This window comes from Acidovorax temperans, from assembly GCF_006716905.1.
Taxonomy (GTDB): domain Bacteria; phylum Pseudomonadota; class Gammaproteobacteria; order Burkholderiales; family Burkholderiaceae_C; genus Acidovorax; species Acidovorax temperans.
The window spans coordinates 112,065-169,735 of the sequence record NZ_VFPV01000001.1; the positions used below are offsets into that span (position 1 = coordinate 112,065).

General features: G+C 63.8%; 44 protein-coding genes (2 of these 44 cut by a window edge). 22 read left to right on the forward strand and 22 right to left on the reverse strand.

The window, feature by feature from the left end; all coding sequences use genetic code 11:
* Together BDD18_RS00555 and BDD18_RS00560 are read left to right on the forward strand one after the other, a co-directional pair.
* On the forward strand, positions 1 to 399 hold the 3' portion of the coding sequence (locus tag BDD18_RS00555) for a Bug family tripartite tricarboxylate transporter substrate binding protein (protein WP_142080784.1). It extends 576 nt beyond the left edge of the window; 399 of the gene's 975 nt are visible here — the last part of the coding sequence; its start codon lies beyond the left edge, outside the window; it ends in the stop codon at positions 397 to 399.
* A gap of 212 nt (positions 400 to 611) precedes the next feature.
* Positions 612 to 884: a helix-turn-helix domain-containing protein gene (locus BDD18_RS00560; RefSeq protein ID WP_142080786.1), complete on the forward strand. Its 273-nt coding sequence runs from the start codon at positions 612 to 614 to the stop codon at positions 882 to 884.
* A 44-nt stretch (positions 885 to 928) separates the two neighbouring features.
* Here BDD18_RS00560 and BDD18_RS00565 read toward each other — a convergent pair whose 3' ends face one another.
* From BDD18_RS00565 to BDD18_RS00585, 5 genes are all read right to left on the reverse strand, one after another.
* Positions 929 to 3,031, reverse strand: coding sequence for a TonB-dependent receptor domain-containing protein (locus BDD18_RS00565; RefSeq protein ID WP_142080789.1), 2,103 nt, complete (start codon positions 3,029 to 3,031; stop codon positions 929 to 931).
* A 281-nt stretch (positions 3,032 to 3,312) separates the two neighbouring features.
* Complete coding sequence (locus tag BDD18_RS00570) at positions 3,313 to 3,777, reverse strand: hypothetical protein (protein WP_142080790.1); 465 nt, start codon at positions 3,775 to 3,777, stop codon at positions 3,313 to 3,315.
* A 65-nt stretch (positions 3,778 to 3,842) separates the two neighbouring features.
* Complete coding sequence (locus tag BDD18_RS00575; protein WP_044400620.1) at positions 3,843 to 4,463, reverse strand: DUF3299 domain-containing protein; 621 nt, start codon at positions 4,461 to 4,463, stop codon at positions 3,843 to 3,845.
* Positions 4,464 to 4,531: 68 nt separating this feature from the next.
* The gene (locus tag BDD18_RS00580) at positions 4,532 to 4,783 is read right to left on the reverse strand and encodes a hypothetical protein (RefSeq protein ID WP_044400623.1); all 252 of its coding nucleotides are present in this window, start codon (positions 4,781 to 4,783) and stop codon (positions 4,532 to 4,534) included.
* Positions 4,784 to 4,848: 65 nt separating this feature from the next.
* Positions 4,849 to 6,066: an FtsX-like permease family protein gene (locus BDD18_RS00585; RefSeq protein ID WP_142080792.1), complete on the reverse strand. Its 1,218-nt coding sequence runs from the start codon at positions 6,064 to 6,066 to the stop codon at positions 4,849 to 4,851.
* 97 nt (positions 6,067 to 6,163) lie between these two features.
* Here BDD18_RS00585 and BDD18_RS00590 point away from each other — a divergent pair, with 97 nt between their 5' ends.
* Positions 6,164 to 7,495 carry an IS4 family transposase gene (locus BDD18_RS00590; RefSeq protein ID WP_125958944.1) on the forward strand — a complete coding sequence of 444 codons (1,332 nt, stop codon included), beginning with the start codon at positions 6,164 to 6,166 and terminating at the stop codon, positions 7,493 to 7,495.
* A 54-nt stretch (positions 7,496 to 7,549) separates the two neighbouring features.
* Here the strand turns inward: BDD18_RS00590 and hpf are convergent, their stop codons facing one another.
* Positions 7,550 to 7,885, reverse strand: a complete 336-nt coding sequence (gene hpf, locus BDD18_RS00595) for a ribosome hibernation-promoting factor, HPF/YfiA family (RefSeq protein WP_044399058.1) — start codon at positions 7,883 to 7,885, stop codon at positions 7,550 to 7,552.
* 412 nt (positions 7,886 to 8,297) lie between these two features.
* On the opposite strand from hpf, the gene BDD18_RS00600 reads away from it, so the two are divergent.
* Positions 8,298 to 9,218, forward strand: coding sequence for a phosphoribosylaminoimidazolesuccinocarboxamide synthase (locus BDD18_RS00600; RefSeq protein ID WP_044399082.1), 921 nt, complete (start codon positions 8,298 to 8,300; stop codon positions 9,216 to 9,218).
* A gap of 186 nt (positions 9,219 to 9,404) precedes the next feature.
* Here the strand turns inward: BDD18_RS00600 and trxA are convergent, their stop codons facing one another.
* The 5 genes from trxA to msrA all read right to left on the reverse strand — a co-directional run bounded on the left by trxA (position 9,405) and on the right by msrA (position 13,768).
* A complete protein-coding gene (gene trxA / locus BDD18_RS00605) occupies positions 9,405 to 10,361 on the reverse strand; it encodes a thioredoxin (protein ID WP_142080794.1) in 957 nt (318 codons plus the stop codon).
* Positions 10,362 to 10,393: 32 nt separating this feature from the next.
* A complete protein-coding gene (locus BDD18_RS00610; RefSeq protein WP_125958944.1) occupies positions 10,394 to 11,725 on the reverse strand; it encodes an IS4 family transposase in 1,332 nt (443 codons plus the stop codon).
* Between the two features lie 139 nt (positions 11,726 to 11,864).
* Complete coding sequence (locus BDD18_RS00615) at positions 11,865 to 12,581, reverse strand: ABC transporter ATP-binding protein (protein WP_142080796.1); 717 nt, start codon at positions 12,579 to 12,581, stop codon at positions 11,865 to 11,867.
* Positions 12,578 to 13,003: a Fur family transcriptional regulator gene (locus BDD18_RS00620; protein WP_142082453.1), complete on the reverse strand. Its 426-nt coding sequence runs from the start codon at positions 13,001 to 13,003 to the stop codon at positions 12,578 to 12,580. Before BDD18_RS00620 ends, BDD18_RS00615 begins: the two co-directional genes overlap by 4 nt.
* Positions 13,004 to 13,231: 228 nt before the next feature.
* Positions 13,232 to 13,768, reverse strand: coding sequence for a peptide-methionine (S)-S-oxide reductase MsrA (gene msrA, locus BDD18_RS00625; protein ID WP_142080798.1), 537 nt, complete (start codon positions 13,766 to 13,768; stop codon positions 13,232 to 13,234).
* Positions 13,769 to 13,936: 168 nt separating this feature from the next.
* On the opposite strand from msrA, the gene BDD18_RS00630 reads away from it, so the two are divergent.
* The 7 genes from BDD18_RS00630 to BDD18_RS00660 all read left to right on the forward strand — a co-directional run bounded on the left by BDD18_RS00630 (position 13,937) and on the right by BDD18_RS00660 (position 22,773).
* Positions 13,937 to 14,638 (forward strand): TetR/AcrR family transcriptional regulator, encoded by a 702-nt coding sequence (locus tag BDD18_RS00630; RefSeq protein ID WP_142080801.1) that lies wholly within the window; start codon positions 13,937 to 13,939, stop codon positions 14,636 to 14,638.
* On the forward strand, positions 14,635 to 15,825 hold the full coding sequence (locus tag BDD18_RS00635; RefSeq protein ID WP_066693139.1) for an efflux RND transporter periplasmic adaptor subunit: 1,191 nt from the start codon (positions 14,635 to 14,637) through the stop codon (positions 15,823 to 15,825). Before BDD18_RS00630 ends, BDD18_RS00635 begins: the two co-directional genes overlap by 4 nt.
* Before the next feature lie 15 nt (positions 15,826 to 15,840).
* Positions 15,841 to 19,080 (forward strand): efflux RND transporter permease subunit, encoded by a 3,240-nt coding sequence (locus BDD18_RS00640; protein WP_142080803.1) that lies wholly within the window; start codon positions 15,841 to 15,843, stop codon positions 19,078 to 19,080.
* 25 nt (positions 19,081 to 19,105) lie between these two features.
* Complete coding sequence (locus BDD18_RS00645) at positions 19,106 to 19,819, forward strand: protein-L-isoaspartate O-methyltransferase family protein (RefSeq protein WP_066783935.1); 714 nt, start codon at positions 19,106 to 19,108, stop codon at positions 19,817 to 19,819.
* 21 nt (positions 19,820 to 19,840) lie between these two features.
* Positions 19,841 to 20,182: a rhodanese-like domain-containing protein gene (locus BDD18_RS00650; RefSeq protein WP_066691022.1), complete on the forward strand. Its 342-nt coding sequence runs from the start codon at positions 19,841 to 19,843 to the stop codon at positions 20,180 to 20,182.
* A gap of 60 nt (positions 20,183 to 20,242) precedes the next feature.
* Positions 20,243 to 21,622 carry a TolC family outer membrane protein gene (locus BDD18_RS00655; protein ID WP_067512755.1) on the forward strand — a complete coding sequence of 460 codons (1,380 nt, stop codon included), beginning with the start codon at positions 20,243 to 20,245 and terminating at the stop codon, positions 21,620 to 21,622.
* Positions 21,623 to 21,747: 125 nt separating this feature from the next.
* Complete coding sequence (locus BDD18_RS00660) at positions 21,748 to 22,773, forward strand: BLUF domain-containing protein (RefSeq protein ID WP_142080805.1); 1,026 nt, start codon at positions 21,748 to 21,750, stop codon at positions 22,771 to 22,773.
* A 72-nt stretch (positions 22,774 to 22,845) separates the two neighbouring features.
* Here the strand turns inward: BDD18_RS00660 and BDD18_RS00665 are convergent, their stop codons facing one another.
* Both BDD18_RS00665 and BDD18_RS00670 read right to left on the reverse strand, forming a co-directional pair.
* Positions 22,846 to 24,216 carry a 3-deoxy-D-manno-octulosonic acid transferase gene (locus BDD18_RS00665; protein ID WP_142080807.1) on the reverse strand — a complete coding sequence of 457 codons (1,371 nt, stop codon included), beginning with the start codon at positions 24,214 to 24,216 and terminating at the stop codon, positions 22,846 to 22,848.
* Between the two features lie 135 nt (positions 24,217 to 24,351).
* On the reverse strand, positions 24,352 to 25,740 hold the full coding sequence (locus BDD18_RS00670) for a phosphomannomutase/phosphoglucomutase (RefSeq protein WP_066691026.1): 1,389 nt from the start codon (positions 25,738 to 25,740) through the stop codon (positions 24,352 to 24,354).
* Positions 25,741 to 25,982: 242 nt separating this feature from the next.
* Between BDD18_RS00670 and BDD18_RS00675 the strand changes: the two genes are divergently transcribed.
* The 3 genes from BDD18_RS00675 to BDD18_RS00685 all read left to right on the forward strand — a co-directional run bounded on the left by BDD18_RS00675 (position 25,983) and on the right by BDD18_RS00685 (position 29,206).
* Positions 25,983 to 27,554 carry a DNA-3-methyladenine glycosylase 2 family protein gene (locus tag BDD18_RS00675; RefSeq protein ID WP_142080809.1) on the forward strand — a complete coding sequence of 524 codons (1,572 nt, stop codon included), beginning with the start codon at positions 25,983 to 25,985 and terminating at the stop codon, positions 27,552 to 27,554.
* 50 nt (positions 27,555 to 27,604) lie between these two features.
* Positions 27,605 to 28,114, forward strand: coding sequence for a methylated-DNA--[protein]-cysteine S-methyltransferase (locus BDD18_RS00680; protein WP_142080811.1), 510 nt, complete (start codon positions 27,605 to 27,607; stop codon positions 28,112 to 28,114).
* A 189-nt stretch (positions 28,115 to 28,303) separates the two neighbouring features.
* Positions 28,304 to 29,206 carry a DMT family transporter gene (locus BDD18_RS00685; protein WP_142080813.1) on the forward strand — a complete coding sequence of 301 codons (903 nt, stop codon included), beginning with the start codon at positions 28,304 to 28,306 and terminating at the stop codon, positions 29,204 to 29,206.
* Positions 29,207 to 29,864: 658 nt separating this feature from the next.
* Here the strand turns inward: BDD18_RS00685 and BDD18_RS00690 are convergent.
* Positions 29,865 to 31,193: an IS4 family transposase gene (locus tag BDD18_RS00690; protein ID WP_082758840.1), complete on the reverse strand. Its 1,329-nt coding sequence runs from the start codon at positions 31,191 to 31,193 to the stop codon at positions 29,865 to 29,867.
* Positions 31,194 to 31,382: 189 nt separating this feature from the next.
* Here BDD18_RS00690 and BDD18_RS00695 point away from each other — a divergent pair, with 189 nt between their 5' ends.
* Complete coding sequence (locus tag BDD18_RS00695) at positions 31,383 to 34,826, forward strand: bifunctional diguanylate cyclase/phosphodiesterase (protein WP_142080815.1); 3,444 nt, start codon at positions 31,383 to 31,385, stop codon at positions 34,824 to 34,826.
* Positions 34,827 to 34,922: 96 nt separating this feature from the next.
* Positions 34,923 to 35,369: a GNAT family N-acetyltransferase gene (locus BDD18_RS00700; protein ID WP_142080817.1), complete on the forward strand. Its 447-nt coding sequence runs from the start codon at positions 34,923 to 34,925 to the stop codon at positions 35,367 to 35,369.
* A 48-nt stretch (positions 35,370 to 35,417) separates the two neighbouring features.
* Here BDD18_RS00700 and BDD18_RS00705 read toward each other — a convergent pair whose 3' ends face one another.
* Both BDD18_RS00705 and BDD18_RS00710 read right to left on the reverse strand, forming a co-directional pair.
* A complete protein-coding gene (locus BDD18_RS00705; protein WP_142080819.1) occupies positions 35,418 to 37,310 on the reverse strand; it encodes a propionate--CoA ligase in 1,893 nt (630 codons plus the stop codon).
* 231 nt (positions 37,311 to 37,541) lie between these two features.
* Positions 37,542 to 40,688, reverse strand: coding sequence for a bifunctional diguanylate cyclase/phosphodiesterase (locus BDD18_RS00710; RefSeq protein ID WP_142080821.1), 3,147 nt, complete (start codon positions 40,686 to 40,688; stop codon positions 37,542 to 37,544).
* A 365-nt stretch (positions 40,689 to 41,053) separates the two neighbouring features.
* Here BDD18_RS00710 and BDD18_RS00715 point away from each other — a divergent pair, with 365 nt between their 5' ends.
* The 4 genes from BDD18_RS00715 (at position 41,054) to BDD18_RS00730 (ending at position 45,428) form a co-directional block, all read left to right on the forward strand.
* Positions 41,054 to 42,424 carry a sensor domain-containing protein gene (locus BDD18_RS00715; protein WP_142080823.1) on the forward strand — a complete coding sequence of 457 codons (1,371 nt, stop codon included), beginning with the start codon at positions 41,054 to 41,056 and terminating at the stop codon, positions 42,422 to 42,424.
* Positions 42,425 to 42,564: 140 nt separating this feature from the next.
* The gene (locus tag BDD18_RS00720) at positions 42,565 to 43,032 is read left to right on the forward strand and encodes a CopD family protein (RefSeq protein WP_211360631.1); all 468 of its coding nucleotides are present in this window, start codon (positions 42,565 to 42,567) and stop codon (positions 43,030 to 43,032) included.
* A 107-nt stretch (positions 43,033 to 43,139) separates the two neighbouring features.
* On the forward strand, positions 43,140 to 43,535 hold the full coding sequence (locus BDD18_RS00725) for a VOC family protein (protein WP_142080827.1): 396 nt from the start codon (positions 43,140 to 43,142) through the stop codon (positions 43,533 to 43,535).
* Between the two features lie 234 nt (positions 43,536 to 43,769).
* Positions 43,770 to 45,428, forward strand: coding sequence for a sensor histidine kinase (locus BDD18_RS00730; protein ID WP_244938953.1), 1,659 nt, complete (start codon positions 43,770 to 43,772; stop codon positions 45,426 to 45,428).
* A gap of 275 nt (positions 45,429 to 45,703) precedes the next feature.
* Here BDD18_RS00730 and BDD18_RS00735 read toward each other — a convergent pair whose 3' ends face one another.
* The 3 genes from BDD18_RS00735 to purL all read right to left on the reverse strand — a co-directional run bounded on the left by BDD18_RS00735 (position 45,704) and on the right by purL (position 51,761).
* The gene (locus tag BDD18_RS00735) at positions 45,704 to 46,300 is read right to left on the reverse strand and encodes an OmpW/AlkL family protein (protein ID WP_066691649.1); all 597 of its coding nucleotides are present in this window, start codon (positions 46,298 to 46,300) and stop codon (positions 45,704 to 45,706) included.
* Positions 46,301 to 46,456: 156 nt separating this feature from the next.
* Entirely contained in the window at positions 46,457 to 47,440 is a 984-nt protein-coding gene (locus BDD18_RS00740) for a DUF808 domain-containing protein (RefSeq protein WP_142080831.1), read from the reverse strand.
* A gap of 313 nt (positions 47,441 to 47,753) precedes the next feature.
* Positions 47,754 to 51,761 (reverse strand): phosphoribosylformylglycinamidine synthase, encoded by a 4,008-nt coding sequence (gene purL, locus BDD18_RS00745; RefSeq protein WP_142080832.1) that lies wholly within the window; start codon positions 51,759 to 51,761, stop codon positions 47,754 to 47,756.
* 135 nt (positions 51,762 to 51,896) lie between these two features.
* Here purL and map point away from each other — a divergent pair, with 135 nt between their 5' ends.
* Both map and BDD18_RS00755 read left to right on the forward strand, forming a co-directional pair.
* Positions 51,897 to 52,712: a type I methionyl aminopeptidase gene (gene map, locus BDD18_RS00750; protein WP_044399680.1), complete on the forward strand. Its 816-nt coding sequence runs from the start codon at positions 51,897 to 51,899 to the stop codon at positions 52,710 to 52,712.
* A gap of 139 nt (positions 52,713 to 52,851) precedes the next feature.
* Positions 52,852 to 55,443, forward strand: a complete 2,592-nt coding sequence (locus BDD18_RS00755; protein WP_142080834.1) for a [protein-PII] uridylyltransferase — start codon at positions 52,852 to 52,854, stop codon at positions 55,441 to 55,443.
* Between the two features lie 226 nt (positions 55,444 to 55,669).
* On the opposite strand, the gene def is transcribed toward BDD18_RS00755, so the two are convergent.
* The 3 genes from def to BDD18_RS00775 all read right to left on the reverse strand — a co-directional run.
* Positions 55,670 to 56,212, reverse strand: a complete 543-nt coding sequence (def, locus tag BDD18_RS00765; protein ID WP_142080836.1) for a peptide deformylase — start codon at positions 56,210 to 56,212, stop codon at positions 55,670 to 55,672.
* Positions 56,213 to 56,239: 27 nt separating this feature from the next.
* Complete coding sequence (locus tag BDD18_RS00770) at positions 56,240 to 57,256, reverse strand: adenylate/guanylate cyclase domain-containing protein (protein ID WP_142080838.1); 1,017 nt, start codon at positions 57,254 to 57,256, stop codon at positions 56,240 to 56,242.
* Between the two features lie 160 nt (positions 57,257 to 57,416).
* A protein-coding gene (locus BDD18_RS00775) for an LD-carboxypeptidase (protein WP_142080839.1) crosses the window boundary here: on the reverse strand, positions 57,417 to 57,671 show its end. The gene runs 732 nt beyond the window's last position; the window shows 255 of its 987 coding nt (coding positions 733–987); its start codon lies off the right edge, out of view; its stop codon occupies positions 57,417 to 57,419.

Genomic DNA, 57,671 nt, shown 5'->3' on the forward strand with positions numbered 1-57,671 from the left:
CAAGACACCGTGGCCGGGCAAACCCAGGTGCTGATGAACGGCATGCTGGCCACCCTGCCCCAGGTGCAAAACGGCAAGCTCAAGGTGCTGGGCGTTTCCAAGTCCACCCGCATGCCGCTGATTGGCGACGTGCCCACCATTGCCGAGCAAGGCATCCCGGGCTATGAATCGGGCACTTGGCAAGGCGTGCTGGTGCCACGCGGCACGCCCGAAGCCGTGGTGCAAAAGCTCAACAAGGCGCTCATCACGGCCATCCGCGCGCCAGAAATCCGCTCGCGCCTGGCGGGCCAGGGGGCCGAGGTGGTCACCATGACGCCGGCCGAACAAGACCAGTTCTTCACCAAGGAGCGGGCACGTTGGGCCAGCGTGGTCACGGCCGCCAAGATCAAGCTCGACTGACGCACGCAGCCAGGGCCGCGGCGCCAGGCTGCGGCCCTGCACTGCACAAGAAGTGGCAAGGGTGCCGCATCCATCACAATGGAAAGCCTGCACGCCTTGCCTTGCCGAGAGCTGCTGCCCCAACTCCCCTGGCGTGGTTAGCCAGGGCTGCTTCGCTGAGTTGGGTGAGCGCTCAGACGGGCAAAGGCAATGAACTCTCACCTTTTTGCCCCATGACATCCAGCCCCCCTCTCACCCTGGACATGCCCGCCCCCACGGCTGGCGAACTCAAAGCCGCACGCATCGCCGCAGGCCTGAGCCAAGTGCAGGCGGCCGAGTTGATGGGCTACCCGGTGCAGCAGGGCAGCCGGGGCGGCCTGCAGTCCCGCACCTGGCAAGCCCTGGAAAGCGAAACCGACGAGCGCACCATGCAAGGCCCCGTCTTCGCCATGTTTTTGCTGCTGACGGGGCAGCACCCCACGCATGCGCTGGTCCAAAACACCTAGCCCACCCCACCAGGGCCCGTGCACGCCACAGGCCCCGGTCTTCATCAGAACGCCACTTTCACGCCCACGGTGATGTTGCGTCCCATCAGCGGCGCAGCGGTTTTGATGAACGAGGTGTGGGCGTAGGCCAGGCGGTCGGTCAGGTTGTTGCCCTTGACGTACAACTGCCAGGGCGAGCCGTTGGCCAGCTTGCCGTGGTAGGCGGCGCCCAGGTTCAGCATGCCGTAGCCAGGGGTGGCGGTTTCAAACCCGGCCACGCGGTTTTGGCGGGCCACTTGCACCCATTCCACTTGGCCCTCCCAGGCCTGCCAGTTGGCATCGAGCCGCAAGCCAGCGCGGGCGGCCGGTATGCGCGGCAGGTTGCCGCCTCCGTCGAGCTTGGCGCGCACAGTGTCGCCAAACAGCGTGATGCCCAGGTTGCGCGTGAGGGCCTGGCGCACTTGGCCCTCGATGCCGGTGAAGGTGGCATCGGCCTGGCTGTACTGCAGCAGTTGCAGGGCATCCAGCGCATCGAGCGTGCGGCCGTAGATGTAGTTGTGGATCTTGTTGTGGAACACGCTCACACCAAATGTGGTGTCGCCGCTGGTCTTCTTCAGGCTCACGTCGATGTTTTGCGAAATCTCTGAACGCAGATCAGCGTTGCCCCGCTCGTAGGTGCTGGTGGCCATGTGCAGGCCCCGGGCGTACAGCTCTTCGGCCGACGGCGCACGGCTGGCGCGGGTGAACGAGGTACCCACCTGGTAGCCAGGCGTGAAGCGCCACACCGCGCCCAGCGATGCCGAGGTGCCGTTATGGCTGCGCTCGATGCCCGTGGTCTGCGCCTCGGCCGTCTGGCGGTCATGGCGCAGTGCGCCTTCAAAACGCCAGTTGCCCAGGCGGTATTCCTCCAGCACAAACAGGCCCACCTTGCGGGTAACGGTGGGCTGCACGTAAGCCTCTTCCCCTTCGGCGCTGAACTTGCGCTGCGAGGTCTGCAACCCCACCACGCCCTTGAACCCGGCGATAGGCTCGTGCTGCAACTCCACGCGGGTGTCATAGGCCTTGTTCTTGAACGTGGTGCTGATGGCGCCGTCTTCGACCTCGTCGTGCACATAGTCGGTCACGCCCGCACGCAGGCGCAGGGCCGAGAAGCCTGCGAACGGGTTGCGCAGCTCGCCGCGCACGTCAAAGCGTTCGCTGCGCAGATCCACCACGGGCACATCGCCATGGTCGTGACCTTCGTGGTCATGGTCATGGCCATCGTCTTCGCCCGCATGAGCCTCGCAATGCAGATGGTCGCCATGGGTGTGGCAGCCGTCAAAACTGTGGTTGTGCCCCGGCAGGCCGTACTTGGCCGTCTGGCGCGTGTAGGCCGCGCCCAGGTAGCCGCGCTCGCCCACCCACGACAGCCCCACGCTGCCCGTGTCGGTGCGGTTGAAGCTGCCCGGCACCTTGCGGGTGGCCTCGCCCTCAGGCGCCCAGCCCTTGCCCACGCGGTAGTCGCCCGCGTCGCGGGCCACGCCCTCCACATGCACCGCCAGGTTGCCTGCTCCACCGGTCAGCGATAAAGCACCCGCCCCCTCACGGGCGCCTGTGTTGGCGCGCAACTCGGCGCTGCCTTCGTAGCCTTTTTGCGGGATGGCCGTGGGCACCTTGCCATCGAGCACATTGACCACGCCGCCCACGGCACCGTTGCCGTACACCAGGGCCGACGGGCCGCGCAGCACTTCGATCTGCGTGGCCAGCATGGGCTCGGACACCACCGCGTGGTCGGGGCTGATGGTGGAGGCATCGTGCAGCTCGGCACCGTCGCTGAGCACGCGCACGCGCGGGCCGTCCATGCCGCGAATGATGGGGCGGCTGGCCCCGGCGCCAAAGTGGCTGCTGGTGATGCCGGGCTCGCTGCTCAGCGTCTCGCCCAGCGTGGCCTCGCGGCGGCGCACCAGTTCGTCACCTTCGAGCACGGTCACGGGCGTGGTCATCTCGCCCGCACCCAGCTGCAGGCCGCTGGCAGAGACAGTGACGGAAGGCAGGCTGGCTTCGGCGGCAGCGGCAGGCGCGGTGGCCTGGGTCTGGGCCAGCGCCGAGCCCCCTGCAGCCAGCAAAGCAACGGCCAGGGCCACGGGGCGCAGGGCAAGGCGGCGCGAGGCCAATGTGGAATAAATCATGAGAAACCTTGGAGGTAAAAAATCAGAGGCGAACAAGGCAGACGCTGCGACGCACCATGCGCAGCAACCCAGGCGGGCACGGCCGGCCAGCCCTGCAAAGATTGAGACAAAAATGCACGCTAGCGCTTTCCAGTCAAGCGCTAGCAGCTATCAAATCAGGAGTAAATAACGCACTGACAACCAGCGTGCGTCACGCGCCGATCTGGCTGTGGGAAGACAGCGAACAGGTCAGCCAGCAGCCGAGCCCCCACAGCCACAGCAGCCGAGGCCAGCGACGCGGTTCAGGCCCGCAGGGCTACAGGCGGGGCGCGTGCCTGGAACAGGGCCCGGTGCAGCACCCACCCGTGCTGCACCAAACCCATCGGGGCGTGGTGGGTGCTGGGGACGGCGGGCAAGCCCGGCGCAGGGGCCAGCAGGCCATCGGCCAGGGCCAACTGATCCAGCAGCAGACAGTCCAGCCCGCTGTTATGGGCGGGCAGCAGGGATTCGATCAGCGCGACTGCGGCTGGTGCCACCTGCGCACGGGCATGGGGGTGCGCAGCATCGCCCGTATGCGCAAGCCCCTGGATGGGCACCGTGCGGTGGTCGCCAGAATGCAGCGCCTGGTGCACCCGGCCCAGGGTGGGCACCCATGCCAGGGCCAGCAGCAGGCAGGCCAGCCAGACTGCCTGCCATGCGCGCGCACCAGCACGCGGGCGCGCGGCGGTGCACGCACGCTGGCGGGGCCGTGGCAAAGGCAGGGGCATGGCAGATGAAAGGCGGAGAGACTTCAGCAGCAACACACAGGGCAACGGGGAATCGCTGCAGCCCGTTACTTCACGGGCACCGCCTCCACCAGGCGGTAGAACAGGCCGTAGGGGTCGTTGGGCAGCACGTTGAACTTGCCTTCGACCACCACGGGTTCCAGCGAATAGCGCACGGGGGTCTTGGCTTTGACTTCGACCATGCTCTCAGGCCCGCCGGGAATGCAGAACGAGCAGGTCAAGGGCACGGAGGTGAGCAAAAAATGCTTTTGCGTGGGTTTGGCATCCATGGGCACCATGAAGCCCTGGATGCGCTGCACCGTCTGGTGCATACCCTGCTGCTGCGCGTTGAACACGGGCAGCACAGCGTTGGCCGTGGTTTTCTTGGTCAGGTCGGTCAGCACCGACCAGGGCACCACATCACTTCGCACGGGCAGCGGCGCAATGGGGCTGTTGGGGCTGTGGTAACCGGCCCCGCTGCCCGCCACCGCTGGCTGCCCGTGGGTGCCGGGCGGCAGGGGTGAACTGAGCGCCGGAGTGCCTGCCGCGCCTGATGCCTGCGCCTGCACGCTGGCCGCCCCTGCCCCACCCACCACCACAGCACAGGCCAGCACAACGGCACGCCAACGCGCTGCCCCGAGGCTAGACGCATGGCAGGTGGCATGGGAGCAGGACAGCAGGCGGGGCATGGGCAGACTCTTCTTTCAATCAGCGAAAAAATCAGGCGACAGCGAGGCGCAGGCGTGAGGGACGCGCCTCAATGCGCGTGCTTCATGCCGCAGTATTTTCCGATGGCCAGGTTTTTGCAGGCCGCCTGCAGCTCTTTCATGCACACGGCTTCGCCCTTGCCGCCTTCCAGGCACTTGGCAGCGGCTTCATGGGCGGCGGCCATGGCGCGGTGGCGCTCGATGTCTTCCTTGGTCTGCTTGTCAGAGTGGGCCTGTGCCAGGGCGGCAGCGCTGGCCAGCAGCAAGGGGGCGACGCACAGGGCGGTCCAGAGTTTCTTCATGGTGATTCCTTTCAGGTGAGATCAACGAACAACAAAAAAACAAACACGGCACTTACAACACGGCATCAGGGCTGCACCAGCAGGTCGGCCACATCGGTGCGATAGGCCTGCATGGCCGGCAGCAGCGCTGCCAGTGCAGCCACCAGGCCCGCCAGCAGCGGCACACCGGCCTCTTCAGACAACCACACGGCGCCCGTCACAGGCAGCAGCCCTTGCGCCTGCAGCGCCCAGCCCAGGGCATGCGCCAGGCCGTGGCCCAGCAGCAAGCCCAGGGCGCAGGCCAGGGCCGCCAGCCACAGCGCTTCGCACAGCACCAGCCCGGCCACGCGGCCTGGCTGCGCGCCCAGCATGCGCAGCATGGCCAGGTCAAAGCGGCGCTCGCGCACGGCATTCCACAGCGCAATGAACACACTCAGCGCCGCCACGGCCAGCAGCACGCCGCCAAAGGCGCGCAGCACGTCGGCGCCCACGCCCAGCAGGCGTAGCAGGCGGGTCACTTCAATGGCTGGTGCGGCGGCCTGCATCGAGGTGTTGGCGTTGATGGCACGCGGCAACGACACAGCCGCCAGCGGCGTGCGGTAGCGCACCAGGGCCACGGTAACCTCGCGCTCTTGCTTCAGGATTTCCAGGTCTTCGGGGTCGTCGGCCGTGGCGGCTTCGTGCACCTGCCAGACCGATTCAGTGCTGGTAAGGATGAGCCGGTCGAGCACGCAGCCGCAGGGCGCCAGCACGCCGCTGACGCGGTAGGGGTGGTCGCCATGCGCATGCCCGCCCCCGCCCAGCCCGTGGCTGCCGATGAAGGTGGCCCCCACCAGGGGCTGGCCGGCATGGTCGGGCTTGACGATGCCGCGCGCTGCGCTGGCGCCCAGCACAGCGTCCATGGGCTGCTGCCACAGCGCGCCTTCGGCCAGGGTGGCGCGGTAGTGCGTTACGTAATCCGGCGTGGTGCCCACGATGCGATAGCCCTGGTAACTGTCACCCAGGCTGAGCGGCACCACCTGGGCCACCAGCGGGTTTTGCTGCAGCGCCTGCACCTCTTGCAGGGGGATGTTGCCCGTGGGCACGTCGATGTGGAACACCCCCGCCAGAATGAGCTGCAGCGGGCTGCCCTTGGCGCCCACCACCAGGTCAATACCTTCCAGGTCGCGCTCAAAAGCCCGGTCGAGCTGGGTGGACACCAGCAGCACCAGCGTGATGGCTGCCAGCCCCAGGGCCAGCAGCAACAGGTTGAGCGCCGCCGCCAGCGGCCGCGACCACAGATAACGCCATGCCAATGCGGCAATGCCAGTAAGTTAAGCAAAGGCCCTTCGGGGTCTTTGTTGTTTGTACAGTGCAGGCTTGATCAATTGAGCTTTGGCCATAGAGGTCAAGCGATAGCCAATGCTGCTGCAAGAGTACCTGAACGATACCCATGAGTTTGCGAGCCCCGAACAATGGGGTGTCGTTCAAAGCAACATACCCCAGCAGTGGATTGAACAGGCCTTGCAGATGACGGGTGTAGCCACGCTGCGCAAGCGGCGACTGCCCATGGAGCAGGCACTTTGGCTGGTATTGGGTGTGGCCTTGCTTAGAGACCGCTCCATCGTGAACGTGGCCGAGGTACTGGAGCTGGCACTGCCTGGGCAGCACAATGAACCCATCAGCTCCAGCGCGCTGAGCCAGGCGCGCCAACGGCTGGGCAGTGAGCCCCTGCAATGGCTGTTTCGCCACACTGCTGCCCATTGGGCGCACCAGCAGGCCGCTCGCCACCGCTGGCAAGGCTTGGCGCTGTACGCATTGGATGGCGTGGTCTGGCGTACCCCCGACACACAAGACAACCGCCAGCACTTTGGTTGCCAGCGCAACCACGCAGACCACCAAAGTCCCTTCCCCCTGGTGCGCATGGCCTGCTTGCTCGATGCCAGAGCTCGTTTATTGGTAGATGCCAGCCTGGATGCCTACGACACCAGTGAGTACGCATTGGCTGAACGCTTGTGGCCGAAGTTGCCGCCTGACTCGCTGGTGATTGTGGACAAAGGGTTTTACTCGGCAAGTCTGCTGTGGCCGCTGCAACACCGCCAGGGACGTCACTGGCTGATCCCTGCGCGTGCCGGACTCAGGGGCGAGGTGGTGCAAACGCATGGCCCTGGCGATGTGAGCTTGCGCATGAAGGTCTCGCCCCAAGCTCGCAAGAAAGACCCCGGCTTGCCGCTCACGTGGGAGGTGCGCGCCATCACCCGTGAACTCGATGGCAAACCCAGAACCTTGTTCACGTCCCTGATGGATCCGGCACGCTACAAGGCCGAGGAGGTGTTCGCGCTGTACCACGAACGCTGGGAGATTGAGCTGGCCTATGGAGAGATGAAGACGGACATGCTGGGCCAGGCGATGACGTTGCGCAGCCAGCAACCCGATGGGGTCAAGCAAGAGCTGTGGGCAACCTTGTTGATGTACAACCTGATCCGCTTGGAGATCACGCGCATCGCAGACGAGGCCAAAGTGCAGCCCTGTCGCATCAGCTTCATCACGGCGCTGCGCTACATCGTGGATGAGTGGCTGTGGAGTTCAGGATCACACACCCCTGGGGCCATCCCGGCCAAGCTTGCGGCCATGAGAAAGAACATCCGCCGCTTCGTGCTGCCGCCTCGCAGATCCCACAGGCGGTATCCGCGTGAGGTTCGTATGACCAAGACCCAGTATCCCGTCAAAAAAATGCCGCTCAGACTTAACTGAGCGGCATTGGCCCCAGGGGGCGGTTGCTGTGCGAATGCCAATCAGGCAGTGGCGTCAGACTTGCAACTCACGCTTTACAGCTTCGTGGTGGTGGTCTTGCAGGCGATCCTTGTGGCGCACCACTTGGCGGTCCAGCTTGTCTACGAGTTCATCCACAGCAGCGTACAGGTCTGAATGGGCGCTTTCTGCAAACAAATCGTTGCCTTTGACATGGATGTTGCATTCAGCACGTTGGCGCTTTTCCTTCTCCTTCTGTTTCTCTACTGTCAGCAGTACCTTGACGTCCACCACCTGGTCAAAGTGGCGAGTGATCCGATCGAGCTTGGTGGTGACGTAATTGCGCAAGGCAGGGGTAACTTCGAGGTGGTGCCCGCTGATCGTCAGATTCATAAATAGGTCTCCTGTGCTCTCGGTGAAACATATGCCGCACTGGATCAGAGTGGCGGCCCGGCGAACTGGATGCATCCGTTGGCGTGAGTTCACTATGCCTCTGCACCGTCTGAAATGCAATCCCATTCCGCTGTGCTGTGCCGGGTTATCAGGCCCAAGGTGCCAAACGCCAAAAAACCCCGCACAATGCTGAAGTCGGATCAAAACTGCACCGCCCACCGACCACTCGCGTCGTCACGCACCATCTCCCCCCGACACCCCACCCCGCACAGACCGCGCGCCACTGCAGCCGCTAGAGCAGGCAAGCCGCGTAAAATCTGGCCGCTTGTGATGCCAGCCCTCTGGGCGCCCGCAAGCTTGCCTTGCCTTCGTACGCCACGTTCCTGGCGCGTTGATTGCCACCATCGAAACCATGACCCAGCCCAGCAACCCCGCCCTGCACACCTCTGCCCTCACATCGCTGCCCCTGCTGGCTCGCGGCAAGGTGCGTGACAACTACGCCGTGGGCGACGACCGCATCCTCATGGTCGCCAGCGACCGCCTCTCGGCCTTTGACGTGATCATGGGCGAGCCCATCCCCGGCAAGGGCGAGCTGCTCACGCAGATGGCCCTGTTCTGGTTCGACAAGCTCGGCCACATCTGCCCCAACCACCTGACAGGCGATGCCCCGGAAAGCGTGGTCAAGCCCGAGGAAGTGGCCCAGGTGCGCGGCCGCTCGATGCTGGTGCAGCGCTTGAAGCCCATCCCGGTGGAGGCCGTGGTGCGCGGCTACCTGGCTGGCAGCGGCTGGAAGGAATACCAGGAAAGCCGCTCGGTCTGCGGCGTGCCGCTGCCCGAAGGCCTGACCAACGCGGCCAAGCTACCCGAGCCCATCTACACGCCCGCTGCCAAGGCAGCCGTGGGTGAGCACGACGAGAACATCACCTTCGAGCGCACCGTGGAGATGATTGGCCTGGACCTGGCCACCCGCATCCGCGACCTGAGCATCGCCATCTACAAGGCAGCGGCCGAGATTGCGCTGACCAAGGGCATGATCATTGCCGACACCAAGTTCGAGTTTGGCCTGGCCCCCGATGGCACGCTGGTGCTGATGGACGAGGTGCTCACGCCCGACAGCTCCCGCTACTGGCCCGTGGAAGGCTACGAAGCCGCCCTGGCCGCTGGTGCCAACCCCCCCAGCTACGACAAGCAGTTCGTGCGCGACTGGCTGGAGCAGGCCAAAGTGAACGGCAAGCCCTGGGACAAGACCGCCCCCGCGCCACGCCTGCCCCAGGAAGTGATCGCAAAAACGGCGGCCAAGTACCGCGAGGCGCTGGAGCGCCTCACCGCCTGACACTCATTAATTGATAGCATCTTGCGCTTTACTGGCGTGACTTCGTGGCCGATTTCTATTGGAATATAGCTACCAACAAGCGCCAGCCGCTTCTGATTTCATAGCACCAGCGCGCTGAAACCCGGCAACAAAAAAAGGAGGCGATGCCTCCTTTTTTTGTGAGCGCGCGGGCCAGACCGCAGGGGCTCAGTTCAGCGCCATGCTGAGCTTGCGACGGTAGGCGTTGAGCATGGCCGTGGTTTCGTCCTGCTCCACGGTGGTTTTGCCCACCAGTTCAATGCCTGCAGCCGTTTTGCCAGCCGCGGTGGGGTCAGGCTTGGGCTGGGGCGGAGTGAGCAGCTCCAGAATGGCCACATAGGTCTTGCGCGGCGCCTCGGCGTTCCAGGTCTTGTCGCGCATGATGATTTCCAGCAGCTCTTCCATGGCCGCCGCCCATTCGCCCTCGGCCATGAGCACGCGGGCCTTGGCAAAGCGGGTGTCGAAGTCGCGCTTGTTCTGGGCAATCAGGGCGTCAAATTGCTCCAGCGGCCAGTTGCCCCGGTCATCGTTCTGCACGAACTGCAGGGCATCGAGCCAGCGCCACAGCGCATCGAAGCGCAGCGGCTGGGGAATGCGCTTGAGGGGTTCCTGCAGCAGGGCGTCGGCCTCTTCGTAGCCGCCGGTGGCAATCAGCAGGCGCACGTAGTCAAAGCGGGCGTCGTCGTTGGTGGGGTCTGCGGCCAGGGCATCAGCCATCTTGGAAAGCGCCGCCTGGGTGTCGCCAGACTCCAGCAGTTCGTGGGCCTCGTCCACATCGGCCTCGGCCTCCAGCGCACCCTCGCTGGGCACATGCTTGTCGAGGAAGGCCCGCACCTGGCCCTCGGGTTGTGCGCCCATGAATCCGTCCACGGGCTGGCCGTTCTTGAGCAGCACGCAGGTGGGAATGCTGCGGATGCCGAACATGCCCGCCAGTTGCTGCTGCTGGTCCGAGTCGATCTTGGCCAGCTTGAAGCGGCCGGCGTATTCCACTTCGAGCTTTTCCAGCACCGGGCCCAGCGACTTGCAGGGGCCGCACCAAGGCGCCCAGAAGTCCACCAGCACGGGCACGGTCATCGAGGCGGCAACCACCTCGGTTTCAAAATTCTCTACGGTGATGTCGATCATGGGCAAAAAGCGGGCCGGCAGGGCAATGCCGCTCAGTTAAGTCTGAGCGGCATTTTTTTGACGGGATACTGGGTCTTGGTCATACGAACCTCACGCGGATACCGCCTGTGGGATCTGCGAGGCGGCAGCACGAAGCGGCGGATGTTCTTTCTCATGGCCGCAAGCTTGGCCGGGATGGCCCCAGGGGTGTGTGATCCTGAACTCCACAGCCACTCATCCACGATGTAGCGCAGCGCCGTGATGAAGCTGATGCGACAGGGCTGCACTTTGGCCTCGTCTGCGATGCGCGTGATCTCCAAGCGGATCAGGTTGTACATCAACAAGGTTGCCCACAGCTCTTGCTTGACCCCATCGGGTTGCTGGCTGCGCAACGTCATCGCCTGGCCCAGCATGTCCGTCTTCATCTCTCCATAGGCCAGCTCAATCTCCCAGCGTTCGTGGTACAGCGCGAACACCTCCTCGGCCTTGTAGCGTGCCGGATCCATCAGGGACGTGAACAAGGTTCTGGGTTTGCCATCGAGTTCACGGGTGATGGCGCGCACCTCCCACGTGAGCGGCAAGCCGGGGTCTTTCTTGCGAGCTTGGGGCGAGACCTTCATGCGCAAGCTCACATCGCCAGGGCCATGCGTTTGCACCACCTCGCCCCTGAGTCCGGCACGCGCAGGGATCAGCCAGTGACGTCCCTGGCGGTGTTGCAGCGGCCACAGCAGACTTGCCGAGTAAAACCCTTTGTCCACAATCACCAGCGAGTCAGGCGGCAACTTCGGCCACAAGCGTTCAGCCAATGCGTACTCACTGGTGTCGTAGGCATCCAGGCTGGCATCTACCAATAAACGAGCTCTGGCATCGAGCAAGCAGGCCATGCGCACCAGGGGGAAGGGACTTTGGTGGTCTGCGTGGTTGCGCTGGCAACCAAAGTGCTGGCGGTTGTCTTGTGTGTCGGGGGTACGCCAGACCACGCCATCCAATGCGTACAGCGCCAAGCCTTGCCAGCGGTGGCGAGCGGCCTGCTGGTGCGCCCAATGGGCAGCAGTGTGGCGAAACAGCCATTGCAGGGGCTCACTGCCCAGCCGTTGGCGCGCCTGGCTCAGCGCGCTGGAGCTGATGGGTTCATTGTGCTGCCCAGGCAGTGCCAGCTCCAGTACCTCGGCCACGTTCACGATGGAGCGGTCTCTAAGCAAGGCCACACCCAATACCAGCCAAAGTGCCTGCTCCATGGGCAGTCGCCGCTTGCGCAGCGTGGCTACACCCGTCATCTGCAAGGCCTGTTCAATCCACTGCTGGGGTATGTTGCTTTGAACGACACCCCATTGTTCGGGGCTCGCAAACTCATGGGTATCGTTCAGGTACTCTTGCAGCAGCATTGGCTATCGCTTGACCTCTATGGCCAAAGCTCAATTGATCAAGCCTGCACTGTACAAACAACAAAGACCCCGAAGGGCCTTTGCTTAACTTACTGGCATTGTGCCAATGCGGCCGTTTTTGCTATATTTTTCATAGCTACTACCGCTTATCTGCAGGGCGCTGGGTGCCCATTTGGTTCAAATCACTTCCACCCGGGGCCTGGGCAGGGTTTGCATTCAGGTCCAGCCGCTGCAAGCGCGGCACGCCCGCCAGCGCCTGCACCACGCGCTGGTCATGGGTGGCAATGACCAGGCTGGCGCCGCAGGTGGCGGCGCTGGTTTGCAACAGGGCCAGGGCATCGGCAGCGGCTTCGTCGTCAAGGCTGGCCGTGGGCTCGTCGGCCAGCAGCAGCTCTGGCTGCAGCAGTACGGCGCGGGCCAAGGCCACGCGCTGCGCCTGCCCGCCCGAGAGCTGGTGCGGTTTGCGCCCGGCCAGTTCGGCCACGCCCACCTGGGCCAGGGCCTGGGCAATGGCGGCATCGTCGCGCGGGCGGCCTGCGGCAAAGTAGGCCAGGGCCAGGTTGTCGGCCACCGTGAGGGCGCTGCTCAAATGCAGCTTTTGCGGCAAAAAGCCAATGCAGCGCGCACGCCAGGCGTCCAGCTCAGCCCCGCGCTGGGTGCCCAGCTGAATACCCGCCACAAACAGATCACCGCCCGTGGCAGCCCGAAGCCCCGCCACCAGCGCCAGCCAGGTGGATTTGCCCGCGCCCGATCGCCCCTGCAGCAGCAAGGTGCCGCCCTGCGGCAGATCTACATCGGCAAACTGCAACTGTGGCCCCGCGCCATAGCGGTAGGCCAGGCCCCGGGTGCGGATCATGCGGCGGCCTCGTTGGTGGGGTGGGCACAGCCCGCGCAACGGCCACGCACCGCAATGTCTACCGCCAGCCCCTCGTGCCCGGCCGAGGCCAGCGCCTGCAGCACTTCTTGCAGGGCCGACTGCACTGGCGCTGCGCTTTGCGACAGGCGAAACTGCTGGTGGCAGTCGTCGCACTCAAAGCGAGGGGCTGCGCCCTCTTCCCCCTGCGGTGCCAGCGCATAGCGCATCACACGCGCGGCATCGACCTGCTTGTGCAGCAGGCCTGCAGCGGCAAAGCGGTCGAGCATGCGGTACACCGTGACGCGATTGACCGGGGCGCCCGCAGCGGCCAGGGCGGCTTCCACCTCGGCCTCCGACAAGGCGGCGTGGGGGCGCTCGTGGTACAGCCGCTCCAGCGCCCGGGTGGCCCGGGTGGCGCGCATGCCCGGCGGCAAAGCCCAGGCCAGGGGCTGGTCACTAGAGGAGTTGGCGGTGGAAGGCATGGTGGATTGCAGCGCCCATTCGAGCGGCATTTAACGCAAATGGATTGCATTATGCACAACCCACTGACCACAAGCCCCTTTGCGCGCGGCCCATACCCCCCCCACTGCAGGACATGAGTCTCGGCGGCCGGTTGTTCTGCGCTCCGCCTGCGCAAAACCTGAACGACCTCAGCCTTTCAGATAGCGCGCAAACGTCTTGCGGAATTTCTCGACCTTGGGGCCCACCACAAATGCGCAGTACCCGGCGTGAGGGTGGTTCGCAAAGTAATCCTGGTGATAGGCCTCGGCCGTGCTGTAGTTGGAAAGCTGCGCCACTTCGGTGGTGATGGGGGCGCTGAACAGCTTGTCTTGCGACATCTGGCGGATCATGGCGTTGGCCACTTCGCCATGCTCGGGCTGGTCGTAGTAGATGCCGCTGCGGTACTGCGTGCCCACATCGTTGCCCTGGCGGTTCAGGGTGGTCGGGTCGTGGGTATGGAAGAAGATTTCCAGGATCTCCTCCAGGCTGATTTCGTCAGCATCAAACGTCAGGCGCACTACCTCGGCATGGCCTGTGTCGCCCTGGCAGATCTGCTCGTAAGTGGGATTGACGGTGTGGCCATTGGTGTAGCCACTTTCCACGTCGGTAATGCCGCGCACACGGTCAAACACCGCCTCGGTGCACCAGAAGCAGCCGCCGCCCAAAGTGATGGTTTGCAAGTTCATGGGTGTTGATTCCTTTGCGGCCCATTATTCCGCGCGACCATAACCCTTGGGGCGAGTGCAATTGACCTGCGCCCCACGACAACGGACTCGCCAGGCAGCACTGCTTGTCCCAGCGCATTGACTGCCAGAGGTCTGGTTGCTACATTACTAACCAGTCAGTCAGTAACAATGTCACAAAACACACCCCACAACCCCTTGACCAACGAAGCGGCCCCCAAGCGCAGCCGGCGCAAAGAAGCGCGCCCCGGCGAATTACTGGAAGCGGCGCTGGACCTGTTCGTGGAAAAAGGCTTTGCCGCCACGCGGGTGGACGATGTCGCTGCGCGTGCGGGGGTCTCCAAGGGCACGCTGTTTCTGTACTTCCCCAGCAAGGAAGAGCTGTTCAAGGCCGTGGTGCGCGAGAACATCGTCGGCCGCTTTACTGAATGGAACAACGCGCTGGAATCGTTCGTGGGCAACACCAGCGAAGTGCTGACCTACTGCTACCAGGTGTGGTGGGAGCGCATTGGCGCCACCAAGGCGTCTGGCATCACCAAGCTGATGTTCAGCGAGGCGCAGAACTTCCCGGAGATTGCGCAGTTCTACCAGCAAGAGGTGATCCTGCCCGGCCGCGCGCTCATCCGGCGCATCCTGCAACGCGGTATGGAGCGGGGAGAGTTTCGCCAAATGGATCTTGAATACGGCACCTACATCGTGCTGGCGCCCATGATGTTCCTCATGCTGTGGAACAACTCCATGGGCCCTTGCTCTTTGCCCGACGAAGTCTTCACCCCCGAGCAGTACATCCGCACGCAGATCGACAACATCCTCCACGGCCTGTGCGTTCGCCCTGCCGCTGGTGCAACACCCCCACCCTCTCAAAACCCATGAAACGCTGGATCACCTGGACGGCCCTCGGCTTGGTTGTTGTGCTGATGGGCTGGGGCGTGTGGCGCACGCTGGCCGCACGGCAAGTGGAAAAACAGGCGCTGGCTGAAGCCACCACTTCACGGGAGCAAGCGCCGCTGCAACTGGCCGAAGGCGAGATGATCACGGTGCAGCAACGCACTCTGGAGCTGGGCGTTCCCATCTCGGGCGCGCTGCGCGCAGTGGATTCGGCCATGATCAAGGCGCGGGTGGCGGGAGAGATTCAAAGCCTCACGCTGCGCGAGGGCGACAGCGTGCGCGCTGGCCAGGTGGTGGCGCGCATTGACCCCACCGAAGCCCAGGCACGCCTGCGCCAGGCCCAGCAGCAGGCCGATGCTGCCAAGGCGCAGGTAGACATCAACCAGCGCCAGCTGGACAACAACAAAGCCCTGGTAGACCAGGGCTTTATCTCTGCCACCGCACTCGTCAATTCGCAAGCCAGCCTGCAAGCGGCGCAAGCTACCTACCAGGCAGCCCGCGCTGCCGCTGACGTGGCGCGCAAGGCGCTGGACGACACGGTGCTGCGCAGCCCCATTTCTGGGCAGGTGGCGCAGCGACTGGCGCAACCGGGCGAGCGTGTGGGGGTCGATGGGCGTGTGCTGGAGGTGGTAGACCCCAGCCGTCTGGAGCTGGAAGCCCTGCTCAGCCCCGCAGATTCGCTGCCCGTGCGCGTCGGCCAGAAGGCGCGGCTTCAGCTCGAAGGATCCAGCCAGGACGTGACCGCCACCGTGGTTCGCATCAACCCCAGTGCACAGGGTGGCAGCCGCACGGTGCCGGTGTACCTGCGCGTGGATACCGCATCAGCATCGCAGTTGCGCCAGGGGATGTTTGTGCAGGGCTTGCTGAGCACCGGCCAGACGCAGGTACTGGCGGTAGAGCTGGATGCCGTGCGCACCGACAAGCCTCGCCCCTATGTGCAGGCCGTTCAGAATGGCCGCATCGCACACCTGCCCGTCACCCCAGGCATGCGCGCCGTGGTACAGGGACAGACGCTCGTGGCCATTGAAGGCGTGCCCGCAGGCACCGCGGTGGTGGCGGGGCGGCTGGGAACATTGCGCGAAGGCACGGCGGTGGCTGCACCGGCTGCACAGGTGGCGGCACCCGCAATGCCGTCAGCGCCCGCCCTGCCCGCTTCTGGTGCGGCCCAGTAACCGCAGGCCTCAGGTATGTGGTTCACCCAAGTCAGCCTGAAGAACCCGGTGTTTGCCACGATGGTGATGCTTGCCATCGTGGTGCTGGGCCTGTTTTCTTACCAACGCCTCAAGGTCGATCAGTTTCCCAACATCGACTTCCCGGTGGTGGTCGTGACGGTGGACTACCCGGGCGCCTCCCCCGAGATTGTCGAGAGCGAAGTCACCAAGAAGATTGAAGAAGGCGTCAACTCCATCGCAGGCATCAACGCCCTTACCTCGCGCAGCTACGAGGGCACAGCGGTAGTGATCATCGAGTTCCAGCTGCACATTGACGGACGCAAGGCCGCCGAAGATGTGCGCGAGAAAGTGGCCACCGTGCGCCCCAACCTGCGCACCGAGGTGAAAGAGCCCCGGGTTCTGCGCTTTGACCCGGCCAGCCGCCCCGTGTGGTCCCTCGCCGTGCTGCCCGATGAGCAAGCCAGTGCAAACGCCAATACGGCAGCGCCTTCCGCTGTGGAGCTGACGACCTGGGCCGAGCAGGTGCTGAAAAAACGCCTGGAAAACGTGCGCGGTGTGGGCGCGGTGAACCTGGTGGGCGCCACCAAGCGCGAAATCAACATCTACCTGAACCCGCAGGCGCTGGAGACCTACGGCGTCACGCCCGAGCAGGTGGTTTCTGCCGTGCGCAACGAAAACCAGGACCTGCCCGTGGGCGCCATCCGCTCGCTGGCCCAGGAACGCGTGGTGCAGATCGATGCCCGCATGCAGCGCCCCGAAGACTTTGGCCGCATCATCGTGGCTCGCAAGGGTGCTGCGTCGGCAGGCCAGGTGGGGCCCAGTGCGCCCATCCGCCTTGACCAGGTGGCGCGGGTGAACGATGGCGCGCAGGAGGTGGAAAGCCTCGCTCTCTACAACGGCCAGCGCACGCTGCTGCTGTCGGTGCAAAAAGCACAAGGCGACAACACCATTGAAGTGGTGGATGGCCTGAACGCTGCCGTGGTGGACATCCGCAAGCTACTGCCACCAGGCGTGCGGCTGGAAGTGATCAGCGACAGCTCCCGCCCCATCCGCGTGGCGGTGACGAATGTGCGCCAGACCCTGATCGAGGGCGCCGTACTCACGGTGCTCATCGTGTTCCTGTTCCTGAACTCCTGGCGCTCCACGGTGATCACGGGGCTGACGCTGCCGATTGCACTGATCGGCACCTTCCTGTTCATGAACATGTTTGGCTTCACCATCAACATGATCACGCTGATGGCGCTGAGCCTGTGTGTGGGCCTTCTGATCGACGATGCCATTGTGGTGCGCGAAAACATCGTGCGCCATGTGCAGATGGGCAAAGGCGCTTACGCGGCAGCCATGGACGGCACACAGGAAATTGGCCTAGCGGTGCTGGCCACCACCCTGTCCATCGTGGCAGTGTTCATGCCGATTGGCTTCATGGGCGGCATCATTGGCAAGTTCTTCCACGAGTTCGGCATCACCATCGTGGCCGCGGTGATGATCTCGATGTTCGTGAGCTTCACGCTCGACCCCATGCTCTCCAGCGTCTGGCACGACCCGAGCATCCACGCTCATGGCCAGCGCACCGAGCCTGTCACCTTCTACGACAAGACCATTGGCCGGGTCACCGGCTGGTTTGACCGCGCGACCGATTCACTGGCCGAGGGCTACCAGCGCATCCTGCGCTGGTCGCTGGTACACAAGCTGGCCACGCTGTTCATTGCGCTGGGCATCTTCGTTCTGAGCATTTTCATGGTGCCGCTGCTGGGCACCGAGTTCGTGCCCAAAGCCGACTTTTCCGAGACCACCGTCAATTTCTACACCCCCGTGGGCTCCTCGCTGGAGGCCACCGAGGCCAAGGCGAAGCAGGTGGAAGGCATCTTGCGCGAGCTGCCGGAAGTGCGCTACACGCTGGCCACCATCAACACAGGCACGGCCCAAGGGAAGATGTACGCCAGCATCTACGTGCGCCTGGTGGACCGCAAGGACCGCAGCCGCAGTGTGGACGCGATGTCCACCGTGCTGCGCGAACGCCTGCAGCGCGTGCCCGGCATTACCGTCACCCACGTGGGGCTGCTGGACCCAGTGGGCGGGCAAAAGCAGATTGAGTTCTCGCTGCAGGGGCCAGACCTTCGGGAACTGGAGCGCCTGACGGCCGAGGTGAGCGAAAAAATCCGCCACGTCCCCGGCCTGGTGGACCTGGACAGCAGCGCCAAGCCCGACAAGCCCGTGATCGCCCTGGAGGTCAAGCGCGATGTGGCTTCGGACCTGGGCCTTTCCGTGGCGCAAATGGCCACGTCGCTGCGCACGCTGGTGGCAGGCACCACGGTGGGCAACTGGCGCGCGCCCGATGACCAGACTTACGACGTCAACGTGCGCCTGGCACCTGAGTCGCGCACCGCTCCGCAAGACCTGGAACGCCTGCCCTTCGCCCTGAGCGCTGCCGATGGCACCACGCGGATCGTGCGGTTGAACCAGGTGGCCCAGGTGAGCGAATCCACCGGCGCCAACCAGATCAACCGGCGGGACCTGACGCGCGAGGTGGCCGTGAATGCCAACGTGGCACAACGCTCTGCCGGCGAGGTGTCGGCAGACATCCACAAGGCGCTTGACAGCGTAGTCTTCCCCCCAGGCTACCGCTACCAGTTTGGTGGCTCCACCAAGAACATGGCCGAGTCGTTTGGCTACGCCATCTCGGCCCTGGTCATGGCCATCATCTTCATCTACATGATTCTGGCCAGCCAGTTCAAGAGTTTCTTGCAGCCACTCGCTCTCATGACCTCGCTGCCCCTCACGCTCATCGGGGTGGTGCTGGCGCTGCTCATGTTCCGCTCCACGCTTTCCATGTTCTCCATCATCGGCGTGGTGATGCTGATGGGCCTGGTCACCAAAAATGCCATCCTGCTGGTGGACTTCGCCATCCGCGCCCGCGAAGAGCATGTCAATGACGCAGGCCAGACCGTGCCCGGCCTGCCCCGTGCCGAGGCCCTGCTGCTGGCTGCGCGCGTGCGACTGCGCCCCATCCTCATGACCACGCTGGCCATGATTTTCGGCATGGTGCCCCTGGCGTTTGCCCTTTCCGAAGGGTCCGAGCAGCGCGCGCCCATGGGCCAGGCGGTGATTGGGGGCGTCATTACCTCCTCGCTGTTGACGCTGGTGGTGGTGCCCGTGGTGTATTGCTACATGGATGACCTGGCGCGCTGGGCCCTTGGCAAGATGGGACGCGGCCACAGCACGTCTGGGCCATCTAAAATTCGGGGTTTGTCCTGACCCGCACTCCCACTGGAGACCTTCGATGAATTTGCCACTGAACACGTCCGCCAACATCAGCGACCCCGTCGCCCAGGCCCGCTACAACATGATCGAGCAACAGATCCGGCCCTGGAACGTGCTGGATGCCGACGTGCTGGAGCTGCTGTCCGTCGTGCGCCGCGAAGACTTTGTGCCAGCCGCTTACCGCAGCCTGGCATTCGCTGACATCGAAGTACCCCTGCTGGGCAACGACGCGGAAGAGGCCGTGCGCCAAGGTCACACCATGCTGCAGCCCCGCGTGGAAGCCCGCATCCTGCAAGACCTGCGCGTTCAGCCCACCGACCGTGTGCTGGAAATTGGCGCAGGCTCTGGCTACATGGCGGCCCTGCTGGCCCACCGGGCCGAGCGCGTGGTGTCCCTCGAAATCAACCCCACGCTGGCCAGCATGGCCCGTGAAAACCTGCGCAACGCTGGCATTCAGAACGCCGAAGTGCGCCAGGGTGACGGCGCCCGTGATGCCGTGCCAGACGGCCCCTTTGATGTGATCGTGCTGAGCGGCTCGGTCGCGCAAGTGCCCCAAAACCTGCTGTCCCTGCTGCGCGACGGCGGCCGCCTGGGCGCCATCGTGGGCTCTGAGCCCGTGATGCGCTTCACCGTGACCCAGCGCAAGGGCGACCGGTTTGAAACCACTTCCCCCTGGGACACCATCGCCCCCCGCCTGGTGAACTTCCCCGAGCCCTCGAACTTCTCGTTCTAAACCCTGTCTTCGGAGTTCTGCATGATCACTCGCGTCCGCCCAGCCCAACTCGCTGCCTGGTTTGCCGCCAACGCCGCCGGCACCCAGCCCCTGGTACTGGACGTGCGTGAGCCCTGGGAACTGCAAACCGCCAGTGTGCGGGCCGAGGGGTTTGAGCTCAGAGCCATCCCCATGGGAGAAATCCCCACCCGCCTGGGCGAATTGCCCAAGGACCAGCCCATTGCCTGCCTGTGCCACCACGGCATGCGCAGCATGAACGTGGCGGCTTTCCTGGAGCAACACGGGTTTGAACACTTGGCCAATATTTCAGGGGGCATCGATGCCTGGTCGGCAGAAGTCGACCCCGCAGTGCCCCGCTACTGATGGTTTGGCCCTGGTGCCAGCAGTTTCCACCCCTTTTGTGCAGACACTCTGAGGACCTTCATGACCGCTTTTCGGCCCACTCACCTGACCCTGGCGCTCGGCGCCGCCTTGAGCGCCCTGCTCTGCGCGCCTGTGCACGCGCAGAGCCTCATGGAGCTGGTGGAATCTGCCCGCACTTATGACACCACCTGGCAGGCCGCCCGCGCTCAGCTGGAAGCCGCCGCCCGCCGCGCTGACCAGGCCCAGGCCGGGCTGCGCCCCAGCGCCGCCCTCACCTCGGGGGTGACGCGCGCGCAAACCGACGTCAGCCGCCCTGACGTGGAACGCACCGCCAACACCCAGACGCTGGGCGTGAACGCATCGCAGCCGCTGTACCGCCCCGCCAACCGCATTGCCGTGGAACAAGGCGAGCGCGGCGTGGACGTGGCCCAGGCACAACTGGACGCGGCGACCCAGGACCTGCTGGTGCGCGTAAGCCAGGCCTACTTTGATGTACTAGCAGCGCAAGACACGCTGACCTTCGTGCAGGCCCAGAAAACCGCAGTGTCTGAACAACTGGCCTCGGCCAAGCGCAACTTCGAGGTGGGCACCTCCACCGTGACTGACTCGCGCGAAGCCCAGGCCCGCTACGACCTGGTGATTGCGCAAGAAATTGCGGCTGAAAACGACCTGCGCGTGAAAAAACTGGCGCTCGACCAACTGGTGGGCGTGGCCAACGCGCAGCCCGTGCCACTGGCCCAGCCTGTGCCCCTGCCCCGGGTCGAGCCAGCCAACGTGGATTACTGGGTCGAGACCGCTCGGGCACAGCAGCCCGGCGTGCGGCAGGCCGCCATCGCACTCGACATTGCGCGCCTGGAAACCAAAAAGGCCGAAACCGGCCACCGCCCCACGGTGGACCTGCAGGCCGGCTATAACATCACGCGCAACCCCAATGGCACCCTGACCGCCCCCGGCGTGAACAGCCGCACCAACGTGGCCAGCATCGGCGTGGCCAGCATCGGCGTGGCCAGCATCGGCGTGGCGCTCAACCTGCCGCTGTTTGCCGGTTTTGCGGTGCAAAACCGCGTGAAGGAAACCCTGGCGCTGGAAACCAAGGCCGAAGCCGATCTGGAAACCGCCCGCCGCAATGTGGCCCAGGCCACACGCTCGGCCTTCTTCGGCGTGCAGTCTGGCCAAGGCCAGGTGCAGGCGCTGGAAGCGGCCGAAGCCTCCAGCCAGAGCGCGCTCGATGCCAACAAGCTCGGCTACCAGGTGGGCGTGCGCATCAACATTGACGTGCTCAATGCTCAGAGCCAGCTCTACCAGACCAAGCGCGACCTGGCCCAGGCCCGCTACAACGTGCTGCTGGGCACGCTCAAGCTGCGCCAGGCGGCAGGCACCTTGGGCCTGGAAGACGTGCAACGCATCAACAGCCTGCTAGCCCCCGCCAAGCAGCCCTGAGCGGACAGCCCTGCCGCCGTGGCAGCGGCAGGCCCGCGAAAACATTGTTAACAGGCCTTATGGCCTGCATGGGCCTTTGGCACCCATAATCGCGGGGAACCGTTACGCAAAAACACCTCGCATCCATGGCAAAGAACCCTTTCTACCTGGTGTGCTACTACGGCCAGGTTCCAACGGATGCTGCGCAGCCAAAGGCCCTGAGCAACTTGATCCAGTCGGCTCGGGCGCTTGCACAAAGCCACGGCCTGACCGGGTTACTGGCGTTGGCTGATGGGTACTACCTGCATCTGGTGGAAGGTGAACGGTCTGCGGTGCAAAGCCTGGTGCACCACATCAGCAGCTTTTGGGGCAGCACGCCCCCCACCGTGCTGCTGTCGTTGGCCATCAAGCGGCAGCGCTATGCCCAGTGGAGCGCCAATGTGGTCGAGCGCCCTGCCCCCGCCACAAACATGCAGCAGCGCCTGGCGCGCTTGCACCAGTTCATCGCGCAGGACTCCATGGCGGCCATACCAGACCTGTTTCGGTACTTCCTCATGCCCAGCACGGCATTGCCTGCCCCCCACGAGCCCAGCGCGCCAGCGCAGCCGCGCCGCAAAGTTCGGCAGGTAGCGGTATTCAGCAGTTCGCTACTGTGGTTCAACCCCATCTTCAGCCAGGTGGCAACCCGCTTTCGCGGCCATCCGCAAACCCTCAAGGCCTCCAGCACCGGGAGGGAGGTAGACATGTTCCCCATCGATTACGTCGATGTGGTGGCCGGCCCGCTGGGCGCCGTGCGCATGGTGGGCATCACCCTGGATTTGCTGGACTCCACCTTGTCATACCCCCTGCTCAGCAAGGTGGAAGTGGCCGTGCTGCTCACCCGCAACCACGCCGCCAGCAAAGACTTGCAGCTGCTCGAGCACGCTATGCGGCATCCGGCGATGCTGTACTCCATCCCCCAGGTGTTGCTGGTGAACTCCAGGCTCAGTGACGACCTTTCGCAGCATTTCGCCACCCTCGCGGCCGAGGCGCGCCTGCCCACCACGGAATTGGGGGCGTCTGTTTTGTCGGGCGAGCCCATCTGGGCTGCCATCGCCACCATGCTGCAGACCACACCCCCCGCCCCAACCAACGCACCGTTTGGCGATCGCTTAGGTACTGCGGCGCACTGAGGGGGCCGTACTTACCTACGTTGGCGTCTCAAGGCTGGCACTGCGGTGCGGCCGCAGCACCTCCAGCAACCTTCAGTCTTTGGCCGATGAAGCTGCAACGCCCAGCAGATCAGCCACCTGGCTGGCCGTGGCGCGCGCAGCACCCCGGTGGGCCTGGGCAAAGGCAGTGGCTGCGGCGCGGGCTTTCTGCAGGTCGTGCGGGTGCTGCACCAGGGCCAGCGCCTTGTCTACCGCAGCAGGCAGCCCAGGGGTGCGCCAGGCGGCACCTGCTTCACAGGCCAGTTCCGTCGCTTCGGCAAAGTTGAAGGTGTGCGGCCCCACCACCACCGGGCAGCCGCAGGCGGCCGCCTCGATCAGGTTTTGCCCGCCCAGGGGGGCAAAACTGCCGCCCAGCAGCACCACATCGGCCAGCGTGTAATAGGCGGCCATCTCACCCATCGAATCGCCCAGCCACACGTCTGCAGCCGCGGGCACATCCCCCTGCCAGGCACTGCGACGGGCCACACGCAGGCCAGCGTCCTGTAGCAGCTGCGCCACTTCATCAAACCGGTTGGGGTGGCGCGGAACGATCAGCCATTGAACCTCTGGTTGCGAAATATTTGCTATGCTTTTAGAAGCAGCCTGCGCTTGATCTGATTGGCCTACAGGGCGTTTTGACTTAAAAAATTCAAGCCAGAGTGCTTCCTCGCCCTCGCGGCTGCTGGCCAGCATGACGACCGGGCGGCCCGCCAGCATGCGCCAGCGCTTGCCCATCTCGATTTGCGCCGGCTCGGGTATCACGTCAAATTTCAGGTTGCCAAACACCCCGCGCACCGGGGCGCCCAGGTCTTGCAGCCGCTCGGCATCCACCTGCGACTGTGCCCACACGGCCGTCAGTGCCCGGTAGGCCGGCAGCGCTAAAGGGGCCAGCCGCCGCGCGCTGCGCCAGGACTTGTCGTTCAAGCGGGCGTTGGCCAACACCAGGGGCACGCCCCGGCGCTGGCAAGCAGCGATCAGATTCGGCCAGACCTCCGTCTCCATCAGCACGCCGATGGCGGGGCGAAACTGCCGCAGAAAGCGCGCCACGGCGCCGGGCGTGTCCCAGGGCAGCCATACCTGCACATCGCCAGGCTGCAATAGCTTTTCGCCCTCTGCCCGGCCCGTGGCAGTGCCATGGGTGAGCAGCAGGCGCATGCCCGGCACTTGCGCGCGCAACTCGCGCAGCAAGATGGCAGCCGCCCGCGTTTCGCCCAGCGATACGGCATGAACCCACACAAACCGGCCCAATGCATCCATGCCGCTGTGCCCGACCAGGCTGTCCAAGGGCTGGGCATAGCGGCCAAAGCGCTCGTGCACGGCCACGGCGTACCCGGGCTCCGCACGCGCGCGGCGGCGCAACTTGCGGCGCAGCAAAGGCTGAGCCCCCCAGGTAATGGCGCTGTACAACGCGCGGGCAAAGCTCATGGTGCAAGGGCCTCACGCACCCAAAGCCAACGCCGGGCAGATCCTCGGCTGGACCGGGACGGGGAAAAAATGGAGTTCATACGCAAAAGGCGCACGGAGTGGCCTCGTCCGTATGCAGACGAGACCCAGCCGAGGTCAATGGCTGGCGGCGCCAATCTGTGCACCGGGCTTGACCTTTTCCAGCAGGGCCAGCATGGCCGCCTCGATGCGGTGCAGCGCTTCGGGCGTATGGCCTTCGAAACGCAGCACCAGCACGGGCGTGGTGTTGCTGGCGCGGATCAGGCCGAAACCATCGGGCCAATCCACGCGCAGGCCGTCGATGGTGTTGATCTGCGCAGGTGCGGCAAAGGCGCTGGTCGCCAGGGCTTGCAGCTCGGCCGTGAGGCGGTGCGGCTCGCCCTCGGCGCAGGTCACATTCAGTTCGGGTGTTGAGTGGCTGGTGGGCAGAGCGTTGAGCACGGCGCTGGGGTCTGCGCTGCGGCTCAGGATTTCGAGCAGCCGGCAACCTGCGTAGGTGCCATCGTCAAAACCGAACCAGCGTTCCTTGAAGAAAATGTGTCCACTCATCTCGCCGCCCAGCGGCGAGTGGGTTTCCTTCATGCGGGCCTTGATGAGCGAGTGGCCGGTCTTGAACATCACCGGCACACCACCCGCCTGGGCAATGGCGGGCGCCAGGCGCTGGGTGCACTTCACGTCAAAAACGATCTCACCGCCGGGCACGCGCGAGAGCACATCTTGCGCAAACAGCATCATCTGGCGGTCGGGGAAGATGTTGGTGCCGTCCTTCGTGACGATGCCCAGCCGGTCGCCGTCGCCGTCAAACGCCAGGCCCAGTTCCGCATCGCTGGCCTGCAAGGCGGCGATCAGGTCGCGCAGGTTTTCTGGCTTGCTGGGGTCGGGGTGGTGGTTGGGGAAATTGCCATCCACCTCCGAGAACAGCTCAATCACCTCGCAACCCAGCGCGCGGAAGATGGCCGGGGCCGATGCACCCGCAATGCCATTGCCGCAGTCCACCACCACCTTCATGGGGCGGGCCAGTTTCACGTCACTCACGATGCGCTCGCGGTAGGCACTCAGCACATCGGCCTGGCGCACACTGCCACCGGGCTGAAGTTGCCAGCTTTCTTCTTCCATGGTGCGGCGCAGGGCCTGGATTTCCTCGCCATAAATGGCGCGGCCTGCCAGCACCATCTTGAAGCCGTTGTAGTCCTTGGGGTTGTGGCTGCCCGTGACCTGGATGCCGCTGGTGCACAGCGTGTGCGCCGCGAAGTACAGCATGGGCGTCGTGACCATGCCCACGTCGATCACTTCCAGGCCCGCCTCCACCAGGCCCTGGATGAGGGCGGCAGCCAGACCGGGGCCAGACAGCCGCCCGTCGCGCCCTACCGCCACCACCCGCTCGCCCTGCGCACGGGCCGCCGTACCAAACGCCCGGCCCAGGCCCAGGGCCACCGATTCGTTCAGGGTGGAGGGCACGATGCCGCGAATGTCATAGGCTTTGAAGATGGCGGGCGTTGTTTGCACGTAAGGGCCTTTCAAGGAAAAAGTTCGGGGAAACCAGGGCCTGACCGATCACGCCGACCACGGAAGCTGGGCGGCCGTGATGTCCGGCAAAAGACCGCTGGATTGTAGGTGCGCGGCGCAAGTGCCCGCCCCTGAAAGCCGCCGGCGCGCCCACCAGCCCCAGCGAATCCCCCGCCCGTAGCGCCCAAGGCACATGTCCGAAAACGGCCAGTGTTTGCGCACCTGCGGCCTATGATGGCCCCATGACCGCGCCCCACCTTGCCCGCACCGCCGCTGCCCCGCCCACCGAGCAGGACGAAGGCCGCTACATGGCCTTGTGCGCACGCGATGCACGGTTTGACGGGCGCTTTTTCACAGGCGTCACTTCCACGGGCATCTATTGCCGCCCGGTGTGTGCCGTGCGCACGCCCAAGCGCGAGAACTGCCGCTTCTTTGACCTGGCGGCCCAGGCGGAAAAAGCCGGTTTCAGGCCCTGCCTGCGGTGCAGGCCCGAGGTGTCTCCAGCCTCGCTCATCTGGTCCACACAAGATGCCGGGCATTTGCTGGTGCAGCACGCCCTGCGCCTGCTGGATGCCCCCGATGCCCTGCAAGGCGCCCTCCCCCTGGCCGAACGCCTGGGCGTGAGCGACCGGCACCTGCGGCGCCTGTTTGAGGCGCAACTGGGCATATCGCCCCTGCAATACCTGCAAACCCGCCAGTTGCTGACGGCCAAGCAGCTGCTGACCGACACCCCCTTGCCCGTCACCGAGGTGGCGCTGGCCAGTGGCTTTGGCAGCGTACGCCGCTTCAACGCCGCGTTTGCCCAGCACTACGGCTTGAGCCCCATGGCCCTGCGGCGCAGCGGCGCGGTGGCTGGCGAGGGTGCCACCGGCACACTGCGCCTGGCTTACCGCCCCCCGCTGGATGCCCAGGCCCTGCTGGCGTTCTTTGCCAAGCGGCAGTTTGCCGGGGTGGAATGGGCCCAGGCCGATGGGGCGGCACCCTGCCTGCGCCGCACCGTGCGGCTCACAGTCCACGAAGCGGCAGGCTCGCGCGTGTTGACCGGCTGGGTCCAGGCGCAATTCGACCTGCCCCGCCACCAGGTGCTGCTGCAAACCAGCGACAGCCTTTACCCCGCGCTGCCCGCCGTGATACGGCGCGTGCGCGGCCTGCTGGACCTGGACGCAGACCCTGGCGCCATCAACGCCGTGCTGCATGGCGACTTTCCACACGGCGACGGCCTGCGCGTGCCCGGCGCCTGGGATGGGCTGGAGCTGGCCGTGCGCGCCGTGCTGGGCCAGCAGATCACCGTGGCCGCCGCCCGCACGCTGGGCCAGCGGCTGGTGGAGCGCTTTGGCGAGCCCATCGACACCCCGTGGCCCGAGCTGCAGCGGCTGTTTCCCGCAGCCGCTGCGCTGGCGCGGGCCGAGGGCGACGCGCTGGGGCAACTGGGCATCGTGCGCCAGCGCCAGGCGGCCATCGTGGCGCTGGCCCGTGCGGTGGACGAAGGCCGCCTGGTGCTGGACGGCAGCGCCGATGTGCTGGCCACCACCCAGGCCCTGCGCGCCTTGCCCGGCATTGGCGACTGGACTGCGCAGTACATCGCCATGCGGGTGCTGCGCTGGCCCGATGCCTTCGTGGCGGGCGATGTGGCGTTGCACAAGGCATTGGGCGTGCAGGGCCAAAAGCAGCCAGCCAAGGCGGCAACCGAGGCATCCTTGCGCTGGCAACCCTGGCGCAGCTACGCCGTGGTGCGCGCGTGGGCCACCCTGGAAGGAACCGCGCCCGCGGCCGAACATCCCCAGCCAGCATCGCAATCACTATCAAATCAATAGCTGGTAGCGCTTACTGCCGTTGGCCTCAATGCCTTTTTGACTCATATTTTATGAAATACGCACCTGACACCGTCCAGACCCGCATCACCACCTCCCAGGGCCCCGTCTGGCTGGCCGCCACGGCGCGGGGTCTGGCGGGCTTGTGGTTTGCCGGGCAAAAGCACTTTCCGCCCGCCCTGCTCGGCCAGCCTGCCTGGGCACCCGCGCCGCAGCACCCCACCTTGCAGCAAGCCGCTGCCCAACTGCAGCAGTACCTGCAAGGCCAACGCAGGGGGTTTGATTTGCCGCTGGACCTGTCGGCCGGCACCGCCTTTCAGCAAGCCGTGTGGCAGGCTCTGCTGGCGTTGCCGTGCGGGCACACCACCACGTATGCGGCGCTGAGCCAGTCCCTGGGCCGCCCCAGCGCCGTGCGTGCCGTGGCTGCAGCCGTGGGGCGCAACCCCATCAGCGTGGTGGTGCCCTGCCACCGGGTGCTGGGCAGCGACGGCAGCCTAACGGGCTACGCCGGTGGCCTGCCGCGCAAGGCAGCCCTGCTGGCGCTGGAACAAGGTATGGCTTGAAAGCCACTCGCACCGACAACCGCCTTTTGAGCCCCACAAGACGCCCTGCAAACCACGACAATGCAGGGCTCGCCCCGCTGAGGGCGAAAGCGGCATGTGCCTGGGCCCATTCCAAAACGGGCTCAGCCAACCCGCTGGCCTTCCACCGCACAGAAAGCACCCCGCGTGACAGTGACATCCCAGGCGCCCATGTCTTCATGGTTGGGCGAATTCGTTTTTCTGGCCTCTTTGTGGGGCGCTTCCTTTCTGTTCATGCGCATGGGGGCCGCAGAATTTGGCCCCATCGCCACCGCAGGCCTGCGGGTGGCGCTGGCCACGGCGCTGCTGTGGCCCGTGTTGCTGCGCCAGGGGCAGTGGCCCGCGCTGCGCCAGCACTGGCGCCCCATCTTGCTGGCAGGGGTGGTCAATTCGGCCATTCCGTTTGCCTTGTTTTCCTGGGCGGTCATGCACATCGCCACCGGGCTCACGTCGATCCTGAACGCCACGGTGCCACTGTTTGGCGCGCTGGTGGCCTGGCTGTGGCTGGGCGACCGCATCAACCGCTTGCGCTGGCTGGGCCTGGCGCTGGGTTTTGTGGGCGTGGCGCTTTTGGCATGGCGGGCACCCGCGGGCGTGGGGGTCAAGTCGGACCAGGCGGGCTGGGCCATTGCGGCGTGCCTGGCGGCCTCGTGCTGCTACGGCATTGCGGCCAGCTATGCGCGGCGCAGGCTCATGGGTATCCCGCCGATTGCCACCGCCACCGGCAGCCAGTTGGGCGCAGCGCTGGCGCTGGCACTGCCCACCGTGTGGTTCTGGCCAGCACACACGCCAGGGCTGCGGGCCTGGGCCGCCATCGGGGCCATTGCCCTGCTGTGCACCGCCCTGGCCTACATCCTGTACTTCCGCCTGATCGAGCGCGCTGGCCCCAGCCGCGCCCTGGCCGTCACCTTCATCACACCGCTATTTGCCGTGCTCTATGGCAGCCTGTTCCTGAACGAAGCCGTGACCCCGTGGATGCTGGGCTGCGCGGTGGTCATCGTGGGCGGAACGCTCTTGTCAACCGGGCTTGTCACAAGGCTGTGGCCCCGGCCCAAACGGGTGGAGAGCGCCTAAACTCGGGGGATGGTGCCCAGAACCTGTTTGAAGCCTTGTTGGAGAAGCGCCCAGGCGCCCCGTGTCGCCGCCGCCATGCGGCCCAGCGCCTTGCAAGGCATTCTTTTGCGCGGCAGCGCCATCCAATAGTTCAGGCCATGGGCTGTCCAATGCGCCTCTGCTCCCTTCCCGCTCTGGCTCTTGTGCATTCCCTCCACGCTTTTGAACAGGCCCTCTTGCCGCCTGCGTTTTTCCCTGCGGGCATCTGTGGTCAGAAACCCGAATCATGGGCAGAGGATGGTTTCAACGCCCGCCTACGCCCACCGGTTTCATGATTTCTTTTTTGCTGCTGGCTGGTGGCCTGCTCGTTCTTGTTGTCATCACCCTGGCTTGGCTGGAGCCAGTTGAGTTGCTGCGCCCCAGCCGGCGCAGCCAGCTGATTGCGGGTCTGGTCGGTGGTGGGGTGTCTGCGCTGGTGTTGCTGAGCTTGCGCTCTGGGCCAGACGGTATGGCGGTGGTGGTGCACCCCACGGCCACGGCCTTTTTGGGGCTGTACTTCGGGCCCTTGGCGGCCCTGGTTTCTGCCGCCATTGCGCTCGCGGCCCAGCTCGCCCTCCCCCAGCCGCCCTGGGGCGCAGCGATCAGCGTGCTGGCGGGCGCGTTCTTAGCGGCATCCCTTTCAAGGTCTTGTCCCCGCAGCCTGTTTGAGGACACGAGCGGTGGACAGCTGCTTGCGAGCCACAGCGCCAGCCACGTATCCCCCAGGCTTTTCCTTCTTGGGGCCGCGCTTGGCCGTGGCAACACTGCGCGGGTTGACCGTCCTTGCCAAGCGCAGCAGATGCTGCGCAACCTCCCCGCCTGACGCCTCGCACCACGATTGCCACACCTCAGATGGCAGCGCGATGAGCATGCCCTGGTAGTCGCTGGCCACATGCACGCCCAGGTGATAGGTCGAGACATCCAGACCAGGCGCTCGCTCGCAGTGCGCCTGCTCCACGCAGCGCTTGAGTAGCGCCAACACGTTGAACGCCAGCACTGCTGCAGCAAACCCCAACAGCGCCGCACGCGGGTGGCCCAAGGTCCGGATCTCGCTGTGCAGCACCGATTCGAGCCGTCCGAACAAGCCCTCGATGCGCCAGCGCTTGCGGTACAACTGCGCAATGGTGGCCGCGTCGATGCTCGCCGGCAGGTTGCTCCACAAGGCAATGCTTTGGTCACCCGCTTCGGTGGGCGCCTGCAACTGGATCTCGATGCGGCGCCAGGACGGCGGGGCGAGCACCGTCTCCTGGGTGGCCGCCAGCTCAATGGCTTGCTCACGCACCTGCCCTGTCTCTGTTGGCACGGCTTCGCTCCAGGGGCCGGTATTGTCCAACTTCGGGTGCCTGGCGTGCTCACGCACGATAAAGCCCGCTTGGCGCTGTTGCCAGCCCTGCAGCAGGGTGCGGGTGCAGAAGTGGCGGTCGGCAATCCACACCTGGCCCTGCTGGGCCTGCTGCAGCAAGGTGGCCGCGCCTACGCGCTCGCTCTCGTGCGCGTCCTCGCAGGCCAGGATGTCCGTGACCAGGGCGCTGTCGGGGTCGTAGACCACCAGCGTGTGGCCCGGCATGGCCGCTCCCCGGTGCGAGCGCAGTGGCGCCAGGCGTTTGTCACTGGCTGGCAAATGGTTGCCATCGAGAATGCGCAGTTGCCAGCCCTGTAGGCTGGGCTGGCTGCCTACCGCAGCAACCACCGGCTGCAGGCGCGCCGCGCTGCCTTGCACCAGTGCCCGCAGCACCTGGGGCTCTGTGCGCTTGACCTTGTCGTACAGCGCCGCCAGCGTGACGGGCAACTGCGCCATCTTCTTGGCCGCCGCGTGCAGCGAGGGGCGCAGCCCCAGGCTCACCAGCATCATCAGCTCCACCACGCTGGAGAACAGCAACTCGCGTGGATATTGGCGTTGGCGGCTGGTCTGGAACACTTCATCCACCCAGCACGCCGGCAAGGCATGCTCCAACGCCACCCGGGTCATCACGCTCACCGGCGCATGGCTCTCAAACCTCTCCAAGACTTCTTTCCACATCCGCAGTTCTCCCTCTGTGGGGCGAAGGTTACTGCTGCGGGAGCAGGGACAACACCTTGAAAGGGATGGTTCTTAGCGGGCGCTGCTACACGTTGGCATGCGCAGCGAGACGACCGCCCCGCGCGCCTGTGGATCAGCATGCTGGTGCTGGCAGCCCTGCTGCCCCCCGTCACTTACGCCTGCCTGGTGGTCAGTGGCGCCGCCCCTGCGCCCTCGTCCCTGCAAGATGCGTTGGTGCGGCTGCCCTGGTACCACGGGGCGGGTATTTTGCTGCTGGGCACGGGCCGGCAGCTGCTGGCAGGGCGCGTGCACGCCATGCAGGCCCTGCGTGAGGCCCACGAAGCCCTGGCTCAGCGGGAGGAGCAATTGCGCCTCGCCCTCGATCCGCTCAACGGCGGGCGCTGGGAATGGCAGGTGCAGCGCGAGGAGTATCGCTGCGAGGGGCATTTCTACAACACATTTGGCATCGACGACACCAGTGCCCCTGACTTGTGGGAGCGCTGGTTTGCCCGGCGACACCCGGCAGATGCTGAACGCACGGCCAGCCACCTCGCCCGCGCGCGCATGGGGCTGGAAGACTCGTACGAAGCCGAGTTTCGTGTCAAAAACAACGCCGGGCAGTGGCGCTGGATCATGTCGCGCGGCACGGTGGCCGAGCGCGACGCCCAAGGCCGCCCCGTGCGGCTGGCCGGCATGGATGTGGACATTACCGCCCACCACGAAGTGGAGGACGCGCTGCGCGCTTCCGAGGCCAAGTCAAGCACCATCTACCTCACCCTGCCCGACCCTGCTGGCATTGCCAGCATGAACGACGGACGGCTGCTGGAAGCCAACCCCGCCTTGTGCGCCCTGCTGGGCCTGCCGCGCCATCAGGTGCTGGGCCGCACTTCGCAAGAGCTGAACCTGTGGGCCACCCCGCACGAACACACCCGGCTGCTGCACGCGGTGCTGCGCAACGGGCAGGCGCACCAGTTGCCCATGCGTGCGCGGCGCCAGGATGGGAGCACCGTGTCGGGGCTCACCTCGGCACGGCCCGTGCACATCAACGGGCAAGAAGGCTTTGTGTTCGTCTTCCACGACATGACGGAGGCCGAGCGCATCAGCGAAGAACTCAAGACCCACAACGGCCTGCTGCAGCAAGCGGGCCGCCTGGCAAGGCTGGGCGCCTGGGAGCACGACCTGACCAAGGGGCTGCTGTACTGGTCAGACATGTGCTTCGAGATCCACGGTCTGCCCGCGGAAACCCCACTGCCAGAAAACTACATCGCGCAGTACGTGGCCCCCGAATACCAGGCCGAGTTGCGCCAGAAGCTCCACGACTGCATCGACCATCGTCAGGAGCAGAGCATGGACTTGGAAATCCTGCGCGCCGATGGCCGCAGGCTCTGGATCAGGGCCCGCTGCGAGGCGGTGCTGGAGCATGGCAAGGTCGTCCGGCTGCGGGGCGTGACGCAGGACATTGACGAAGCCCGACGCGCGCGCCTGCGCTTGAGCCAGTCGGAAGAGCGCTTCTCCCGCATCTTCCAGCTCATGCCCTTCCCCATGGGGCTGTCGCGCTGCAGCGATGGGCAGTACGTGGAAGTCAACCCCGCCTGGGAAAAGTTGCTCGGCATTCCCCGCAGCGAGGCCCTGGGGCGCACCTCGGTTGAATTGGGCGTGTTTACCCCGGCCGATCGCGAGAACCTCATCCAGGCGGCCGCACTCACCAGCCAGCTCAACGGCTACGAAGTCACCATTCATCCCCGAAATGCCCCCCCACGCACGGTGTTGCAGTCGATGCGCATGACGGACTTTGACGGCGAGCCGTGCTGGATGTTCTCAGTCCAGGACATCACCGACCGCAAGCGCACCGAAGAGAAAATCCGCGAGCGCGAGGAACTGCTCTCACTCACCATCTCGGCCGCATCGCTGGGCCTGTGGGACTGGGACTTGCAAGCCGGCACCGTGACCGGCGACAGGCGCTGGCGTGCCCTGCTGGGCAACAGCGGCCCCGCTGCCAGCACAGAGCCCCTGGGCTGGACGCAGACCGTTTCGGCAGACGATGTGGACCGCATCACAGCTGAAATCGCGCGCCACGCTGCCCACCCGGCCACACCGTTCGATGCCACCTGGCGCCTGGAAGGCACGGGCAGCGACAAGCCCCGCTGGGTGCGCAATCTGGGCAAGATCGTGAGCTTTGATGCGCGGGGCACCCCACAACGCATGCTGGGGGTGGCCATCGACGTGACGCCGCAGCGCGAGCAGGAGGTGCTGCTGCAAAAGCTGGCCCACTTCGACGCACTGACCGGCCTGCCCAACCGCGTATTGCTGGCGCGCAGGCTGCAAGAGGCCATGGTGCGCGCCCGCCAGCATGGAACGCTGCTGGGGGTCGCCTACCTGGATCTGGATGGTTTCAAACCCGTCAACGACCGCTTTGGCCACGGTGCGGGCGACCGCCTGCTCATGGCCGTGGCCGGGCGTCTGTCGCTTGCGCTGCGCACGGACGATTGCGTGGCACGCCTGGGGGGTGATGAATTCGTACTCCTGCTCCCCGGACTGGAATCATGCGCCGACTGCGAAACCCGTTTGCACCGCGTGATGGAAAGCGTGGCCGCCCCCTACCCGCTGGATTCCGAACGCGTGGTGGTCACCGCCAGCATTGGCTACACCCTGTTCCCGTCGGACGACGCCGATGCCGACACCCTGCTGCGCCATGCCGACCAGGCCATGTACGCTGCCAAACAGGCGGGGCGCAACCGCTTTCACCTGTTCGATGCCGTGCAGGACCGGGCGGTGCAGCTGCTGCGCGAGCAGGCCCAGCGCATGCGCAACGCACTGGACGAAGAGCAGTTCACCTTGTACCTGCAGCCCAAGGTGGACATGCGCATGGGCACCGTGGTGGGTGCCGAGGCGCTGGTACGTTGGCGGCACCCCGAGCGCGGCGTGCTGGCCCCCGGCGAGTTCTTGCCGCTCATCGAGGGCACCGAACTGGAAATCGTTTTCGGCCAGTGGGTCATCGAAGCCGCCCTGCACAAGCTTGAAAAGCTGCAAGCGCTGGGCATTGAGCTGCCCATGAGCATCAACGTGGGCGCCCAGCAGTTGCAGCAAAACGACTTTGCCACCTGGGTGGCGCAGTGTCTGCAGCGCCACCCAGGTGTGCCGGGGCACATGGTGGAGATTGAAATCACCGAAAGCGCGGCCCTGTATGACCTGCACGCCGTGACCGGCACGCTCGAATCCCTGCGAGCCCTGGGGGTGGCGGTGTCGCTGGACGACTTTGGCACCGGCTACTCGTCATTGACGTACCTGCGGCGCTTGCCCATGGACACGCTCAAGATCGACCAGAGCTTTGTGCACGGCATGATGAACGACCCCGGAGACTTGGCCATCGTCCAGGGCGTGATTGGCCTGGCCCGCTCGTTTGGCTACCGCGTCATTGCAGAAGGGGTGGAGACCATCGAGCAGGGCCAGATGCTGCTGCAACTGGGCTGCCCCCAGGCCCAGGGCTACTGCATCGGCAAACCCATGCCGCTTGAAGACTTTGTGGGATGGACGCGCACCTGGCAGCCACCTGCGGGATGGCATCGGAACCGGTTGGTTTAAATCCAGCCCAAATAGCGACCTAACGCTCAATCCATAAGCGGTAGCAGCTATTAATTTAATAGCAAACAAACAGATAGCAACGCCGGGAGACTGGTTTTGAACATCCGCGAACTGCGCGCCGACGACCTAGCTCCTCTGCTCGGGCTCTACACCCACCTGCACGAACACGACGACCCGCTCCCTTCTGCCCCTGAGGTTCAAGCCGTGTGGGCAGACGCGCTGGCCAACCCGCGCATTCAATACTTTGGCGGATGGGATGGGGGCCACTTGATCTCGTCTTGCATGCTCACCATCATCCCGAATCTGACGCGCGCATGCCGCCCTTTCGGCGTCATTGAAAACGTGGTGACGCAATCAGCCTACAGAGGCCAGGGCTGGGGGCGTGCGCTGCTGCAGCACGCCCTTGCCCATGCTTGGCAGGCGCGATGCTACAAAGTCATGTTGATGACTGGTCGGAAAGATGAAAGCACCCTGCGCTTTTACGAGCAGTCAGGGTTTGAACGGCACGGCAAACAAACCTTTGTCGCCCGGCCACCGCAGTGAATGGGCCGATTGATCACAGCGCTCTGGGCGCCGTGCCAGGTCGCCGATTCAACCTACCAGATCCTTCACCTGTTGCAGGGCAGCGGGGTCGTCCATCGTGGTCAGATCCCCCGGGTCGCGGCGCTCGGCCACGGCGTGCAGCGCACGGCGCAGCAGCTTGCCGCTGCGGGTCTTGGGCAGCACGTTCACAAAATACACGCGTGATGGCCGTGCCACGGCGCCCAGCTGGTGGTCCACCTGCTTCATGACCTCACCTTCGAGCTTCAGGCGGGCCGCGTCCGAGTCGAGCCCCGAGGCATCCTTGGCCACGGCAAAGGCCATGGCCACCTGGCCCTTGAGCTGGTCTGCCACGCCCACCACTGCCACCTCGGCAATGTTGGGGTGGGATGCAATGCTCTCTTCGATTTCGCGGGTGCCCAGGCGGTGGCCAGCGACGTTGATCACATCGTCCGTGCGGCCCAGGATGAAGTGGTAGCCGTCAGCGTCACGAATCCCCCAGTCAAACGTGCTGTACAGCAAGCGACCGGGGATGCTCTTCCAGTAGGTGTTGACGAAGCGTGCGTCATCGCGCCACACGGTCTGCATGCAGCCGGGCGGCAGCGGGCCTTCAATGCCCACCACGCCCTTCTGGTTGGGGCCGGTCAGCTCTTCGCCGGTGGACTCGTCCACGATCTTCACCGCATAGCCATACATGGCCTTGCCGGGGCTGCCAAAGCGCGTGGTTTGCTGCTCCACACCGTTGGCCAGGGTCAAAATAGGCCAGCCAGTTTCGGTCTGCCAGTAGTTGTCGATGATGGGCACAGCCAGCGCGTCGCTGATCCATTGCGCTGTGGGCTCGTCCAAGGGCTCTCCCGCCAGCCACAGGGCCTTGAGGCTGGAAACGTCATATTTCTTGAGCCAGCTGGGGTCTTGCTTCTTGAGCACACGCACCGCCGTGGGGGCCGAGAACATGTGGGTGACCTTGTACTTTTCCACAATGCTCCACCACACACCAGCATCGGGGCGAGTGGGCAGGCCTTCGTACATGATGGTGGTCATGCCTGCGATGAGCGGGCCGTAGATGATGTAGCTGTGCCCCACCACCCAGCCGATGTCGCTGGTGGCGAAGTAGGTCTGGCCGGCCTGCGCATCAAAAATATGCTTCATGCTGGCAGCCAGCGCCACGGTGTAGCCGCCGGTGTCGCGCTGCACACCCTTGGGCTTGCCGGTGGTGCCGCTGGTGTACAGCGTGTAGCTGGGGTGCGTGGACTCCACCCATTCGCAAGGCACGCTGGCGTTCAAATGTTGTTCGCGCAGGCTGGCCCAGTCGTGGTCGCGCCCGGCTTGCCAGTCCATGGGGGCGAGCCCCCGGTTGACCATCAACACAGCGGCCGGCTTGTGGGCCGACAGGGCAATGGCTTCGTCCAGCAGGGGCTTGTACGGCACCACCTTGCCGCCGCGCGAACCGGCATCGGCACTGACCACGGCCACGGGCTCTGCGTCTTCAATGCGGGACGCCAGCGAGCCCGAGGCGAAGCCGCCAAACACCACCGAATGCAAGGCCCCGATGCGCACGCACGCCAGCATCGCAAAGGCGGCCTCGGCAATCATGGGCATGTAGATCAAAACCCGGTCGCCCTTCTTCACGCCCAGGCCCTGCAAGGTGGCGGCCATGCGCTGCACTTCTGCGTGCAGTTCTGCAAAGCTGTAGCTGCGTTCGGTGTCTGTTTCGGTGGAGATGGCAACCAGTGCTGGCTGATCGGCCCGGGTTTTCAAGTGCCGGTCTACCGCGTTGTGGCACAGGTTGGTGGTGCCGCCCACAAACCACTTGGCAAACGGCGGGTTGCTGTAGTCGCAGATCTGCTGGGGCGGGGTGTTCCATTCAATGAGCGCCGCCTGCTCGCCCCAGAAGGCATCGCGGTTGTCGATGGAGTGGCGGTAAAAGTCAGCGTAGCGGGTCATTGGTTTGTCTCCTTCATCTCACGATCCGGGCCCAAGGCACAAGGCGCACGCCGCAGCAGACGGCCGACACCGGAAAAGGCGCATGCACTATTGGCCCCAAGTTTTGAATTCATAATTATTCATAACGTACTTGCGGCAAACTGACGCAAGCCCTACCTTCATTCGTCACCACGGCGCTACACGCCATACCGCTTGCACAAGCGCTTGCTCGAACGGCCATTACCCGTGGCATCAGCCCTGGTTGTAGTCGCGCACCAGTTGTTCGAAATCTGCAGCGGGAATGGGCTTGCTCAGCAGGTAGCCCTGCCAGCTGTGGCAATGGTTGCGGGCCAGGAAGGCACGCTGCTCCTCAGTCTCGACGCCCTCGGCAATCACATCCAGCCCCAGGCTGTTGGCCAGTGCCACCACCGTGCGGGCAATCGCGGCGTCATTGGGATCCGTCAGCACGTCGCGTACAAAGCTCTGGTCGATCTTGAGCTGGGTCAGCGGCAACCGCTTCAGGTAAGCCAGCGAGGAATAGCCGGTGCCGAAATCATCCAGCGAGAAGCCCACCCCGTAGCTGCGCAGCGTGGACATCTTGGCAATGGTGTCTTCCACGTCGGCCAGCAGCAAACCTTCCGTCATCTCCAGCTTGAGATGGCGGCCTTCTGCCCCCGTTCGGGCCAAGGCCGCCAGCACCTGCGGCACAAAACAGCTCTGGTGAAACTGGCGGGGGCTGACGTTCACCGCCAGGGTCAGCCCTGCCAGAGCCGGCTGCTGCGCCCACAGCGCCAGCCGCTCGCAGGCGGCTTGCAGCGCCCATTCACCGATGGGCAGGATCAAGCCCGACTCCTCCGCCAGCGGGATGAACTGGGCGGGTGACACAAAGCCATAGCGCGGATGCCGCCAGCGCAAAAGGGCCTCGGCGCCGGTAATGCGGCCGTTGTCTACCTGGGGCTGGTAGTACAGCTCAAACTGCCCTTGCGCCAGGCCTGCGCGCATGTCCAGCTCCAGCGCCGCCCGTTCACTGACGGCGGCCTGCATCTGGGGATCGTAAAAGCGCAGGGTATCCCGGCCAGCGGACTTGGCCTGGTACATGGCCAAATCCGCCCGTTTGAGCAACTCATCCACCGTCTCACGCATACCACTGAAGATGGTGATGCCCATGCTGAGCGAGCTGTGGTGCGTTTCGCCACCCAGCGTGTAGGGCTCACGCAGTGCCAGCAGAATTTTCTGCGCGGCTTCTTCTGCGCGCGCGGCAGCTTCCTCGCGGGTATCGCCCAGGTCTTCCAGCACCACCACAAACTCGTCCCCGCCCTGCCGGGCCACGGTGTCGTCTTCGTGCACGCAGGCGCGCAGGCGGTGCGATACCTGCAGCAGCAGCGTGTCTCCCCGGTCGTGGCCCTGGGTTTCGTTCAGGGTCTTGAAGTTGTCCAGATCCAGCAGCAGCAAGGCACCACTGCGCTGATGCCGGGCACTGGTGGCCAGGGCCTGTTGCAGGCGATCCATCAGCAGGCGCCGGTTGGGCAGGCGCGTGAGCGGGTCGTAGAAGGCGAGGTAACGAATCTCTTCTTCAGCGGCTTTGCGCTGGCTCAGGTCCACCATGGTCAGCAGGTGGTCGTTCCCCACCAGCACGCCTGCAATCTCGACCGTGCGCTGCTGTCCATCCCGGCATTGGATGGAATATTCCGCTGCCTGGATGGCACCACCCGACTTGTGCGCCTGCGTCAACGCACTGCTCCAGGCTGCACGGTGGCGTGCGCGCAGCTCGACGTCAGGGTAGGCCTTCAGCCACCATTGTTCTGCCGTGGAGATGTCTTCCTCGGTGTAACCGCAGATCTCCACAAATCGCTCGTTGCGAAAACTCATGCGCCCATCGCGCTGCACCAGGCACAGGCCCACCGGCAAGCGCCGCAAAATGTTCAGCAGGCGCTGCTCGTTGCCACGCAGCGTTTCTTCCATTTGCTTGCGCGAGGTGATGTCTTGCACCATGGCGATGTGATAGTCCGGGTTACTGCCCTGCGACCACATGGGTGTCACCGTCAGGTCCACCCACACTTCGCGCCCGTCTTTGTGGAAATAGCGCTTCTCAATACGAAACTCTGCGATGTCCCCAGCCTTGAGGCGCTCCATTTGCGCGAACCCTGCCGGCTGGTCGTCAGGGTGGCTGATTTCGCGCAAGCTGCGGCCCTGAAGCTCATCGGGGGTGTACCCGATGATGTCGCAGTACCGCTGGTTGATGCGCTGGATGATCCCTGTGTGGGAATCGACTTGGGCCACCCCCACGGCGGCCTGGTTGAACAAGGCGCTAAAACGCTCCTCGCTTTGGCGACGGGCGTTGTCCGAGGCTTTGGCCTGGACCAAGGCGATGGTGCGCTGGCGCACCAGCATGGCGGTCAGCAACCCGAGCAGCACAGAAACGATGCCCCCTGCCGCGCCCGCCACCCAGGGAAGCCGCTGTTCTGAAGGCGACAGCAGGGACTGCGTGGGCAGAAAAGTCAGTCGCCACAGGCGGCTGTGCACTTCCAGTTCTCTGGTCAAAGGCCGAGCACCCGCAAGCGCATCGGCGGTGGGCGCCAGCAACGAGCGGCTGGTACCCTCTTGCGCCGACACATGCACAGAACCCGCATCTTCCATCGCCACCGACAGCCCCCGCAGGTAGCCCTGCGACTGCAAAGTGCGAACCATGTCATACACCCGGAGCGTGACCGCGACCGCCCCCAGAAACGGGCGCTGCGCCGCATTGCCTGGCTGTGGCGGGCCGAACACCGGAATGCGAATGACAAAGCCCGTACGATGGTCGCGCTCTTGAATCAGGTCGAAGGGGGCAGACGCCACCGGACGGCCGCTGTCCCGGCTGAAATGCATGGAGGCCAGGTTGGCGGGCTGGGCGCTGATGTCCAGCCCCAGCATCTCGGCATCGCTGCGCATCGGCCAGATGTAGTGGACGACGAAGTATTCGTCCCGATCGCCCGCGGGACGGATCGCAAATGGAGCCCTGTGCGCGGGTGCCAAGGATGGATCGTTGCGAACCGACTCTTCGTAGGCGGCTTTGTCCTCGCGCGCCACGCGCTTGGTGAAGGCCAGATTGCGCACGCCGGGATAGCGCCGCGCCGCGTCCAGTTCCGTCACCACCCGATCAAAGTCAGCGCGCCCCAGCGATGGATTCAACGAGAAAAGGCTATGCAAGCCGAACACGATCTCGGTGTTGGCTGCCACGCGCTGACCCAGCGCGTCTGTGAACGCCTTGGCCTCTTGGGTAAAGCGCGTCTGCTCGATGATTCCCACAGACTCACGTTGCTGAAGCACCGCCCAATAGCTGACGATGAAGCCCATCACCGCAACGGCGCAGCCCGCCAACCAAGGGCGATAACGGCCGTGCGATAAAAGGGACACCATGGAGAACCCTGCAGGGGGAATATTGATCTGGATGATTGGACAAGTCTGGCTTGGAGGCCCTCGCCCGTCAAAGCGGGCATCTACCCATTCTGCGGGATCCCAAGGTAGCTGGCGCGGCGCACAAAATACAAGAAAATAGGACTCCAGCGCTCATCTATAAAGCGCCAGCAGCTATCAAAAACATAGCATTGGATAATTTTTGGAAATATTGATGGGGCGTATCTTTTTTCACAACAGGTGTGAGTTGCACTCACGGAAGGTATTCCACCGGCAAAATGGGGCGTCATTTCCTGGATAACCCGACAGGCAACGGATGGACTCCACTGTGGCGGCTTGCAGCCGCTGAGCAAGACGGGAAAACGCCAATGCAAAGAATATCGGCCCAGAACGTTGTGGACCTCTTGCTCGACGCAGTCTGTATCGTCGATGCCAACAGCCAGGTGGTCTACGTGAGCCCTGCGTTTGAACGCATTTTTGGGTACACCCCTGAAGAGGCTGTGGGTCTCAAGATGTTCGATCTCGTCCACCCCGCAGACCGCCAGGCCACCGAGCAACAGGCGGACCGCGTCATGGAAGGCAGCTTGCAGCTGCAGTTTGAAAATCGCTACATCCGCAAAGACGGTGCGTTGGTGGACATCCTCTGGACGGCACGCTGGCTCCCCGACAGCCAACTGCGCCTGGCAGTCGCCCACGACATCACCCGGCGCAAGCGCACGGAGTCGATGCACGCCACGATGTATGCCATTTCCGCTGCGGCGCACGCAGCTTCCAGCTTGCCTGTGCTTTTGGAGCGCATCCATCACATCCTTGCTGCCCGCATCAACACCCTCGCGTTTTCTGTGGCGCTGACCACCCCACAGGGTGGATTTCACCGGGTGTACGACGCACGCGGTACAGCCCCCGCCCCACAAGCGCTGGATGCCGAGGCATCCGAGACGGCTTGGTACCAGCAGGTTCTGGAACAAGGCACGTCGCTGCTCCAGCCTCTGCCAGCGCCCGAATCCGGCGGCCCGGAGATCCCTCCCCATTACTGGCTGGGAGTCCCCCTGCCGTCAGGCGACCGCCCCCTTGGCGTGTTGGCGTTGCGGGGCCTGTCCACACGAGAAAGCCCTGTCGAGGCGGCCCAGGCATTGCTTGAGTTCGTCGCTCCTCAAGTTGAGATGGTGGTCGAACGCGTTCAACTGCATGAGCGCCTGCACCGCATGGCACAGTACGACCAGCTCACCGACCTGCCCAACCGGGCGCTGTTCTATGACCGGCTCAAGATTGCTGTCGCGCGGGCCCACCGCGAGGAGACGCAGCTTGCCCTGCTCTTCATTGACCTGGACCGCTTCAAGGAAGTGAACGACACCCTGGGGCACTCGATGGGCGACCTGCTGCTTCAAGGCGTTGCCAAACGCCTGATGGACTGCGTACGCGGCTGCGACACGGTGGCACGGCTCGGTGGCGATGAATTCGTGGTGCTGCTGGAGGGGATTCGCCTGGGCGAATCCCCACAACCCATGGCGCAGAAAATGCTGGCGGCGTTTTCGCAGCCTTTTGACCTGCATGGCACCACACTGCGCATTCAGCCCAGCATTGGCATTGCGCTGTACCCCGATCACGGAATGCATGAAAACGCCTTGCTCAGCCGGGCCGACGAGGCGATGTACGTAGCCAAGCGTAGCGGGGGCAATCAATCGTTTTTGCACCCAGGCAACCTGGGTGAACGCCATGGCGCCTCGCCGCCGAGCTGAAGCACGCATTGCCTCCTGCTCGGCTGGGTACCTCGTGGATTTCCTGCTGCCCGCTGGGGCCATCGTTCTTGTTCGAGCGCCCATGGCCTAAATTCCGCCGTGCCAGCCGCCCCTTCACCATGGCATCGCCAGGAACCACCATGCTTGACTCCCTTCTCCAACTCATCCACGTTCTGGCCTCCATGGTCTGGCTGGGTGGAATGTTCTTTGCCCATTTCTGCCTGCGGCCTGCCGCCCAGCAGCTGGAGCCCCCCGTGCGCATCGGACTGCTGTGCGGTGTGCTGCAGCGCTTCTTTACGGCAGTGACCGTGGCCATCGCCGCCCTGCTGGCATCAGGTATCTGGATGCTGGGCCGCACAGCGCGGCAGGTGGTTCAATCGGGCGGCCAGTTTTCGCTGCCGTTGGACTGGGCCTTGATGGTCGCCATTGGCTTGGTGATGACGGGCATTTTTGGCTACCTCCGGCTGGTGCTTTTCAAACAGCTCGTTCTTGCGAAAGAGGCAGGCAACTGGCCCGAGGCAGGCCGCTGGATGGCGAAGATCAAAACCTGGGTGGCCACCAATCTGGGGCTCGGCGTCGCCATCGTGGCATTGGTGACCCTGCTGTAGTGCCGTGCTGGCGGCGTGTGGGCTGCCTCTGCAGAACACGCTGGGGCTCGGTTCACTGCCCGCACGTGTCAGGCAGAATGGGGCGATCTCCTCACGTGAGGCTCCCCATGCAATTTGGCTACACCATCATCTACGTGCCCGACGTGGCCGCATCCCTCGCCTTTTTCGAGCGTGCCTTTGGATTCTCTCCACGGTTTTTGCATGAGTCGGGCACCTATGGTGAGCTGGACACAGGCGCCACCACCCTCGCCTTCGCTGACCACGCCCTGGGCCACGCCAATTTTCCAGGTGGTCATGTGGCAGCGCACTCGTCCGAGAAGCCTCTGGGCATGGAAATCGCGTTCGTCACCCCCGATGTTCCCGCAGCCCACGAACAAGCGTTGCGCCACGGTGCCACCGAGCTGGCAGCTCCGGCGGCCCGGCCCTGGGGTCAAACCGTGTCGTATGTCCGGTGCCCTGACGGTACGTTGGTGGAGCTCTGCACACCGATCCTGGCTGGTTAGGGTGCGGGCCCTCGCTGCCCATTGAACCAACCCACACGCTGCCAAAAACCACTGTATCCCTCTGCGCAGAGGGGCGATAACGTGGCATCCTCTTGATCTATGGGAATTCACTTCGAATCAGCCGCCACGGCCACTCGGCCTCAAGAAGCCGACCGCCCTGGCCATGCACCGGCGGGCCGCAGACATCCGTCACGCACCAAAGGCCTGCAGGCCATGGTTATCGGCTTCATCGCCATGGCACTGATCGTAACGGGCGCCTTGATAGGCCTGGCCCTCTACACCAAATGGCAAGATGCCTTGGTCGCCCAGGAACGCCAAAGCGCCAACCTGGCCCGTGTGCTGCAAGAGCAAACGCTGCGGGTTCTGGCTCCCATCGACCTAGCCACGCAGCGCATGCGCGATGCTGTGGCCAACGGCAGCCTCCATCCCTCAGACTTCACACGGCTGGCCAATGAAACCGGGCTGGTGCCAGACATCCTGACCCAGTTGTCACTGGTCGGAGCAGATGGCCGGTTCGTGGCCAGCAATCTGGACCCTGATGGCCAAAAAACCGGCCCCGTGGATCTCTCGGAGCGCGAGCACATCCAGATCCACCTCGAGCCAGGGCGCAACCCCGACCTGCGCAAACAGCTCACGCGCAATGGCCTGTTTGTCGGCAAACCCGTGCTGGGCAAAGTCTCGGGTAAATGGACACTCCAGCTGTCACGCCCGATCGTTTCCCCAAAGGGCCGCTTACACGGGGTCGTGGTGGCCTCCGTCAACCCCGATTACTTCGAAACGGTGTTCAGCGATGTGGACTTGGGCCCCGGCGGAGCTGTAACGCTGTTGGGTGATGACAACACCTTGCGCGCACGTGTCTCTGGAGGTCAAGCCACCGGCATGGGCCAGGTGCTCAAGCCGGCCAGCGACCACCCTCTCCTGGACGTCAACAAACCCGAAGGCACCTACACCCGCGTGAGCGAAGTGGACAACATGGAAAGAATCACCGCGTTTCGGCGCGTGCCCGGATACCCGCTCAACATGCTGGTTTCCAACACCACAGAGGCCGCGCTGGAGGAATGGCGCGGCATGCGCAACGTCACTCTGGTGGTGGCCCTGTTACTGGGGGTTGCCATCGTGGCCAGTGGCGTGGGCTTCCTGCGCGGCGTTCGCCGACTTGAAGAATCGCACGCCGCATTGGCGGTGAGCGAAGCACAAGCCCAATCCGCCAGCCAGGCCAAAAGCGAATTCATTGCCGCCGTATCGCATGAGCTGCGCACACCGCTGACCAGCATTCGCGGTTTTGCGGAACTGATGGAGCTGCGGCTCAAAGAACCCTCGTTCCGCGAAGCTGCCACGCTCATTCGCCAGGCGGCAGACCATCTCAATACGCTTTTGACCGAGATCCTGGACCTTGCCAAAGTCGAGGCGGGAGCCATGCCCATCGTGCTCGCACCCCACCCTGTTCGCGAACTTGTACAAAACACCGCCGATTTCTTTGCCATCTCAGCGGCACAGAAAGGGCTGGCACTGGCCGTTTCGGTCCCCGACGAAACCCCGGAAATGCTCGTTTGCGACGGCCTGCGGCTCAAGCAGATTCTGAACAACTTGCTGTCCAATGCGCTCAAGTTCACCGAGCAAGGCGAAGTTCGGCTGGAGGTGGAGCCGCAAGGCGCGCAACTGCGCTTCCACGTGATCGACACCGGCCCCGGAATCCCGGAACATTTGCACGAGCTGATTTTTGAGAAATTCCGCCAGGGCAGCGCACAGGTCAGCAATGAACATGGCGGCACAGGCCTGGGGCTGGCACTGTCCCGCGCTCTGGCAGAGCTGATGCAGGGAGAACTGTCGGTGTCTTCGGTGCCAGGTGAAGGTGCCCGATTCACGCTGACCTTGCCCTGCACTACACCGTAGCCCCACGGAGAGAAGTAAGACACTCCCCGCTGCGTGATGTGGAAAAACTTCAGAGCTTTGGACTGGCGGGCACACACTTGAAGGCATCAGATCCTGGGAAAGCAAGCCTAGATTAACGGAGCGACCTGCGTAAAGGCGCGTTTACGAAGCAATGAGAGCGGCGACATTCCGTCCTCGTCTTTTTGCAGTTTTTCCGGCCCATAAAAAAAGCCAGCGCATGCGCTGGCTCTTCCCCACCTAGGAATACACGCAACATCGCTGTTGCGTTTGGCTCATTAGAAGCGCCAGCCGAGGCCCACGCCCACCAGAACGGGATCCACCTTGAAGGTGCCGATCTTGGCGCCAGCGAGGCTGACGTCGGTCTTGATGAAGACCTTCTTCACGTCCAGGTTCAGGTACAGGTTCTTTTGCAGAGGGATGTCCACGCCGACTTGCAGGGCAGCACCAAAGCTGTTGCGGTCGATATCCACACCGGCAGGCAGCTTCACGCTGGAGAAGCGGGTGTAGTTGATACCAGCGCCCACATAGGGCTTGAAGCCGGCAGCGTTGAAGTGGTACTGCACCAGCAGCGAAGGAGGCAGGTTCTTGAGCGTACCGATCTTGCCACCCAGAACGCTAGAGCTCAGGTCGTGCTTTTGGGGCACAGTCAAAACCAGCTCAGCAGCGACGTTGGGGGTGAAGAAGTACGACACATCGACTTCAGGAATCACCTTGTCGTTCACCGACAGACCCAAACCGGTGCTGTCTTTGTTGGCGCTATCCAGGTTCACGGCACGGGCACGCACGAGCCAAGGGCCTTCGGCTTGCTGCGCAAACGCAGCGCCAGAAGTCAGTGCGCAAAGAACGGCCACGGCCAGCAGGTTTTTCTTCATACAGAACTCAATGCAGTTGAACGGGGACGGCCCCCGTGCATGTATTGGGCCTGTTAGCGAAATGGTCAACCTTGCTGCAGATCAAATAGTCCGTGTTTACCCGCAAGGTCATCACCCCCGCGTATAAGGCCGCGGGTTCTACGCATCCAGGACGTTTCAGTGGGCGCTGCGGCCTCTGAGGCGCTGAATGAACGTCACGGCAACCAATACCAGCGCACCTGCAGCCAAGCCAAAGATCGCATTGAGGCCGTTTGGCACGACCACGGACCACAAAGAGCCTGCCGGCCATGCGGCTGCAGAAGCAGCCCAAGCCTCCACCGCATGATGAACGACCGGGATGCCGTGCACCAAAATACCGCCCCCCACCAGGAACATCGCCGCGGTGCCAGCCACCGACAGGCCTTTCATCAACCAGGGGGCCGCCCACAAAATGCCCCGACCCAGCGCCTGCGCAAAGCTGCTGCCCTTGCGATGCAACCACAGGCCCAGGTCATCCAGCTTGACGATGCCTGCCACCAAGCCATACACCCCCAGCGTCATGATGAGCGCAATGCCGCTGAGAACAGCCAGTTGCTGCGCAAAAGGTGCCGTTGCGACCGTACCCAGGGTGATCGCGATGATCTCGGCAGAGAGGATGAAGTCCGTGCGCACCGCCCCTTTGATCTTGTCCTTTTCAAAGGCCACCATGTCCACGGCGGGATCGGAATTGGCTTTCAACAGACTCTCTTGCTCGGTCTCTGCTGCCTGAGGGTGCAAAAATTTGTGGGCCAGTTTTTCTGTGCCTTCAAAGCACAAAAACGCGCCGCCTACCATCAGCAAGGGGGTCACAGCCCAAGGGGCGAATGCGCTGATCAGCAGCGCCGCAGGCACCAGGATCACCTTGTTGATCAACGAACCCTTGGCCACTGCCCAGACGACCGGAATCTCTCGCTCGGCGCGCACACCGGTCACCTGATGGGCATTGAGCGCAAGGTCATCCCCCAGCACACCCGCCGTTTTCTGGGCCGCCACCTTGGTCATGACGGATACGTCGTCCGCCATGGCCGCGCTCTTCTTGGCTGCCACCTTGGTCATGAGGGCCACATCGTCGAGGATGGTGGCAATGTCGTCGAGCAGGGCAAGCAGGCTGCCAGCGGCCATGGGAAATCCTTGGAAGTGGTGAAGAGCGCCGACTATAGCAACGCGCCAAGACGTTGCTGTGCCAGACAAGGCCGCAACAACAACGGGGCCGAAGCCCCGTTCAAAGTCACCCCGCCGCAAACAAGCACATCCGTGCGACTTCAAGCTTCACGGCGCGCAGCGCCTGCGACCATCCGCCAAAAGCGCGCGGCCACAGCGCCAGGGCAGCCGCGCAAGGGCCGCCCCACAGCGATGGCCGGGACCCCCTTCCCGAATCGCACCAGCGATTCGAGAGAAGGGGGAAGCGGCGCAGCCGCTCAGGTGGATCGGTCGATTACCCCACCCACTTGCGCGCATTGCGCCAGATGCGCATCCAGCCGCTGTACTGCGACTGGTCTTCGCTGGTCCAGCTCATCTGGACGTTGCGGAACACGCGTTCGGGGTGCGGCATCATGGCCGTGAAGCGGCCGTCGGCCGTGGTCACTGCCGTGAGGCCACCGGCGCTGCCGTTGGGGTTGAACGGGTACTGCTCGGTCGCGCGGCCGTGGTTGTCCACGTAGCGCATGGCGGCAATCGCCTTGTCGGCGTTGCCCCGGTACTTGAAGTTGGCATAACCCTCGCCATGCGCCACGGCAATCGGCAGGCGGCTGCCCGCCATGCCTTGCAGGAACAGGCTGGGGGACTCCAGCACTTCCACCAGCGACAGGCGGGCCTCGAAGCGCTCGCTCTGGTTGGTGGTGAAGCGCGGCCAGTCTTGTGCGCCGGGGATGATGTCGGCCAGCTCGGCAAACATCTGGCAGCCGTTGCACACGCCCAGGCCAAACGTGTCCGTGCGGCCAAAGAAGCCCTGGAACTGCGCCGCCAGCACGGGGTTGAAGGTGATGGAACGCGCCCAGCCGATACCCGCGCCCAGCGTGTCGCCATAGCTGAAGCCACCGCAGGCGACCACGCCCTTGAAGTCTTCGAGCTTGACGCGGCCGGTTTGCAGATCGGTCATGTGCACGTCGAAGGCCTCAAAGCCTGCCTCGGTGAAGGCATAGGCCATCTCGATGTGCGAGTTCACACCCTGCTCGCGCAGGATGGCCACCTTGGGTTTGGCAAGGTTGAGGTATGGCGCGGCCACGTTGTCGGCCGCATCGAAGGTGAGGTGCACGTGCAGGCCGGGATCGGTGGGCTCGCCTGCGGCCGCGTGTTCGGCATCTGCGTTAGCGGGGTTGTCGCGCTGCTGGCAGATCTTCCAGCTCACGGCGTCCCACACCTGGTGCAAGTCCGCCAGCGGCGCGCTGAACACAGCCTTGGCATCGCGCCAGACCTGCAATTCGCCCTTGCCTGCGTCGATTTCGGACGACACCGGACGCGTCTTGCCCACAAAGTGGCTGAACTTGGACAGGCCGTGCTCGCGCAGCGTCTGCATCACGTCGTTACGCTCGGCGGTGCGCACTTGCAGCAGCACGCCCAACTCTTCGTTGAACAGCGCCTTCAAGGTGAGTTCTTCTCGGCGGGCACTGACCTGGCCCGCCCAGTTTTTGGCATCGCCCGTATCCATGCGGCTGTCGCTCACGCCGTCGCCTTCGGTCACGAGCAAATCCACATTCAGCGCCACGCCCACATGGCCCGCAAAGGCCATTTCCGCAGCCGCCGCCAGCAGGCCGCCATCGCTGCGGTCGTGGTAGGCCAGGATCTGGCCTTTGGCGCGCAGCGCGTTCACGGCGTTGACGAGGTTGACCAGGTCTTGCGGATCGTCCACATCGGGCACCACGTCACCGCTTTGGTCCAGCGTCTGGCCCAGGATGCTGCCGCCCATGCGGTTCTGGCCCTTGCCCAGGTCGATCAGCACCAGCGTGGTGTCGGCCTCGGTGGCATTGAGCTGGGGCGTGAGCGTGCCGCGCACGTCGGACAACGAGGCAAACGCACTCACGATCAGGCTGACAGGCGACGTGACTTTTTTCTTGTCCGAACCTTCGCTCCACTGCGTGCGCATGGACAGGCTGTCCTTGCCCACGGGGATCGAGACACCCAGCGCGGGGCACAGCTCCATGCCCACAGCCTTTACGGTTTCGTACAGCGCGGCGTCTTCGCCGGGCTCGCCACAGGCTGCCATCCAGTTGGCCGACAGCTTCACGCGCGGCAGCTCGATGGGCGCTGCCAGCAGGTTGGTGATGGCCTCGGCCACGGCCATGCGGCCCGATGCGGGGGCGTTGATGGCGGCCAGCGGTGTGCGCTCGCCCATGCTCATGGCCTCGCCCGCAAAGCCCTTGTAATCGGCCAGCGTCACGGCGCAATCGGCCACGGGTACCTGCCAGGGGCCGACCATCTGGTCGCGGTGGCTCAGGCCACCCACCGTGCGGTCACCGATGGTGATGAGGAAGCGCTTGGACGCCACCGTGGGGTGGGCCAGCACGTCGATGACGGCCTTTTGCAGCGGCACGCCGGTCAAGTCCATCGGTGCGAATTCGCGCACCACGGTCTTCACGTCGCGGTGCATCTTGGGCGGCTTGCCCAGCAGCACGTTCATGGGCATGTCCACCGGCAGCTTCTGGTCGTCGGCCGTGGCTGCGGGGTCGTGCAGCACCAGCTGGCGCTCTTCCGTGGCCGTGCCGATCACCGCAAACGGGCAGCGCTCGCGCTCACAGAAAGCTTTGAACTGTTCCAGCGACTCGGGCGCAATCGCCAGCACATAGCGCTCTTGCGACTCGTTGGACCAGATTTCCTTAGGGCTCATGCCCGACTCTTCGAGCTGCACGGCGCGCAGGTCAAAGCGCGCGCCACGGCCTGCGTCGTTGGTCAGCTCGGGGAAGGCGTTGGACAAACCGCCCGCGCCCACGTCATGGATGGCCAGGATGGGGTTGCTGCTGCCCTGCGCCCAGCAGTGGTTGATGACCTCTTGCGCACGGCGCTCGATCTCGGGGTTGCCGCGCTGCACCGAGTCAAAGTCAAGCTCGGCCGCATTGGTACCCGTGGCCATGGAGCTGGCGGCGCTGCCGCCCATGCCGATGCGCATGCCGGGGCCGCCCAGCTGGATGAGCAGCGAGCCAGCGGGGAATTCGATTTTCTTCGTCAGCTCGGCATCGATCACACCCACACCGCCCGCGATCATGATGGGCTTGTGGTAGCCGCGCTGCACGCCGCCCACGTTCTGCTCGTATTCGCGGAAGTAGCCGTTCAGGTTGGGGCGGCCAAATTCGTTGTTGAACGCCGCGCCGCCGAGAGGCCCTTCGACCATGATCTGCAGCGGGCTGGCAATGTGCTCGGGCTTGCCCACGGTGCTACCCCAGAGCTTGGACACGGTAAAGCCCGTGAGGCCCGCCTTGGGCTTGGAGCCCCGGCCGGTGGCGCCTTCGTCGCGAATCTCGCCGCCTGCACCCGTGGAGGCGCCGGGGAAGGGAGAGATGGCCGTGGGGTGGTTGTGCGTTTCCACCTTCATCAGCACATGCTGCGTTGCGCTACTTTTTTGATAGCTGCTCGCGCTTGATCCATCAGCGCCAGATGCCATTTTTGCCACAAACCGCTCAACCTGGTGGCCTTCCATGATCGACGCGTTGTCAGAGTACGCCACCACCGTGTGCTGGGGCGCGAGCTGGTGGGTGTTGCGGATCATGCCGAACAGCGATTTGTCCTGCGCCACACCGTCGATGGTGAACTCGGCGTTGAAGATCTTGTGGCGGCAGTGTTCGCTGTTGGCCTGGGCGAACATCATCAGTTCCACATCGGTGGGGTTGCGCTTGAGGCCGTTGAAGGCGTTGACGAGGTAGTCGATCTCGTCATCGGCCAAAGCCAAGCCAAAGCGAGTGTTTGCAGCTTCCAACGCAGCGCGGCCCCCAGCCAGCACGTCCACACGCTCCATGGGCGCGGGCTGCAGCTCGGTGAACAGGGCTGCAGCAGCACTGCGGTCAGCCACCACCGATTCGGTCATGCGGTCATGCAGCAAGGCGGCGACCTGGCCCAGTTGCTCGGCGGTCAGCTCGGGTGTCTTGCCCAGCAGGCCCGATTTCAGGCTGATACGGTATTCGGTGATGCGCTCCACGCGGCGGATAGCGATGCCGCAGTTGCGCGCAATGTCAGTCGCCTTCGAGGCCCAGGGCGACAGAGTTCCCAAACGGGGAGTAACAACCAGTGCGGCACCTTCTTGCGGCCCTTCATAGGGGTCGCCATACGTCAGCAACGCCGCCAGGCGCTCTTGCTCTGCGGCCGTGGGCGGAGCATCGGTGGCAACCAAGTGCACAAACCGTGCGGCAATGCCACTGATCTTGGGGTGGATGGCCTCGAGGGCGGGCTGAAGTTGCTGAGCGCGGAAGTTGCTGAGGGCGTTGCCGCCCGCCAGCGTGGTGATGTGCAAGGTCACGGTAGCGGCCTGTTGGGGTGTGAGGGGTGGGGATGCTTCGCAGGCTGGCCAGGGCGGCCGCCATGAAGCCCGCCATTTTACCGGGCATGTGAGGCGCCTACGCGCCACCCAGGGCCCAATGGGATAATTCAGGCCATGACCATCAACATCAAAAGCGCCGAAGACATCGAAGCCATGCGGCACGCCTGCCGTTTGGCCTCGGAAGTGCTGGACTACATCGCCCCCCACATCAAGCCCGGCATCACCACCAAAGAGATCGACCGCCTGGGCGCGGAGTGCATGGCCCAGCAGGGCACCATCTCCGCCACCGTGGGCTACCAGCCCCCAGGCTACCCACCCTACCCTGCGTCGCTGTGCACGTCGGTCAACCACGTGGTGTGCCACGGCATTCCCAACGACAAGCCCCTGAAAAAGGGCGACATCGTGAACGTGGACGTGACCGTCATCACCAAGGACGGCTGGTACGGCGACAACAGCCGCATGTACCTGATTGGCGAGTGCTCGATTGCAGCCAAACGCCTGTCGGCAGTGACTTTTGAAGCCATGTGGCACGGTATCCTGCAGGTCAAGCCAGGCGCCCGGCTCGGAGACATTGGCCACGCCATCCAGAAGTTTGCCGAGGGGCACGGCTTCTCGGTGGTGCGCGAGTTCTGCGGACACGGCATCGGCCAGAAATTCCACGAAGAACCTCAGGTTCTGCACTATGGCCGCCCCGGCACGCTGGAAGAGCTGCAACCCGGCATGGTGTTCACCATCGAGCCCATGATCAACGCAGGCAAACGCGATGTGAAGAACCATGGCAACGACGGCTGGACCATCGTCACCAAGGACCACAGCCTCTCTGCCCAGTGGGAACACACCGTGCTGGTCACCCCCACGGGCTACGAGGTCATGACCTTGTCGGCAGGGTCTCCTCCACTGCCTAGTTTTGTGACAGCCACGCGCACCTGAAGTCAGCGGCAAGAGGCCTGCGCACGACTTTTGCTTTGCAGTCAGGGCGTGCGCAGACTCAACCGCGAGCCGGGTCGGCGCACCACTGTCGCACTGTCTGGCTCCGGTTCTTGTCCCTCTTCCTTCCAAGCCCTGCCCCATGACCGAAATCCAGTCCCTGCGTGCCGCCTATCGCCAAGAAAAAGCCGCCGTCATGGGGGGCATGGCAGCCTCTGTAGCCTCCACCCGGGGCATTCACAAAGTGCTGCGCAAGCTGTCTTCCCTGACGGATGGTTTGCTGCACACACTGTGGCAGCGCGCAGAAATGCCTTCTGGCTGTGCGTTGGTGGCGGTGGGCGGATATGGCCGGGCGCAGCTTTTTCCGTTCTCTGACGTGGACGTGCTGCTGCTGCTGCCAGAAGGCACGCAGCTAGACACGGACATCGCACTGAGCCGGCGCATTGAGGGCTTCATCGGTAGCTGCTGGGATGCGGGGCTGGAAATCGGCTCTAGCGTGCGCACCACCTCAGAATGCCTAGCCGAGAGCGCGGCCGATGTGACGGTTCAAACCTCACTGCTCGAAGCTCGTCTCATCTGCGGAAATGCGGCGCTGTTTGCACACTTCCAGGGCCAGTACCAGGCGCAAATGGATCCCAAGGCCTTCCTGGTCGCCAAGACGCTGGAAATGCGCCAGCGCCACACCAAGTACGACAACACGCCTTACGCGCTGGAACCCAACTGCAAGGAGTCACCCGGCGGCTTGCGAGACCTGCAGCTCATTCTGTGGGTTGCCAAGGCTGCAGGATTGGGCGGCAGCTGGAAAGAACTGGCCGCCAGTGGCATGGCCACCCCGTTTGAGGTGCGACAGATCGAGCGCAACGAAGCCCTGCTCTGCCTGATACGGGCGCGCCTGCACCAGGCGGCGGGACGCCACGAAGACCGCCTCGTGTTCGACCTGCAAACCACGGTGGCGGAATCGTTTGGCTACCGCTCGCAAGCACCAGATGGCTCGCGTCTGCCGATGCGCGCCAGCGAAACCCTGATGCGCCGCTACTACTGGGCGGCCAAGGCGGTGTCCCAGCTCAGCCAGATCCTGCTGCTCAACATTGAAGAGCGGCTGAACCCATCGACCCACGAACCACGCCCGATCAACGAGCGGTTTTTTGAAAAAGCCGGCCTCATTGAAGTGGCCAGCGACGATCTGTACCAGAAAGACCCGCACGCGATTCTGGAAACGTTTCTGCTCTACCAGACCTCGGTGGGCTTGAAAAACCTGTCTGCGCGCACCTTGCGAGCGCTGTACAACGCCCGTTCGGTGATGGATGCCGCCTTCCGGCGCGATCCGGTCAACCGCCAAACCTTCATGCGCATCCTTCAGCAGCCGTCGGGCATCACCCATGCCATGCGGCTCATGAACCAGACTTCTGTACTGGGTCGCTACCTCTGGGTGTTCCGCGGCATCGTGGGGCAAATGCAGCATGACCTGTTCCATGTCTACACCGTGGATCAGCACATCCTGATGGTGCTGCGCAACATGCGGCGCTTTTTCATGGCGGAACATGCCCACGAATACCCCTTCTGCTCCCACCTGGCGGCGGGCTGGGACAAGCCCTGGATTCTCTACATCGCGGCGCTGTTCCACGATATCGGCAAAGGCCGGGGGGGCGATCACTCCCACATCGGTGCGAAGGAGGTTCGGCGCTTCTGCCGTCAGCATGGCGTTGACGCGGAGGACACACAGCTCATCGAATTCTTGGTCAGCGAGCATTTGACGATGAGCCGGGTCGCGCAAAAGCAAGACCTCAGTGACCCCGATGTGATCTCTGCCTTTGCTCAGCGGGTTCGCAATGAGCGCTATCTGACCGCCCTCTATCTGCTCACCGTGGCAGACATCCGCGGCACCAGCCCCAAGGTCTGGAATGCGTGGAAAGGCAAGTTGCTGGAAGACCTGTACCGTTCCACCCTCCGAACCCTGGGTGGCCGCGCACCGGATGCTGCGGCCGAAATCGAGGCCCGCAAGCGCGAAGCGCTCGTGCAGCTGGCGCTCAACGCCCTTCCGTTCGAAGCCCACAAAGCCCTGTGGGAAACATTGGACGTGAGCTATTTCATGCGGCACGAGGCCGCAGACATTGCGTGGCACACCCGCCACCTGTCGCGTCACGTGGGTACCTCCAAACCTATCGTGCGCGCCCGCCAATCGCTGGCGGGAGAAGGCCTGCAGGTATTGGTTTACGCACCCGACCAGCCCGACCTGTTTGCACGCATCTGCGGTTATTTCGACCGTGCAGGTTTCAGCATTCTGGATGCCAGGGTACATACCGCCAACAACCATTACGCGCTGGATTCATTCCAGGTGGTGGCGTCATCACAACCTGGCCATTACCGAGAGCTGACGCATATGGTCGAGAGCGACTTGGTCCGTGCCATTGAAGCAGGCGGCCCCCTGCCCGAGCCCGCCCGCAAAAGGGTGTCGCGGCGCGTCAAGAGCTTTCCCATTGCACCCCGGGTGTCGCTGCAGCCCGACGAGAAAGCGCAGCGGTGGCTCCTCGGTATTTCCGCCAGCGACCGGGCCGGCTTGCTGTATCTGGTGGCGCGCATCCTTGCGCAGCACCATCTGAGCGTGCAACTCGCAAAAGTCAGCACACTGGGAGAACGGGTGGAAGACACCTTCTTGCTGCAGGGCTCAGAGCTGCAAAACAACGCGCGGCAAATCCAGATCGAAACCGAGTTGCTGCAGGCGCTCTCTGAGTAGTCGAGCGCAAAAGGCTGCAAGTCCCATCGCGCGGGTTGTGTGCGGCAGCTACTGATTACAGCGTTTCGCCTTCTTCAAAGGGATTTCAAGCCTTTTCGGCCTCTAGCGCTTGTGCAGAAAGCGTCAGCCGCTCTTATTTTGATAGTGATGCGTCGCTTCGGTGTGCAGCAAGAATGCCATGGCTCAAAAAGCTTGCAGCCCAGAGGGGCACAGCAAATAGCATCTACTAGTCGTCTGCGTCCGCGGGATCCAAGCCAGGAAACAAGACGTCGGTATATCCAAACTGGGTGAAATCTTTGACTCGCATGGGGTACAGCTTTCCCCAAAGGTGGTCGCACTCGTGCTGCACCACCCGTGCATGAAAACCTTCGGCTTCGCGATCCATCGGATCACCGTAGGGATCAAACCCCGTGTACCGAATGCGCGTCCAGCGCGGCACCTTGCCTCTCAGCCCCGGAACAGACAGGCAACCCTCCCAATCATCCTCTTGCTCAACTCCCAGCGGAGTGATCACTGGATTGACCAAGGCCGTCATCGGCACCAATGGCCGATCAGGGTAACGAGGATTGGCGTTCTCTGATCCAAACACCACCACCTGCAGGTCTACGCCGATCTGCGGTGCCGCCAGCCCTGCGCCATTCGCAGCACGCATCGTCTCCCACAAATCACGCACCAGCAAATGCAGTGCATCCGTATCAAATTCAGTGACCTCTTTCGCCGTGCGAAGCAAACGAGGGTCTCCCATTTTGAGAATGGTATATATGGTCATGGTGAAAGAATCTTCTGAAACGGCCAATCAATAAGACCGGGAAACCCAGCGGTGTGTGCGGCGAGAGCAGCGACTCGCATGAGCGATTTTTGCTCGGGGCGCCTGGCCAATCGACTCAACGCAAAGACATGCGATTGCCCGAAACCTGAAACCAACGATGGGCGCCACAGGATCACCGAACGAAACGCCCAAAGAGATATCACCCGTGCCATGGAGAATGCAGGCGTCCCGCCGCAAACGCACCGGAGACTCGCTGCCTTCAAAACGGATCCATGTGCCAAAACTGCTCAGATCGGTCAATAGAAAGCCACTGTTGCGCCAATCAATGCGGGCATGAAGCCGCGACACCCTGGGATCATTGATGCATAGCTGAGCATGTGTCGCTCGGCCGATATGGATAGGAGCTTCATTGGACGTGAAGGTGACATCCCCTCCATGCCAGTTAAATTGAATGGCGCCCAAAATGGAATCCATCGCTGCAAACTGACTTGCAAGCCCTGATTGCACCGTGAGGGATTCATTTTCCTGGTCTTGCCGCCACTCGGCTTGATACAGCACCAGCGGCCCACCTTTACCGCGAATCTCCATAGCACCGAGGTTTCTAAACCATACCGCAGGCGCAACACCCGCCAGCAAAACCAAGGTTTCTGTCGCCCAAATTTCCCCTGGCCCCGAGCGCTCGCAAAGCCGCGCCGCCACATTGACGGCATCACCGTAGCAATCACAGTCCACTTCCACAATATCGCCCGTAGCCATTCCTACGCGGATATCCATGCGAATGGGATGCGGCCATCGAGCTTGCCGCTGCTCGTGCGCCCGAAGCATCGCAGAACTTGCGGCTGTAGCACTCGCTGCATCTCCAAAAACCCCCAGAACTCCGTCACCCAGCTTCTTGACGACGCGACCAGCGTGGCTATGGATGCAAGTGCCAATCCAATCAGTCAGTTGCGCAACCGCTTCCGCTGCACGCTCATTGCCCAACGATTCGTACAACGCAACACTGCCAGAAATGTCAGCAAAGATGACCGTCGCAAGAACAGTCATGATTTTTCAGGCTCAAAATAAATCATGACTTACAGCTTAATACAGCAAGGCGATTTCATGCCAAAAATTTAATTCTTCACAGTAGAGCACTCAAATTTTTTACTTGAATATTATCAAAATTAATAATTAATTTGAAAATTTTTATACTCATCAAAACCACTCAATGATCATGTGAGTGCCCCCAATATAAAAGAGCATCCCTTTTTTCTACAGAGAGCGAAACTTTGGCCCCCACCGGCAAAACCACTTTGGTTGGCACGTGACCAAAAGGTAAGTTTGTCAACACAGGAATATTTACCTTCGACTGAACCCAATCAACAACGGATTGAAAATTAAAACCCTTGTCATGCGGCGCTAGCCTGTACTCAGTAAACTGACCCAACACAATAGCTTTTTGCTTTGCCAAAATTCCAGC

Excerpts from the sequence above, each read along its gene's own strand:
- hpf (WP_044399058.1), bottom strand. The coding sequence starts at position 7,885 with ATGAATCTGACGATCAGCGGGCACCACCTCGAAGTTACCCCTGCCTTG.
- def (WP_142080836.1), bottom strand. The coding sequence starts at position 56,212 with ATGACCATATATACCATTCTCAAAATGGGAGACCCTCGTTTGCTTCGC.
- BDD18_RS00740 (WP_142080831.1), bottom strand. The coding sequence starts at position 47,440 with ATGGCCGCTGGCAGCCTGCTTGCCCTGCTCGACGACATTGCCACCATC.
- BDD18_RS00600 (WP_044399082.1), top strand. The coding sequence starts at position 8,298 with ATGACCCAGCCCAGCAACCCCGCCCTGCACACCTCTGCCCTCACATCG.
- BDD18_RS00650 (WP_066691022.1), top strand. The coding sequence starts at position 19,841 with ATGATCACTCGCGTCCGCCCAGCCCAACTCGCTGCCTGGTTTGCCGCC.
- BDD18_RS00570 (WP_142080790.1), bottom strand. The coding sequence starts at position 3,777 with ATGCCCCTGCCTTTGCCACGGCCCCGCCAGCGTGCGTGCACCGCCGCG.
- msrA (WP_142080798.1), bottom strand. The coding sequence starts at position 13,768 with ATGAACTTGCAAACCATCACTTTGGGCGGCGGCTGCTTCTGGTGCACC.
- BDD18_RS00575 (WP_044400620.1), bottom strand. The coding sequence starts at position 4,463 with ATGCCCCGCCTGCTGTCCTGCTCCCATGCCACCTGCCATGCGTCTAGC.
- map (WP_044399680.1), top strand. The coding sequence starts at position 51,897 with ATGACCATCAACATCAAAAGCGCCGAAGACATCGAAGCCATGCGGCAC.
- BDD18_RS00730 (WP_244938953.1), top strand. The coding sequence starts at position 43,770 with ATGGCACTGATCGTAACGGGCGCCTTGATAGGCCTGGCCCTCTACACC.
- BDD18_RS00615 (WP_142080796.1), bottom strand. The coding sequence starts at position 12,581 with ATGATCCGCACCCGGGGCCTGGCCTACCGCTATGGCGCGGGGCCACAG.
- BDD18_RS00645 (WP_066783935.1), top strand. The coding sequence starts at position 19,106 with ATGAATTTGCCACTGAACACGTCCGCCAACATCAGCGACCCCGTCGCC.
- BDD18_RS00690 (WP_082758840.1), bottom strand. The coding sequence starts at position 31,193 with ATGACCCGGGTGGCGTTGGAGCATGCCTTGCCGGCGTGCTGGGTGGAT.
- BDD18_RS00725 (WP_142080827.1), top strand. The coding sequence starts at position 43,140 with ATGCAATTTGGCTACACCATCATCTACGTGCCCGACGTGGCCGCATCC.
- BDD18_RS00715 (WP_142080823.1), top strand. The coding sequence starts at position 41,054 with ATGCAAAGAATATCGGCCCAGAACGTTGTGGACCTCTTGCTCGACGCA.
- BDD18_RS00610 (WP_125958944.1), bottom strand. The coding sequence starts at position 11,725 with ATGCTGCTGCAAGAGTACCTGAACGATACCCATGAGTTTGCGAGCCCC.
- BDD18_RS00580 (WP_044400623.1), bottom strand. The coding sequence starts at position 4,783 with ATGAAGAAACTCTGGACCGCCCTGTGCGTCGCCCCCTTGCTGCTGGCC.
- BDD18_RS00635 (WP_066693139.1), top strand. The coding sequence starts at position 14,635 with ATGAAACGCTGGATCACCTGGACGGCCCTCGGCTTGGTTGTTGTGCTG.
- BDD18_RS00620 (WP_142082453.1), bottom strand. The coding sequence starts at position 13,003 with ATGCGCGCCACCCGGGCCACCCGGGCGCTGGAGCGGCTGTACCACGAG.
- BDD18_RS00675 (WP_142080809.1), top strand. The coding sequence starts at position 25,983 with ATGACCGCGCCCCACCTTGCCCGCACCGCCGCTGCCCCGCCCACCGAG.
- BDD18_RS00565 (WP_142080789.1), bottom strand. The coding sequence starts at position 3,031 with ATGATTTATTCCACATTGGCCTCGCGCCGCCTTGCCCTGCGCCCCGTG.
- BDD18_RS00735 (WP_066691649.1), bottom strand. The coding sequence starts at position 46,300 with ATGAAGAAAAACCTGCTGGCCGTGGCCGTTCTTTGCGCACTGACTTCT.
- BDD18_RS00770 (WP_142080838.1), bottom strand. The coding sequence starts at position 57,256 with ATGACTGTTCTTGCGACGGTCATCTTTGCTGACATTTCTGGCAGTGTT.
- BDD18_RS00685 (WP_142080813.1), top strand. The coding sequence starts at position 28,304 with ATGTCTTCATGGTTGGGCGAATTCGTTTTTCTGGCCTCTTTGTGGGGC.
- BDD18_RS00655 (WP_067512755.1), top strand. The coding sequence starts at position 20,243 with ATGACCGCTTTTCGGCCCACTCACCTGACCCTGGCGCTCGGCGCCGCC.
- BDD18_RS00665 (WP_142080807.1), bottom strand. The coding sequence starts at position 24,216 with ATGAGCTTTGCCCGCGCGTTGTACAGCGCCATTACCTGGGGGGCTCAG.
- trxA (WP_142080794.1), bottom strand. The coding sequence starts at position 10,361 with ATGATCGACATCACCGTAGAGAATTTTGAAACCGAGGTGGTTGCCGCC.
- BDD18_RS00695 (WP_142080815.1), top strand. The coding sequence starts at position 31,383 with ATGCTGGTGCTGGCAGCCCTGCTGCCCCCCGTCACTTACGCCTGCCTG.
- BDD18_RS00755 (WP_142080834.1), top strand. The coding sequence starts at position 52,852 with ATGACCGAAATCCAGTCCCTGCGTGCCGCCTATCGCCAAGAAAAAGCC.
- BDD18_RS00660 (WP_142080805.1), top strand. The coding sequence starts at position 21,748 with ATGGCAAAGAACCCTTTCTACCTGGTGTGCTACTACGGCCAGGTTCCA.
- BDD18_RS00680 (WP_142080811.1), top strand. The coding sequence starts at position 27,605 with ATGAAATACGCACCTGACACCGTCCAGACCCGCATCACCACCTCCCAG.
- BDD18_RS00705 (WP_142080819.1), bottom strand. The coding sequence starts at position 37,310 with ATGACCCGCTACGCTGACTTTTACCGCCACTCCATCGACAACCGCGAT.
- BDD18_RS00590 (WP_125958944.1), top strand. The coding sequence starts at position 6,164 with ATGCTGCTGCAAGAGTACCTGAACGATACCCATGAGTTTGCGAGCCCC.
- BDD18_RS00560 (WP_142080786.1), top strand. The coding sequence starts at position 612 with ATGACATCCAGCCCCCCTCTCACCCTGGACATGCCCGCCCCCACGGCT.
- BDD18_RS00720 (WP_211360631.1), top strand. The coding sequence starts at position 42,565 with ATGCTTGACTCCCTTCTCCAACTCATCCACGTTCTGGCCTCCATGGTC.
- BDD18_RS00710 (WP_142080821.1), bottom strand. The coding sequence starts at position 40,688 with ATGGTGTCCCTTTTATCGCACGGCCGTTATCGCCCTTGGTTGGCGGGC.
- BDD18_RS00640 (WP_142080803.1), top strand. The coding sequence starts at position 15,841 with ATGTGGTTCACCCAAGTCAGCCTGAAGAACCCGGTGTTTGCCACGATG.
- BDD18_RS00630 (WP_142080801.1), top strand. The coding sequence starts at position 13,937 with ATGTCACAAAACACACCCCACAACCCCTTGACCAACGAAGCGGCCCCC.